General features: G+C 53.6%; 44 protein-coding genes, 1 tRNA gene and 9 pseudogenes (1 of these 54 cut by a window edge). 29 read left to right on the top strand and 25 right to left on the bottom strand.

What is annotated here, in order from left to right; translation table 11 throughout:
- Nucleotides 1-523 precede the first annotated feature (523 nt).
- The 4 genes and pseudogenes from purT to BCA33_RS09235 all read right to left on the bottom strand — a co-directional run bounded on the left by purT (nucleotide 524) and on the right by BCA33_RS09235 (nucleotide 3088).
- Nucleotides 524-1695, bottom strand: a pseudogene (gene purT / locus BCA33_RS09245) (formate-dependent phosphoribosylglycinamide formyltransferase).
- Nucleotides 1696-1770: 75 nt separating this feature from the next.
- The gene (locus tag BCA33_RS19765; protein ID WP_083394692.1) at nucleotides 1771-1953 is read right to left on the bottom strand and encodes a DUF1289 domain-containing protein; all 183 of its coding nucleotides are present in this window, start codon (nucleotides 1951-1953) and stop codon (nucleotides 1771-1773) included.
- Between the two features lie 12 nt (nucleotides 1954-1965).
- On the bottom strand, nucleotides 1966-2493 hold the full coding sequence (locus BCA33_RS09240; protein ID WP_071265181.1) for a gamma carbonic anhydrase family protein: 528 nt from the start codon (nucleotides 2491-2493) through the stop codon (nucleotides 1966-1968).
- Between the two features lie 14 nt (nucleotides 2494-2507).
- Nucleotides 2508-3088: pseudogene (locus BCA33_RS09235) on the bottom strand (CoA pyrophosphatase).
- Between the two features lie 96 nt (nucleotides 3089-3184).
- Here BCA33_RS09235 and BCA33_RS09230 point away from each other — a divergent pair.
- Entirely contained in the window at nucleotides 3185-3748 is a 564-nt protein-coding gene (locus tag BCA33_RS09230; RefSeq protein ID WP_071265179.1) for an NUDIX hydrolase, read from the top strand.
- Here the strand turns inward: BCA33_RS09230 and BCA33_RS09225 are convergent.
- Entirely contained in the window at nucleotides 3743-4054 is a 312-nt protein-coding gene (locus BCA33_RS09225) for a YqfO family protein (RefSeq protein ID WP_071265177.1), read from the bottom strand. The two genes, BCA33_RS09230 and BCA33_RS09225, sit on opposite strands and share 6 nt — an antisense overlap.
- Nucleotides 4055-4471: 417 nt before the next feature.
- Nucleotides 4472-8374, bottom strand: a pseudogene (gene purL / locus BCA33_RS09220) (phosphoribosylformylglycinamidine synthase).
- Nucleotides 8375-8654: 280 nt separating this feature from the next.
- Here purL and mltF point away from each other — a divergent pair.
- Both mltF and BCA33_RS22760 read left to right on the top strand, forming a co-directional pair.
- A complete protein-coding gene (gene mltF / locus BCA33_RS09215; RefSeq protein ID WP_368087233.1) occupies nucleotides 8655-9854 on the top strand; it encodes a membrane-bound lytic murein transglycosylase MltF in 1200 nt (399 codons plus the stop codon).
- Nucleotides 9818-10168, top strand: a complete 351-nt coding sequence (locus BCA33_RS22760; RefSeq protein ID WP_368087232.1) for a hypothetical protein — start codon at nucleotides 9818-9820, stop codon at nucleotides 10166-10168. The genes mltF and BCA33_RS22760 overlap by 37 nt, the downstream gene beginning before the upstream one ends.
- A gap of 34 nt (nucleotides 10169-10202) precedes the next feature.
- On the opposite strand, the gene BCA33_RS09210 is transcribed toward BCA33_RS22760, so the two are convergent.
- Complete coding sequence (locus tag BCA33_RS09210) at nucleotides 10203-10688, bottom strand: regulatory protein RecX (protein ID WP_071265175.1); 486 nt, start codon at nucleotides 10686-10688, stop codon at nucleotides 10203-10205.
- 186 nt (nucleotides 10689-10874) lie between these two features.
- Between BCA33_RS09210 and BCA33_RS09205 the strand changes: the two genes are divergently transcribed.
- Nucleotides 10875-13334: a DUF349 domain-containing protein gene (locus BCA33_RS09205; protein WP_071265173.1), complete on the top strand. Its 2460-nt coding sequence runs from the start codon at nucleotides 10875-10877 to the stop codon at nucleotides 13332-13334.
- A gap of 12 nt (nucleotides 13335-13346) precedes the next feature.
- Here BCA33_RS09205 and BCA33_RS09200 read toward each other — a convergent pair whose 3' ends face one another.
- Entirely contained in the window at nucleotides 13347-13610 is a 264-nt protein-coding gene (locus BCA33_RS09200) for a late competence development ComFB family protein (RefSeq protein WP_071265172.1), read from the bottom strand.
- Between the two features lie 212 nt (nucleotides 13611-13822).
- Between BCA33_RS09200 and BCA33_RS09195 the strand changes: the two genes are divergently transcribed.
- From BCA33_RS09195 to BCA33_RS21670, 5 genes and pseudogenes are all read left to right on the top strand, one after another.
- On the top strand, nucleotides 13823-15031 hold the full coding sequence (locus BCA33_RS09195) for an acetyl-CoA C-acetyltransferase (RefSeq protein ID WP_071265171.1): 1209 nt from the start codon (nucleotides 13823-13825) through the stop codon (nucleotides 15029-15031).
- Nucleotides 15032-15062: 31 nt separating this feature from the next.
- A pseudogene (locus tag BCA33_RS09190) lies at nucleotides 15063-17212 on the top strand (3-hydroxyacyl-CoA dehydrogenase NAD-binding domain-containing protein).
- A 352-nt stretch (nucleotides 17213-17564) separates the two neighbouring features.
- Nucleotides 17565-19680, top strand: a pseudogene (locus BCA33_RS09185) (carboxy terminal-processing peptidase).
- A complete protein-coding gene (locus tag BCA33_RS21675) occupies nucleotides 19680-19931 on the top strand; it encodes a hypothetical protein (RefSeq protein WP_254774293.1) in 252 nt (83 codons plus the stop codon). Before BCA33_RS09185 ends, BCA33_RS21675 begins: the two are co-directional and overlap by 1 nt.
- A gap of 26 nt (nucleotides 19932-19957) precedes the next feature.
- The gene (locus BCA33_RS21670; protein WP_254774292.1) at nucleotides 19958-20467 is read left to right on the top strand and encodes a helix-turn-helix transcriptional regulator; all 510 of its coding nucleotides are present in this window, start codon (nucleotides 19958-19960) and stop codon (nucleotides 20465-20467) included.
- Here the strand turns inward: BCA33_RS21670 and mtnA are convergent.
- Complete coding sequence (gene mtnA, locus BCA33_RS09175; RefSeq protein WP_071265170.1) at nucleotides 20456-21535, bottom strand: S-methyl-5-thioribose-1-phosphate isomerase; 1080 nt, start codon at nucleotides 21533-21535, stop codon at nucleotides 20456-20458. The two genes, BCA33_RS21670 and mtnA, sit on opposite strands and share 12 nt — an antisense overlap.
- 138 nt (nucleotides 21536-21673) lie before the next feature.
- On the opposite strand from mtnA, the gene BCA33_RS22755 reads away from it, so the two are divergent.
- From BCA33_RS22755 to rdgC, 9 genes and pseudogenes are all read left to right on the top strand, one after another.
- Nucleotides 21674-21883 (top strand): hypothetical protein, encoded by a 210-nt coding sequence (locus BCA33_RS22755; RefSeq protein WP_368087231.1) that lies wholly within the window; start codon nucleotides 21674-21676, stop codon nucleotides 21881-21883.
- A 5-nt stretch (nucleotides 21884-21888) separates the two neighbouring features.
- Nucleotides 21889-23012 (top strand): annotated as a pseudogene (locus BCA33_RS09170) (TRZ/ATZ family hydrolase).
- Nucleotides 23013-23047: 35 nt separating this feature from the next.
- Nucleotides 23048-23764, top strand: a complete 717-nt coding sequence (gene ubiG, locus BCA33_RS09165) for a bifunctional 2-polyprenyl-6-hydroxyphenol methylase/3-demethylubiquinol 3-O-methyltransferase UbiG (protein ID WP_071265168.1) — start codon at nucleotides 23048-23050, stop codon at nucleotides 23762-23764.
- Nucleotides 23754-24416, top strand: a complete 663-nt coding sequence (locus BCA33_RS09160; protein WP_071265166.1) for an HAD family hydrolase — start codon at nucleotides 23754-23756, stop codon at nucleotides 24414-24416. The genes ubiG and BCA33_RS09160 overlap by 11 nt, the downstream gene beginning before the upstream one ends.
- A 67-nt stretch (nucleotides 24417-24483) precedes the next feature.
- A pseudogene (locus tag BCA33_RS09155) lies at nucleotides 24484-25232 on the top strand (YciK family oxidoreductase).
- Nucleotides 25232-25465 carry a glutaredoxin family protein gene (locus BCA33_RS09150; protein WP_071265164.1) on the top strand — a complete coding sequence of 78 codons (234 nt, stop codon included), beginning with the start codon at nucleotides 25232-25234 and terminating at the stop codon, nucleotides 25463-25465. Before BCA33_RS09155 ends, BCA33_RS09150 begins: the two are co-directional and overlap by 1 nt.
- A 13-nt stretch (nucleotides 25466-25478) precedes the next feature.
- Nucleotides 25479-26249, top strand: a complete 771-nt coding sequence (gene yaaA / locus BCA33_RS09145; RefSeq protein WP_071265162.1) for a peroxide stress protein YaaA — start codon at nucleotides 25479-25481, stop codon at nucleotides 26247-26249.
- A gap of 24 nt (nucleotides 26250-26273) precedes the next feature.
- The gene (locus BCA33_RS09140) at nucleotides 26274-26474 is read left to right on the top strand and encodes a DUF2788 domain-containing protein (RefSeq protein WP_071265160.1); all 201 of its coding nucleotides are present in this window, start codon (nucleotides 26274-26276) and stop codon (nucleotides 26472-26474) included.
- Nucleotides 26475-26493: 19 nt separating this feature from the next.
- Nucleotides 26494-27420, top strand: a complete 927-nt coding sequence (rdgC, locus tag BCA33_RS09135; protein ID WP_071265158.1) for a recombination-associated protein RdgC — start codon at nucleotides 26494-26496, stop codon at nucleotides 27418-27420.
- Between the two features lie 35 nt (nucleotides 27421-27455).
- On the opposite strand, the gene BCA33_RS09130 is transcribed toward rdgC, so the two are convergent.
- On the bottom strand, nucleotides 27456-30200 hold the full coding sequence (locus BCA33_RS09130; RefSeq protein WP_071265156.1) for a GNAT family N-acetyltransferase: 2745 nt from the start codon (nucleotides 30198-30200) through the stop codon (nucleotides 27456-27458).
- A gap of 158 nt (nucleotides 30201-30358) precedes the next feature.
- Here BCA33_RS09130 and BCA33_RS09125 point away from each other — a divergent pair, with 158 nt between their 5' ends.
- Nucleotides 30359-31285 (top strand): histone deacetylase family protein, encoded by a 927-nt coding sequence (locus tag BCA33_RS09125; protein ID WP_071265154.1) that lies wholly within the window; start codon nucleotides 30359-30361, stop codon nucleotides 31283-31285.
- 29 nt (nucleotides 31286-31314) lie between these two features.
- Here the strand turns inward: BCA33_RS09125 and BCA33_RS09120 are convergent, their stop codons facing one another.
- Entirely contained in the window at nucleotides 31315-32169 is an 855-nt protein-coding gene (locus BCA33_RS09120; RefSeq protein ID WP_254774296.1) for an OmpA family protein, read from the bottom strand.
- 294 nt (nucleotides 32170-32463) lie between these two features.
- Between BCA33_RS09120 and pyrC the strand changes: the two genes are divergently transcribed.
- Complete coding sequence (pyrC, locus tag BCA33_RS09115; protein ID WP_071265150.1) at nucleotides 32464-33495, top strand: dihydroorotase; 1032 nt, start codon at nucleotides 32464-32466, stop codon at nucleotides 33493-33495.
- A gap of 43 nt (nucleotides 33496-33538) precedes the next feature.
- Nucleotides 33539-34198 carry a ribonuclease T gene (rnt, locus tag BCA33_RS09110; protein WP_083394691.1) on the top strand — a complete coding sequence of 220 codons (660 nt, stop codon included), beginning with the start codon at nucleotides 33539-33541 and terminating at the stop codon, nucleotides 34196-34198.
- An 81-nt stretch (nucleotides 34199-34279) separates the two neighbouring features.
- Here rnt and BCA33_RS09105 read toward each other — a convergent pair whose 3' ends face one another.
- On the bottom strand, nucleotides 34280-36265 hold the full coding sequence (locus BCA33_RS09105; protein WP_071265209.1) for an SDR family oxidoreductase: 1986 nt from the start codon (nucleotides 36263-36265) through the stop codon (nucleotides 34280-34282).
- A gap of 373 nt (nucleotides 36266-36638) precedes the next feature.
- On the opposite strand from BCA33_RS09105, the gene BCA33_RS09100 reads away from it, so the two are divergent.
- The 4 genes from BCA33_RS09100 (at nucleotide 36639) to BCA33_RS22745 (ending at nucleotide 39858) form a co-directional block, all read left to right on the top strand.
- Nucleotides 36639-36938, top strand: coding sequence for a hypothetical protein (locus BCA33_RS09100; protein WP_071265207.1), 300 nt, complete (start codon nucleotides 36639-36641; stop codon nucleotides 36936-36938).
- Nucleotides 36939-37010: 72 nt separating this feature from the next.
- Nucleotides 37011-39014, top strand: coding sequence for an insulinase family protein (locus BCA33_RS09095; protein ID WP_368087230.1), 2004 nt, complete (start codon nucleotides 37011-37013; stop codon nucleotides 39012-39014).
- A gap of 62 nt (nucleotides 39015-39076) precedes the next feature.
- Nucleotides 39077-39499, top strand: coding sequence for a hypothetical protein (locus BCA33_RS22750; protein WP_368087229.1), 423 nt, complete (start codon nucleotides 39077-39079; stop codon nucleotides 39497-39499).
- Nucleotides 39463-39858, top strand: a complete 396-nt coding sequence (locus BCA33_RS22745) for a hypothetical protein (RefSeq protein ID WP_368087228.1) — start codon at nucleotides 39463-39465, stop codon at nucleotides 39856-39858. Before BCA33_RS22750 ends, BCA33_RS22745 begins: the two co-directional genes overlap by 37 nt.
- Here BCA33_RS22745 and BCA33_RS09090 read toward each other — a convergent pair.
- Both BCA33_RS09090 and BCA33_RS09085 read right to left on the bottom strand, forming a co-directional pair.
- Nucleotides 39845-40480, bottom strand: a complete 636-nt coding sequence (locus tag BCA33_RS09090; protein WP_071265148.1) for a TIGR04282 family arsenosugar biosynthesis glycosyltransferase — start codon at nucleotides 40478-40480, stop codon at nucleotides 39845-39847. The genes BCA33_RS22745 and BCA33_RS09090 overlap by 14 nt on opposite strands.
- On the bottom strand, nucleotides 40467-41174 hold the full coding sequence (locus BCA33_RS09085) for a TIGR04283 family arsenosugar biosynthesis glycosyltransferase (RefSeq protein WP_083394690.1): 708 nt from the start codon (nucleotides 41172-41174) through the stop codon (nucleotides 40467-40469). Before BCA33_RS09085 ends, BCA33_RS09090 begins: the two co-directional genes overlap by 14 nt.
- Before the next feature lie 86 nt (nucleotides 41175-41260).
- On the opposite strand from BCA33_RS09085, the gene BCA33_RS09080 reads away from it, so the two are divergent.
- A tRNA-Arg gene (locus BCA33_RS09080) sits at nucleotides 41261-41337 on the top strand.
- A 245-nt stretch (nucleotides 41338-41582) separates the two neighbouring features.
- On the opposite strand, the pseudogene BCA33_RS09075 reads toward BCA33_RS09080, so the two are convergent.
- From BCA33_RS09075 to BCA33_RS09045, 7 genes and pseudogenes are all read right to left on the bottom strand, one after another.
- Nucleotides 41583-42113: pseudogene (locus BCA33_RS09075) on the bottom strand (NAD-dependent epimerase/dehydratase family protein); the annotation flags it as partial.
- A 33-nt stretch (nucleotides 42114-42146) separates the two neighbouring features.
- Nucleotides 42147-42832: pseudogene (locus BCA33_RS22740) on the bottom strand (ABC transporter permease).
- A gap of 68 nt (nucleotides 42833-42900) precedes the next feature.
- On the bottom strand, nucleotides 42901-43848 hold the full coding sequence (locus BCA33_RS09065; RefSeq protein ID WP_071265142.1) for an ABC transporter ATP-binding protein: 948 nt from the start codon (nucleotides 43846-43848) through the stop codon (nucleotides 42901-42903).
- Nucleotides 43845-45035, bottom strand: coding sequence for an ABC transporter permease (locus BCA33_RS09060; RefSeq protein ID WP_254774288.1), 1191 nt, complete (start codon nucleotides 45033-45035; stop codon nucleotides 43845-43847). The genes BCA33_RS09065 and BCA33_RS09060 overlap by 4 nt, the downstream gene beginning before the upstream one ends.
- Before the next feature lie 3 nt (nucleotides 45036-45038).
- Nucleotides 45039-45938, bottom strand: a complete 900-nt coding sequence (locus BCA33_RS09055; RefSeq protein ID WP_071265203.1) for an ABC transporter substrate-binding protein — start codon at nucleotides 45936-45938, stop codon at nucleotides 45039-45041.
- 218 nt (nucleotides 45939-46156) lie between these two features.
- On the bottom strand, nucleotides 46157-47134 hold the full coding sequence (locus tag BCA33_RS09050; RefSeq protein ID WP_254774287.1) for a M23 family metallopeptidase: 978 nt from the start codon (nucleotides 47132-47134) through the stop codon (nucleotides 46157-46159).
- Nucleotides 47135-47151: 17 nt separating this feature from the next.
- Entirely contained in the window at nucleotides 47152-48282 is a 1131-nt protein-coding gene (locus tag BCA33_RS09045; RefSeq protein ID WP_071265140.1) for an aminotransferase class V-fold PLP-dependent enzyme, read from the bottom strand.
- Between the two features lie 377 nt (nucleotides 48283-48659).
- Here BCA33_RS09045 and rnk point away from each other — a divergent pair, with 377 nt between their 5' ends.
- Nucleotides 48660-49043 (top strand): nucleoside diphosphate kinase regulator, encoded by a 384-nt coding sequence (rnk, locus tag BCA33_RS09040; RefSeq protein ID WP_071265138.1) that lies wholly within the window; start codon nucleotides 48660-48662, stop codon nucleotides 49041-49043.
- Nucleotides 49044-49086: 43 nt separating this feature from the next.
- On the opposite strand, the gene BCA33_RS09035 is transcribed toward rnk, so the two are convergent.
- Nucleotides 49087-50217: a methyl-accepting chemotaxis protein gene (locus BCA33_RS09035; RefSeq protein ID WP_254774286.1), complete on the bottom strand. Its 1131-nt coding sequence runs from the start codon at nucleotides 50215-50217 to the stop codon at nucleotides 49087-49089.
- On the bottom strand, nucleotides 50196-50708 hold the full coding sequence (locus BCA33_RS21660) for a hypothetical protein (protein WP_254774285.1): 513 nt from the start codon (nucleotides 50706-50708) through the stop codon (nucleotides 50196-50198). Before BCA33_RS21660 ends, BCA33_RS09035 begins: the two co-directional genes overlap by 22 nt.
- 227 nt (nucleotides 50709-50935) lie before the next feature.
- Here BCA33_RS21660 and BCA33_RS09030 point away from each other — a divergent pair, with 227 nt between their 5' ends.
- Nucleotides 50936-51601, top strand: a complete 666-nt coding sequence (locus BCA33_RS09030) for a hypothetical protein (RefSeq protein WP_071265136.1) — start codon at nucleotides 50936-50938, stop codon at nucleotides 51599-51601.
- A gap of 3 nt (nucleotides 51602-51604) precedes the next feature.
- On the opposite strand, the gene BCA33_RS09025 is transcribed toward BCA33_RS09030, so the two are convergent.
- The gene (locus BCA33_RS09025) at nucleotides 51605-52228 is read right to left on the bottom strand and encodes an L-threonylcarbamoyladenylate synthase (protein WP_071265134.1); all 624 of its coding nucleotides are present in this window, start codon (nucleotides 52226-52228) and stop codon (nucleotides 51605-51607) included.
- Entirely contained in the window at nucleotides 52225-52596 is a 372-nt protein-coding gene (locus tag BCA33_RS09020; protein ID WP_071265132.1) for a BolA family transcriptional regulator, read from the bottom strand. Before BCA33_RS09020 ends, BCA33_RS09025 begins: the two co-directional genes overlap by 4 nt.
- Nucleotides 52597-52735: 139 nt before the next feature.
- On the opposite strand from BCA33_RS09020, the gene BCA33_RS09015 reads away from it, so the two are divergent.
- A protein-coding gene (locus BCA33_RS09015; protein WP_071265200.1) for a DNA topoisomerase 3 crosses the window boundary here: on the top strand, nucleotides 52736-54140 show its 5' portion. It continues 758 nt past the right edge of the window; 1405 of the gene's 2163 nt are visible here — the first part of the coding sequence; it begins with the start codon at nucleotides 52736-52738; the stop codon falls past the right edge of the window.

Here is a 54140-nt window from a genome sequence, read left to right as displayed (position 1 = left end):
GAAGATCTCAAATCTGCTCAAGACAAAACTCAATGTTCGACGAGTCGCTTGCCTTGGTATTTCTTGTCGAAATACTCCAGCCAGCGCCCACACGAATTACTTGGTTAATTTGTTAAAGAGCGTTTGAGCCGTGGCTCAATCAAGGAGGCGAATTATACATCGTATCGCCACCTTGTCAACCGTTTTTTTCGAGTTGTTTCAGAAGCTTCGCTTCTAAAACCACCGAGACTTGCCGGCTGATACTTGCTTGTTTCGAGGGGCGTATTCTACATCGAATCCGTACCCTGTCAACCGTTATTTTGAAGAAAGTCTAAATCGTTTTCTTCAACACTTTCAAACAGTTAACTCTCTCAAAACACCCCGCTGTTCCGGCGTGTCCCTCAAGCGAGATGCGCATTCTACAGAGCTGGGCGTAGGTGTCAACGGGGTCGCGAAACTATTTTAAAATTGTTTCGGATTACTCTTAGCTACCACCAGGCGTCCCTTATAGAACCAGCATCCATCGGGACACTTAATTCCCTGTCTACAACCTAACTTCAATCGCCTTGACCGCTGCCACAGCCTTGCTCTTTGCCACCTCAATGGTATCGCCTTTGGCCAAAGCCACTCCCATTCGGCGGCGACCTGAAAGCTCAGGCTTACCAAACAGCCTGAGTTGCACATCCTGCTCAGAAAGGGCTTGCTCGATCCCAGAAAATGCCACTTCCGAAGAATTGCCTTCTGGCAGAATAACCGCAGACGCTGAGGGGCCTTGCTGACGGATTACGGGAATCGGTAAACCAAGTATTGCACGCGCATGCAGCGCAAACTCTGACAAATCCTGAGACACCAGTGTAACAAGACCCGTGTCATGTGGCGCGGGGACACCTCTGAAAAGTAGACATCATCCCCGTGGATAAATAGCTCTACTCCATACACCCCATAACCGCCAAGATTTTCGGTGATCTTCAAAGCAACCTCGCGAGAGCGCTCTAACGCTTTGGAGCTCATAGGTTGCGGCTGCCAGGATTCACGGTAATCACCATCTTCCTGGCGGTGACCTATGGGCTCACAAAAGCTGACTCCCCCTGAGTGCCGAACCGTCAGTAGAGTGATTTCATAATCGAACGTCACAAACCCTTCGACAATAACCCGGCCTTTGCCAGCGCGGCCGCCTGTTTGTGCGTAATCCCAGGCTGCATCAATCTGAGTCTCATCAGTAACCGTGCTCTGCCCTTTACCAGAAGAGCTCATCACTGGCTTAACAACTACCGGCAACCCGATGGCGTTAATAGCATCAACGAATAACTCTTTCGTATCAACAAACCAGTATGGTGACGTACTTAGCCCCAGTTCCTCTGCTGCCAGGCGGCGAATTCCCTCTCTGTTCATAGTCAGGTCAACGGCTCTGGCCGAAGGAATAACTTTGTAACCCTCCTGTTCTAGCTTGACCAATTCGGCAGTCGCAATTGCCTCTATCTCCGGAACAATTAAATCGGGCCTTTCAAGTTCGACAACGTCACGTAGCGCTTGGGCATCCAGCATATCAATCACGTGGCTACGATGAGCTACTTGCATGGCAGGGGCATTCGGGTAACGGTCGGCAGCGATCACCTCAACTCCAAACCTTTGCAGCTCAATTGCAACCTCCTTTCCCAGCTCTCCGGAACCACATAACAGCACCTTGAAGGCATTTGCTTTAAGTGGCGTACCCAGCGTTACCTGATCAACATTATTCAAACCACATCCTCCGGAGAGCGCCCGACTAAGTTCGGAAATCTTAGCGCCTGATTAAAGTGCAACTTCTTGCTCTCGCTCAGCAACTTTTCCAAGTACGGCTTTACGCTCACAATTCGTCATTGAGGTCCAACGCAAAATCTCATCACTGGTGCGCTGACACCCTATACATACGTCACGCTCATCAAGAGCACATATACTCACGCATGGCGAGCGAACCCTGTCCTCAACGGCCATAACACATTCGCCTCAGTCTTTTACGGGCTTCAAGCCTTTCACATACCGGCTTGCGTTGTGCACGTAATGTGCAGCGCTCAGCTCCAGCATTTTTTGTTGCTGCTCGGTCAGCTGGCGCTTAATTTTACCTGGCGCACCAACTACCAGAGAACCATCAGGAATAACCATGCCCTCGGGAATAAGCGTGTTGGCACCGATCAGACAGTATTTTCCGATTTTTGCACCATTGAGGACAACGGCATTAATGCCGATTAGTGAATAGTCCCCCACCTCACAACCGTGCAGCATGGCTTTATGGCCAACAGTGACGCCTTTACCCAGCGTAAGTGGTATACCCGGATCTGTGTGGAGAACCGAACCGTCCTGAACGTTTGTCTCAGCGCCTACGGTAATTAGCTCATTATCCCCACGGATCACAACGTTGAACCACACACTACTTTTTTCGTGAAGCTCAACATTTCCAATTACGGTTGCGTTTTCGGCAACAAACTGGCTGCCACCTTTTAACTCCGGGGCACGGCCATCCAGCTCATAAAGCATTATGATCTTCCTTTTCAGGATCGGGGTTTGAGTAAATCTATATCGGCATCGTACACAGCATTTAAAAATTCGACCAGAACCACAGCTGACAGCCCCCAGATTTGGTAACGCTCCCAGCGGTAGCTAGGCACATATATTATTTGGTTCTGAAAAGAGATCGCATCCGTACGCTCACGCCGGTCTTCGAGAAAGAAAGAAAGGGGCACACGAAAGATGCTGTCAATTTCAAATGGGTTGGGTTCCAAGGGATGCCCTTCAGGTACAACACCAACGTATGGAGATACAAGAATCCCGTGACGTGACATCACCTGACTCAGAGGTGAAATAATTTCTACCTGATCAGGCGGCAGGCCAATTTCTTCATGGGTTTCGCGCAGCGCAGTAGCGGCCAGCGACAGATCCCCCGGGTCACGCTTCCCACCCGGTAGGCAACTTGCCCACGGTGGGTGCTCAAATTTTCGGAACGCAACGTAAATATCATTTCGGGATTTACAGGATCGTCCGTCACAGGAACGAGAATGCCTGCCTCGGGATAATTCAAGTCGAGCTTCCGAGGCGCATAGTCGGTTAAACGCTGAACAAGTAAATCACGCAAGTCGGAACTCCTGGACAAATCTGGTGTTGAATGAGACAGCAGCAACTACGATCATTAAACTGAGCGCTCTATCAATTCAAGTATACGGGGAAAAACATGAAGTACTGCAGCACTTGCGGCCATCCGGTTAAGCAACGTATCCCCGAGGGCGACAATCGTCACCGCTATGTGTGCGTTAACTGCAGCACAATACACTATCAGAACCCACGCATTATTGCGGGGACCGTACCGGTATGGGAAGGACAGATTCTTCTGTGCCGTCGAGCTATCGAGCCTCGTTACGGATACTGGACCTTGCCTGCAGGGTATATGGAGAACGCCGAAACCACGGTTGAAGCTGCGGAGCGCGAGACTCTGGAAGAGGCCTTGGCCGAAGTTTATATTGACGGGCTCTATTCCATAATTGATGTTCCGCATATAAACCAAGTACACATGTTTTATCGGGCGACTCTAAAAAACGGGCAGTTTGGCGCGGGCGAAGAGTCTCTTGAAACCCGCCTTTTTGCTCTGGGCGACATCCCTTGGGACGACATTTCTTTCCCTACAGTACGCAAGACTCTGGAACTATTTCTGGAAGACTTGAAAAACGACTCCTTCGGCGTTCACGTTCGTGATATCCGGCACCCTATGGCCGCAACCCGAAGCAAGGGCGATTTATAGCACCTCCATCCGATAGATCTCGTAAGCAGGCTCCTCGTATGGATGGGCCTGCTTGAGAGCAGAAACCGCCTTACGGATCAGGTCATCACGGCAAACAAGCTCAACCTTGAACTCATCCACCACTTCCAGCGTATCACGGTGCCCCAGAAAAGGGCTGCTACCTGCAAGTGGACGAAATTGACCCTGCCCACGACATTGCCATGCGCAAGAATCGTAATCTCCGATGCATCCAGCACCTATCTCAAAGAGCGCGCGCTTGGTTTTCTCCACGTGCGTTTCTGGGACGAAATAGCATATTTTATACATAACACTCTCCTCAAGACCGGGTATTTTTTGTACAGATGAATGACTTAGCCACTTACCCACAGATTCTGTGGATAACTCTGGGGAAAGATTTGATGAACACCTCTCCAAACCCCGTATTTACTGACCTCACGTTAAATTGGCGACAAATTCACCCGTTAAAATTAAACCTTAATTTTCAATAAGTTACATTAATCCAGTGAAAGATGCTGCTCATTGCAGCGCATTGTTCATAGAATACCCAAAGCACTGCCCAAAATGTGCATAAACATTTTGAGTCAAGGGGTATTTCTTCAAAAAAATGACTTTTAGCGCTTGAAAAACTCTAAAAACCTCGAATGACAGGCACAAAAAAACCGACTCCAGAAAGCTACCCTCAAGGGACTCTCAAAAGCCGGTTTTTTTCAGCTCCGGGCTTTATCAGCCAAACCAGCGCCTCGCGTTTCTGAACATGCGAATCCAGGATCCATCCTCTTGCCAATCCTCAGGATGCCACGAGTGCTGAACAGTGCGGAATACCCGCTCAGGATGCGGCATCATAATTGTGACACGGCCATCCCGGGTGGTAGCACCGGCAATGCCATCCTGTGACCCGTTTGGGTTATATGGGTAACGCGTGGTTACCTGGCCTCTGTTATCCACAAAGCGCAGCGCTGCCCGCTCGCTTTCTGCCAGGGCTGCAGCACTCGCACTACCCGAGAACTCTACCCTACCCTCTCCATGAGCAACGGCGATAGGCATGCGCGATCCTGCCATGCCTTCCAGGAAAGCAGAGGGTGACGGCATTACCTCAACCATCGCCAATCGCGCTTCAAACTGCTCCGATTGATTGCGGACGAAGCGCGGCCACCCCTCACTGCCTGGAATCAGCTCGTGCAAGTTGGAGAACATCTGACAACCATTGCACACACCAAGCGCGAGCGTGTCCTGACGGTTAAAGAAAGCGGCAAACTGGTCGCGAACACGGTCATTGAACAGTATGGACTTTGCCCAGCCTTCACCGGCCCCCAGCACGTCGCCGTATGAGAAGCCGCCACAGGCCACAAGGCTGTTGAACGTTTCCAGACTTACTCGCCCGGAAAGCAGGTCGCTCATATGCACATCGACTGATTCAAAACCGGCCCGGTCAAATGCCGCTGCCATTTCCACTTGGCCGTTCACACCCTGCTCACGCAGGACAGCGACTTTCGGGCGCGCACCTTTATTGATATACGGCGCTGCAACGTCTTCATTCACATCGTAAGTGAGCGATGCATGAAGCCCTGGATCGCTCTCATCAAGCAGGTTGTCGAACTCTTCAAGTGCACAGTCAGCGTTGTCCCTGAGAGACTGAATACGATAGCTAGTCTCTGACCATAGACGCTGAAGCTCTGTTCGAGCGTCATCTACAACCGTTTCGCTCTCAAATGTCAGGCGTACACGATCCTGATCATTCAATGTGCCAATAACACTGACGTGATCGCCCAACCCGGCTGCCGAAAACTGCTGCAGAACGAAATCAGTATCCTCGCGACGCACCTGAATAACCGCACCCAGTTCTTCGTTGAACAGCTCGCGAGCAAACTGACTGTGATCGTCCGCCAAGCCATCCAATTTAATGTCCACACCGGTACGACCGGCAAAACACATCTCCGCCAGTGTCACGAACAAACCACCATCCGAACGATCGTGATATGCGAGCAACTTGTCATCGGCATTAAGACCCTGAATAACTGCAAAAAATGCTTTTATATCCTCGGGGTCGTCGAGATCCGGTGCCACGGCACCAACGCTGCGATACACCTGCGCCAAAGCTGATCCACCCAGGCGATTCTGCCCTGCGGCCAAGTCCAGAAGGATCAGGTCAGTTTCGCCCGCATCTTTCATAAGCTGCGGTGTCAGAGTGCGCGAAACGTCGGTAACTGGGGCAAAACCACTTATAATCAAGGATAGCGGTGCAGTCACGCTCTTCTGCTCGCCGTTATCCTCTTCCCACATGGTTTTCATGGACATGGAGTCTTTGCCTACGGGAATGGTAATCCCAAGCTCGGGGCACAACTCCATTCCCACGGCACGCACTGTTTCATAGAGGTTTTCATCTTCGCCTGGGTGGCCCGCAGCACACATCCAGTTAGCCGACAGGCGAATATCAGACAATTTATTGATCGCTGCAGCCGCCAAGTTGGTTATGGCTTCACCCACCGCCATTCGGCCAGATGCAGGCGCATCAATGGTTGCGACCGGTGTGCGCTCACCCATGGCCATTGCTTCGCCTGTCAGCACATCAAAGGAGCTCGAAGTAACCGCGACATCACTAACTGGCACTTGCCAGGGCCCTACCATTTGGTCACGAGCAACAAGCCCGGTAATTGTGCGATCGCCAATGGTTATAAGGAAGCTTTTGGAGCCCACGGAGGCAGTCGCAACACCCTGCGGATCGCATCGTTCAAATCAATCTGAGTGGAGTCAAATACCGGCTTGGTAAAAGACGTTCTTTTAACACTTCGGTGCATACGCGGTGGCTTGCCAAAGAGCACTTCCATTGGCAGGTCAACGGGCTTGTTATTAAAGTAGGAGTCGCTTAGCTCAAGGTGATGGGCCTCTGTGGCTTCACCAATTACGGCATAAGGGCAACGCTCACGACGACACAAGGCATCAAATAGCTCCAGGTTTTCCGAAGCAACTGCCATAACGTAGCGTTCCTGGGATTCATTACACCAGATTTCCAACGGTGACATACCGGGCTCATCGCTGGGAATTTCGCGCAACTCAAACTTCCCGCCACGGCCACCATCTTTCACCAGTTCAGGCATAGCGTTCGAAAGCCCGCCAGCGCCAACGTCGTGGATGAAGCACATGGGGTTTTTCTCGCCCATCTGCCAGCAGCGGTCAATCACTTCCTGGCAGCGACGCTCCATTTCCGGGTTGTCCCGCTGCACGGATGCGAAATCGAGATTCTCATTGCTGGAACCAGAATCCATGGAAGAAGCAGCACTACCCCCAAGGCCAATTAGCATGGAGGGCCACCCAGCACGATAAGTTTGGCGCCCACGGGTATGTCACCTTTCTCCACGTGTTCTGCGCGGATATTACCAAGGCCGCCGGCGATCATAATGGCTTATGATAGCCCCGCACTTCGTCGCCTGCCGGGCCCGCGACCTTCTCTTCAAATGTTCGGAAATAGCCTGCTATATTCGGGCGGCCAAACTCGTTATTGAATGCGGCGCCACCAATGGGCCCCTCAATCATTATATCCAGAGCGGATGCGATCCGGTCTGGCTTGCCGTAGTTGATTTCCCATGGCTGGGGATCTTCCGGCAGATTAAGGTTGGAGACGGTAAATCCTGAAAGCCCCGCCTTTGGCTTGGAGCCGCGGCCGGTTGCACCTTCATCACGAATTTCACCGCCGGAGCCGGTTGCCGAGCCCGCAGCAGGTGCAATCGCAGTAGGATGATTGTGAGTTTCCACCTTCATAAGAATATGAATTTCTTCCTGATTATAACCGTAAACACCGGTTACAGGATCCGGGAAGAAACGCCCGCCACGGCTGCCGCGAATAACCGAAGCATTATCCTTATAGGCAGAAAGCACGCCTTCGCTGTTCATCTCAAAGGTGTTCCGAATCATGGCGAACAAGGACTTTTCCTGCCCTTCACCATCAATGTCCCACGAGGCGTTAAATATTTTATGGCGACAGTGCTCGGAGTTGGCCTGGGCAAACATCATCAGCTCAACGTCGGTCGGATCCCGCTCAAGGCCAACAAACGACTTCACCAGGTAATCAATTTCGTCATCTGCGAGCGCAAGACCAAGACGCCTATTCGCCTCGACCAGCGCCTTTCGGCCACCAGCCAGCACTGAAATGCGCTCCAGTGGGCGAGGTTCTTCATGGCTGAACAACAGCTGGGCGCCGCCCATTTCATGAAAGACTTTCTGAGTCATGCGGTCGTGCAGCAGCGCAGCAACTTTCTCACGCTGATCCAGGCCAAGCTTTTTACTCGACTTGATATAAAACGCCGTACCGCGCTCGATACGCTGAATCTGGCGCAAACCGCAATTGCGGGCTATGTCAGTTGCCTTGCTAGACCAAGGAGATAAGGTGCCCGGGCGCGGTACAACGAGGAACAAAACGCCGTTCGGCTCTTCAGCGGCAACGCTGGGACCGTATGTTAGAAGTCGATCAAGGATGGCCTGCTCGGAATCAGAAAGCGCGCCCTCCATATCCACAAAGTGCATGAATTCAGCATAAACATGCTCAACTTCGGGCACAATGGCCTGAATCCTGGCGTACAGTTTATGAGAGCGGAATGGCGAAAGCGCGGGTGCGCCGCGAAGTTCAAGCATGATATCAACCTGTATCGCGCGAAACGGGGAAGTCCGGGTGCATTCTGAGAAGGCGCATATCATACTTGAAAGCGTTGCAGGGATACAGCTCCGGAAAGGTTATTCCGCTAGCGTGCATTTGACATTATTTTGCACAGTTAATGACCAACTTGATTGACCCCTCTTGCAGCAGCATGGATCATTGGTTGGTGAACATGGAGTCCACACCCGAAAAGACACCGGATGCCGCCAGCCATTTTGCGTGCATCCCGATGATCCAGCGGTAACGGAGAACAGGGACTTGCCAAGAATCCTGACTGCATATAGTGCAGCGATGACCTACACATCACTCCTCGCCTGCATGCTGATCTTAGCTCCGCTAGCCCTCACGGGGTGCAGCCAACCCAGTACGTTGCAGGAAATTCGCAACGAAGGCGTGTTGCATGTAATCACCCGTGTGGCGCCCTCCATTTACTATGAAGGGCGCGAAGGCCCTACCGGTTATGACTATGAGTTGGTCAAACTCTTCGCAGAGGAACTTGGCGTCGAACTCCGGTTGCGGGTTGCCGAAGACAACACGGAAATACTGTCTGTACTTTCCCGGGATTTTGCGCATATCGGGCTCGCCGGTCTTTCTACCCAACCATTGTTCGAAAACCAGTACACAGCGGTTCCTACCGGCATCGCAGCCCAGTCAATCGTTGTTTACAATCGCGATGTAGACCGCCCAAAGACACTTGCAGATCTCGCTGGGCAAACCCTTCATCTGGTGCCAGACAGCAATCATGAGCACCAACTTGAGACTCTCACCGGCGAAGCTTCAAACATCTCCTGGCAAGTTCATCCAGGTTTGGATGCTGCCGGCATTCTTGCACGAGTAGAAACTGGTGAACTCCCATACGCTATCGTCTCCTCCAACGAACTTGACCTAAACCACGTATTTTTCCCCCAGGTTAAGCAAGGGTTCGCTCTTGGCGACGCCAAAGAGCTGGCATGGCTATTCCCGGCAAGCCAAGACGACTCACTGGTAGGCGCTGCAAAAACGTTCCTTAAAAAAGTGCACACAGACGGCACCATCGCGCAGCTTTCCGAACGGTTCTACGGCCACCTGGATCACTTGAACTACGTGGGCGCGCGCACCTTCATGCACCACGTAAAAAACCGGTTGCCCAGCTACGAGAGCTTGTTCAGGAATCACGCCACCGTATTTAATATGGACTGGCGCCTGCTCGCCGCCATTGGCTATCAAGAATCACACTGGCGACCCAATGCAGTTTCCCCAACTGGGGTGCGCGGACTGATGATGCTGACACGCAACACCGCAAACTATATAGGCATTAATAACCGCCTGGACGCTGAAGAGAGCATTCAAGGGGGGCCAAATATTTCCGCATGGTTCACAAGAGAATCCCCAAGCGCATTGCCGAGCCAGATCGCACCTGGTTTGCTCTCGCCTCCTATAACGTGGGCTATGGACACCTGGAAGATGCCCGCAGGCTGACAAAAGGTGCCGGCAAAAATCCTGACCGATGGCTGGATGTGAAGGAGTTCTTGCCACTGTTAGCGCAGAAAGAATGGTACAAAAAGACCCGTTATGGGTATGCCCGTGGCCACGAACCTGTTCTCTACGTGCAAAATATTCGCCGTTACTACGACGTGCTTGCGCGACTGATGGAACCGACAGAAGACATTGCCGATAAAGACTCTTCGTTAGTGGATTTGGGGCAGCCCCCCGAAAGCGAGCAGACTAAAGAAGGAGCAGACATGCGTGCCGGATTATCCCCAGAACTGGGAATGATACCGCCAACACTCTAGTCGTTAGTGGTGCTCAGGCAGTAGTTAGTAGTGCTCAGGTGGCAAAATCGTTTGGTTCACTGACCTCAAGCGCACGCTCCACCTGGTTTGCCCTGAATCCCCTGCGGGTAAGAAAACGAGCCTGACGCATTTTTTCGTCCCAGTTTCCACTCAAGTCAGACAAGCCAAAACGTTTATCCCTTAGTAAAAGCGCATTTCGGATCCAGTCCGTATCCGTAAGTTCATCAAGACAGGCCGGCATTTGGTGTATACCTCTTTGTTGCAGCTCCGCTAGCACTTTCAGGGGGCCATAACCCAGGTCAATACGCTGGCGCGAATACACCTCCGAAAAGCGATCGTCATCCAGCCAGCCTTCCCTCTCATAGTCATCCAGCACCCGCGAAATAACCGAACCGTCCAGCTGGCGCTGTCGTAACTTCAGAGTCAGCTCCTGCCGACTATGCTCACGGCGGGCGAGCAACCTCAAGGCAACCGAGCGTGCCTTGTAGTCCTGATCATCGCTATTTTCCTGTTTTGCCATTCAGCCCTTCCCGCAAACGCTCACAAAACGCTAGACTAGCCGCGCATTTAATATCGTTGGTGCCGTTTCCTAAACTCCCGACGGCAGTATCCGGCTCTCTGCGCCCATATTAAAGAGAGCCGATGGCCGGTTTCGGCATACTTTGCCCGACACCGTAGATTGGTTTCAATCCTTAAGGACATCTTCATGGCTGCATTCCTCCAGAAACTGTTTAAGTCCCGCAAACCCGCCGCGCCCGAGCGTAAAGTGCCAGCTCGTGCTCAGCCCATAGCTGCGCCAGTGGAGGATAGGCGGGCAGAACTGCGAGAAGAGCAGCTTCAGGCCCTTCAGGCCACACCCACCCAGGAAGTTGCAGCCAGCCTCGCTGTTGAGGGGTTAACCGCTGACACCCGAATCAGGGCAGCCGAATTATTGGTAGACGAAGAGCTCATTCAGCGCGTCCAAAAGCAGGCAAAGGGGAGAGACAAAGGCGTATACCAAGTGGCGCGGCAAAAGCTACAGGTTATCCGAGAAGAGCAGGCCCGACAGGAGAAAATTTCCGGAGCCATTGCATCTTTGATCAGCCATGCCCGAGACCAAGCAAAAAGCGACGACACCAAGCTGTACGGGGCTCGTTTGGACACACTCCTCAGCCAATGGGCCACGGTAGAGGCCAATGCAACACCAGAACAACTGAGTGAGTTCCTTGAGTCAGTACTCCGTTGCAGAGAACGGCTAGCCGATCTACAGGCAGCTCAGGATGCACACAAGCACGAGCGTGAACAGCAACTTCAGCGTGAGGAAACGCTGGAGCTGATAGCTCAAACCTTGAATGATCTCCGACAGCAACCCACAGAGACACTCGCCTCGCTTGCCTCGCTGGACGCTCTCCAGAAAACCCAGGAAAACCGGTGGTTGGAAGCAACCCGTGAGACACACGTTGAAAAGCAGCAGCAGAAAACCTACGAAGCCTCCATGATGGCGCTGCGAAATTATACCAATGCCGTGCGCCACATCGGCCAGGCGAAAGAGTCACTGCTGGCAATCTCGGCAATGGATGTTCACGACGCGACAGTTGAAGACCAAAAACGCGCGTCGGATATGCTGAACGAGATTAATTGGCCAGCAAGTTTCCCTGCCCCGGATTTACTGGAACCCGCACGCAAACTGGCAGGAAAGCCCAAAGCGCCTACTAAAAGCAGCGAGGATCACAAGCAGCAACAGGTATCTTCAGAGAGCCTAAAAGCGACTCTGGACCAACTGGAAGAAGCCCTTGAGGCAAAGCAGCTCAAGGATTCCCGGCAGCTGCTGAAAACTGCTCAGCAATATTTGAAATCCCTGGATCACCGCCACAGCAAGAACTTTCAGGCCCGAATGCAACTGCTTACAGGCCAGCTCAGGGAGTTGACAGACTGGCAGGGGTTTGCCACCGAGCCAAAACAAATCGCACTTTGTGAACAGATGGAATACCTGGCGGAACAGCTTATAGAGCCGGAAGCGAAATCCGAGCGCATTAAAGAGCTTCAAAAAGAATGGCGAGAGCTGGGTGGCTCGTCAGACCGTGTTTTATGGGCGCGCTTCAAGCAGGCGTCTGATAAGGCCTATGAACCCTGCAAAACTTATTTCAAGGCAAAGTCTGGCCTGAAACAGGCAAATCTGGAAAAACGTAAGGCTATCTGCACTGAGCTGGAGCACTTTGTTAATGCCGCAGACTGGAGCGCCATTGACTGGAAAGCTGTCGAGCACATCCTGCAAACCGCCCGCCAGGAATGGAAATCTGCCTGGCCAGTCGAGTTTCGAGATAACCGACAGGTACAGAAGCGGTTTGATGAGTTGCTTAAAAAGCTTGAGGCACCCATTGACCAAGAGCGCCTGAAAAATGAAGCATTGAAACTGGCAATTGTTGAACAGGCTCAGGCGCTGACTGAACACGAGCCTTTGCAAGAGGCCATGAACAAGGCGAAAACACTTCAGTCAGACTGGAAAGCCGTAGGCATTACTCGCCACAGAGAAGACCGGAAGTTATGGCAGGCATTTCGCAAGGCCTGTGACGAGATATTTGCGCGCCGGGACGCCGAGCGTTCAGAACAGCAACAGGCAACGAAGAACGCGGATACCGAGGCTGAAGCTCTGCTTCAACAAGTTGCAGGTGTAAACTCTGAGCAAGACGAGCAAACTCTGGAGCAAGCTGTTATTGCGCTCCGCAGCCTCGACGCGTCCAAAACGTCGGCGGCGGCAAGAGAGCAAATTCAGAAAGAAAAGCAGCGGTTAAGCCAAGCTGTTTCCGCACAAAAACTCAAAGCCGGTATCGCCGAATGGCAAACGCTTGTGCTTGCCCGCACGGAAGGCAGCGTGTCAACGGAAGCCCTGCCAACCAAATGGACGGCACTTGCACAGCGGCTGGGCGAACTGAACGATCAGGAGATTGTCATTCGTGCGGAAATTCTCGCAGGCATGCCATCGCCGGAAGCAGACCAGCAAAAACGCATGGAAATACAGGTTCAGCGGCTAACCGAAGGAATGGGGTTCACCGAAAAAACCGACAATGCCCTCCAAACTGTTGAGGGATTGGTGGCTAGCTGGTGCGTCAAGCCGGCTAACGAAGGTGCAGACCTACCGTTGGCAAACCGGTTGAACAAGGCGCTGGATAGCCTCATCGTCAACTGAGCATTCTGAGCTCTACTCCCGCTGATGTTCCCTGACAAAATCCCTGGCACTCTTAACGGCGGCCAGGGATTTGTCTTTCATGCCCCTGAGTTCTTCGTCCGCCAAATAGAACATCATATCAATGGTGTGCCTGTAATAGCGGGAAGGTAGCCTGTTCAAGGCCACACACATAACGTCAGTCAGAAAATCTGCGGTATCCCCCGGCTCTCTGGTCGCAGCAATAGCGTCCACGACCAAACGTTCGTAAAAGTTATCTATGGCATCTCTGAAAGACATGGCTCTGAGCCTCCTGTATCCAGTTGAGAGCACCTCACAAATCTTTGCCTCTACTCTACAAACATAGAAGTCGCAACCTCGCCTGTCACTGCCCCTGAGCAATTTCGCCAATCCGATTGGCAGGCCGCGTCATTACCCACACAGCTATCAACGGGCTATGGTGACGGTTCTCGCAAGTAAATCCCTAAGCAATAGTTATCAGAGGATAAGCAATGACCACCGAGGCGTATATCTTCGATGCGGTCCGCACTCCACGAGGGCGCGGAAAGAAAGATGGGGCACTGCACAGTGTTAAGCCCATTACACTGCTAACCACAGTGCTCAATGCTCTGCAACAGAGAAACAACCTGGATACCTCGCAAGTAGATGATATTGTTCTTGGTTGCGTTACCGCCGTGGGCGACCAAGGTGCTGATATTGCCAAAACAGCTGCGCTTGCCGCGGACTGGGATGAGAAAGTATCTGGCGTTACCCTGAACCGATTCTGCGCCTCAGGTCTTGAGGCCGTTAACCTGGCAGCCATGAAAGTACGATCTGGCTGGGAGGACCTGATTGTTGCCGGCGGCGTGGAGTCTATGTCTCGTATCCCCATGGGCTCTGATGGTGGCGCCTGGGCGATGGACCCGCATACCAACCTGCACACCGGCTTTATGCCCCAAGGTATTGGTGCCGACCTTATTGCCACACTGGACGGCTTCAGTCGTGAAGACGTTGACGGCTTCGCGGTGAAATCCCAGCAAAAAGCGGCCAACGCGTGGAAGAATGGTTACTTTGCCAAATCCATTGTGCCGGTTACCGACCAGAATGGCGTCGTGATTCTCGAACGCGATGAACATGTCAGAGGCGACACCACCGTAGAATCCCTTTCCGGCCTTAGGCCTTCCTTTCAGATGATGGGCGAAATGGGCTTTAATAGCGTCGCCCGTGAAAAATACCATTACGTGGAAACCATCAACCACGTGCACCACGCAGGCAACTCCTCCGGCATGGTCGATGGTGCAACTGGCTTACTGATTGGCAGCGAAGCAAAAGGTAAAGCCCTGGGCCTGAAGCCACGCGCCCGCATTGTGGCCACCGCGGTTACCAGCACCGACCCAACTATCATGCTCACCGGCCCGGCCCCGGCCACCCGCAAGGCATTGGAAAAGGCCGGTATGACCGTCGACCAAATAGATCTGTTTGAAGTAAACGAAGCCTTTGCCTCTGTGGTGATGCGCTTCCAGAGGGAACTCGCGGTTCCTGATGAAAAAGTGAATGTGAATGGCGGCGCAATCGCTATGGGTCACCCCCTGGGTGCGACCGGTGCAATGATTGTCGGCACTCTACTGGATGAGCTGGAACGTCGTGATTTGCGCTTTGGTCTGGCGACTTTGTGCGTCGGCGGCGGCATGGGCATTGCCACCATCATTGAGCGGGTCTGAACCCACACCTTTTCTATCAGGAGAACCGATTATGAGTGCCATCCGTTACGAAGTGGGGGCAGATCAGATTCTGACCCTGACCATCGATATGCCTGGGCAGTCCGCGAACACCATGAATGCGGCATTTCGTGAAGCTCTGGGTGAGACGGTCAACAAGGTTCAGGGCGACCTGGACAGCATTCGCGGCATTATTGTTACCTCTGCCAAGAAAACATTTTTTGCCGGTGGCGACCTTAAAGAAATTCACAAGGTTACCCGCGACGACGCGCAAGCGTTTGAAGACATGGTCAACTCCATGAAAGCCCAGATGCGGGCACTGGAAACCTGTGGTAAGCCGGTTGTGGCTGCTATCAACGGCACTGCACTGGGTGGCGGCCTGGAAATCGCCTTGGCCTGTCATCACCGCGTCGTTTTGAACAACGACAGCATTCAACTGGGCCTGCCTGAAGTAACACTTGGCCTACTGCCTGGCGGCGGCGGCACCCAGCGCCTGCCGAGAATGATTGGCCTGGAAGCGGCGTTCCCGCTCCTGATGGAAGGCAAAAAATTAAGCCCCAAGCTGCTCTGAAAGCCGGAATGATTGATGAACTGGCCGACTCAGCGGATGACATGATCGCCAAAGCAAGGGCATTCATTGATGCCAACCCTAAATGCCAGCAGCCATGGGACAAGAAAGGCTTCAAACTGCCAGGCGGTGCGCCCCATCATCCTGCCATGGCACAAAAGCTGGCGATTGCACCCGCCATGCTTAAGCAGAAAACCAAGGGCTGTTACCCCGCGCCTGAGCGCATTATGGCTGCGGCCGTTGAAGGGGCACAGGTAGACTTTGATAACGGCAGCCTGATCGAGACCCGCTATTTTGCAGAATTGGTAACGGGCCAAGTCGCCAAGAACATGACCGGCACCTTCTGGTTCCAGCTTAATGATATTAACGCCGGCGGCAGTCGCCCGGATGGCGTAGAAAAAGAAACCTTTAAAAAGGTCGGTGTTTTGGGCGCTGGCATGATGGGCGCTGGCATTGCTTACTCCACTGCCAGCCGAGGCATGGAAGTGGTGCTTAAAGACGTTTCTCTGGAAGGCGCTGAGAAAGGCAAGAACTACTCAGAAAACCTGCTGGTGAAAAAAGTCAGCCGCGGCCGAATGACCGAAGAGAAGAAAGCAGAGATCCTGGGACGTATCAAAGCGACCGCTTCTGCCGCCGATCTGGAAGGCTGCGACCTGGTTATCGAAGCTGTATTTGAAGACAGCGACCTGAAAGCAAACGTGACCGCAGAAGCCGAACCAAAGCTGGTTAAAAATGGCATCTTTGCTTCCAACACCTCAACCATCCCCATCACTCAGTTGGCCAAGGCCTCTGACAAGCCAGAAAACTTCATCGGGCTGCACTTTTTTTCGCCCGTAGACAAAATGATGCTTGTGGAGATCATTGTTGGTGAGAAAACATCGAATGAGACTCTGGCCAGGGCCTTCGATTACGTTCAGCAGATTGGCAAGATCCCGGTGGTTGTTAATGACAGCCGCGGCTTCTTCACCTCCCGCGTGTTCGGCACCTTCGTTAACGAAGGCATCTGCATGCTCGGCGAAGGTATTCACCCGGCCAGCATCGACAATGCGGGCTTACTGGCAGGCATGCCGGTTGGCCCTCTGACGATCAGTGATGAAGTCAGCTTAACGCTGATGCAGCACGTTCGCGATCAGAGCAAAAAAGATGTAGAAGCAGCTGGCGGCACTTGGACTGCACACCCCGCAGAAGCCATTATCGATCAGATGGTTAACGACCACGGCCGTAAAGGTAAATCTGCCGGCGCGGGTTTCTACGAATACCCCGCCAAAGGCAAGAAGCACTTCTGGCCAGAGCTTGAAACCCTCTATGTGAACCAGGAAAAAGCCAACCAGGTAAAACTGCAAGATCTGAAAGATCGCATTCTGTTCATTCAGGCGATTGAAACCGTTCGCTGCCTGGAAGAAGGCGTGTTACGCACCGTAGAAGATGCCAACATAGGCAGTATCTTCGGTATTGGATACGCCCCTTGGACTGGCGGCGCCATACAGTTTATTAATCAGTATGGTGTGAGACAGTTTGCAGAGCGTGCCAAGGAATTGGCAGTCGCTCACGGCGAGCGCTTTGCTCCGCCGGCGCTGCTGCTTGAACATGCAGAGCAAGAAAAACCGTTCACTTAAGGTGACAAAATGGCGGAGGACCACCCCCTCCGCCGCATTCTCTATCTACAATACTCAAACCCGTCCGTGCCCAACTCCTACCACCGCGCCCACCCTCCGGTTCAATCCAGCTAAAACTATCTGAAAAACAACAACTTTTCAGTGAAAAGCCGAAATATTCATGGACAGATTGTCACGAACCGATACGCCGTGCCTATAGCAACGGGTGTAGCCCTTGCCTACAATAAATCAACAAGCCCACGGGTTAACCGATTCCAGATCTGTCTGGCAGGTACCCAGCATCGTCAGGTATGCCTATATGACCATCGCGGAAAAAACATCTATCCGTCACGCGCCTTTTAGAACTGGCTGGATGGGTGTGTGTAAAGCGCTCACCGTTGCCCTTCTATTATCAGCGCCGTTTGGAGCGCAGGCAAAAGCTGCCGAACCGGAAACGTATACACCGGTCGCACCAACTATTGACCAGGCACGAGCCAACATTCTCATTGCGAGACAACTGCAGTTCACCCATTTCCGCGACCTGGGCATTAGCGACAAACTTTCCGGCGATGTGTTTGACGCCTACCTGAACTACCTGGATGGTCAGCGCGTTTATCTGACTGGCAGCGACGTTGAAGCACTCAAGAAGGTCAAATCCCGGTTAGGCTCGGCCCTCAAAACTGGCCAACTGCAGCCCGGGTTTGATATCTACAACCTGGTCCAACAGCGTGTTATAGAGCGCCTTCAGTTTGCCTTGGACACCTTGGACGCTGGCATTGAAAACCTGACGTTTACGTCTGACGAAAGCATTTTGCTTGATCGCTCTGAGGCCGAGTGGGAGCCAGACACGCAGGCGCTTGATAAACTGTGGAACAAACGCATTAAAAACGCCGTGCTTGCCCAACGCCTCAACGGAACCGACGACGATGCCATCACAGAATCTCTGAAGCGCCGCTACGAAGGCCAGCTAAAACGTGCATACCAGGCTCGCAGCGAAGATGCCTTTCAGGCGTATATGAATGCTTTCACCGGTATGTGGGACCCACACACTTCCTACTTTTCGCCACGCACCTCCGAAAACTTCAACATCAACATGAGCCTTTCGCTGGAGGGTATCGGTGCGGTTCTGCAGGCAGACAACGAGTACACTAAAGTTGTCAGACTGGTTCCAGGTGGACCAGCCTCAAAGCAAGGCCAACTTAAGCCCGCCGACAGAATTGTTTCAGTGGCGCAGGACGCGAAAAGCCGGTGAATGTGATTGGCTGGCGCCTGGATGAGGTGGTCGATCTTATCCGAGGTCCACGCAACTCAGTGGTTACGCTTGAAGTAGTGCCAGCCAGCTCAACCGACGAAACCCTGACCAAATCTATTGCCATCAGTCGAGATGAAGTCAAGCTGGAGGAGCAAAGCGCCAGCAAAGACACCATAGAGCTTGAGCGCAATGGTAAGGAATACACCATTGGCGTGATTACCATCCCCACGTTCTACGCCGATTTCCGGGCCATGCAGGCAGGCGACCCCAATTACAAGAGCACCACCCGCGATGTGCGAAAGCTGATTACAGAACTGCAGCAGGATGGCGTAAACGGCTTGGTGATAGACCTTCGCAACAATGGCGGCGGCGCCTTGCACGAAGCCAATGACTTGGTTGGCTTGTTTATCGATACCGGACCTACCGTGCAAATTCGCAACTCGAGCAATGAAGTGCAGGTGCTTACCGATAACGATGCCTCGGTCGCCTACGATGGGCCTTTAGTGGTGCTCACCAACCGCATGAGCGCCTCGGCCTCCGAAATTTTCGCTGGCGCGATCCAGGATTATGGCCGCGGCCTGGTTGTTGGCTCGCAAACATTTGGCAAGGGCACAGTGCAGGCCGTTCGCCCGCTTAACCATGGCCAGCTCAAGATTACCCAATCGAAGTTCTACCGCGTATCCGGGGGATCAACCAGCATAAAGGCGTGATCCCGGATATCGAAATCCCCTCACGTATCGACAAAACCCGTATCGGTGAAGATGCACTGGATCATGCCCTGCCCTGGGATCAGATAGATGCCGTTCCGCATACCCGATATTTCGATTTCAGCAGCATCATTGACGATCTCCGTAAGCGTCATGAAAGTCGCTTTGCCAGCAGCCCGGAGTTCAGCCTGCTTCAGCAAGAAATCAATTTCCTGAAAGAGCAACGCCAAAGGGAAACTGTGAGCTTGAACCTGGACGAACGCACTATCCAGCAGGAACAGATCGAACGCACCAGGTTGTCCATTGCCAATGCGCGCCGTGAGCTCCGTGGCGAGGATACTTTTGAGTCTATCGATGAGCTTGAGGACTGGCAGGATCAACAGGCCGCAGATCTCGGGTCTACTGACGAAGAGCTGGATTTCGTGATTCGCGAAGGCGGCGATATTATGGCAGACATGCTGGAGCTGGATAAGCGCATGGCCTCCATCCTTACCCCACAGCAGTTCGCGGCTCAGGCTGAAGCCCGGTAATGGTTCAGAAAACTGACAAGCAAGTGTCCAGCGACCCGGAGAATCAGAACAAGGCTCGGGCGCTGCAGGACATGCTGTTGGATGCGCTTCACGCCATGCGCTCTCAAGAAGAAGTAGATGAACTACGCAAACCCGCAGCTTCAGAAAAAGCCCCGGAAGGCATTATTGACCGGTTAGCCAGCTTGACCGGGTCGGCCTTCCGGTTCGGGCTCGCGCCACAGACACATCGTTGCGAGTGGGCCGGGCACTGATTAACTCCCAGGACCAGCTCCGTGCCATGCTCGCTGCAGGCCAGTCCTTAAAGGATATACGGGAAGTGGCCGGGCTGACCTTATCCGAGATGAGCGAAGCGCTCGATCTTCGTGACAAGTCCGTTCTTGAAGCCATAGAGAACGGCACGGCTACGCTTTCTTTTGAGTTGATCCTCCGGCTGACCGCGCTCATCGCACGGAACGACCCCATCCCTTTTATCATGCGCACCACCCGGAATTACAATCCCGAGGTCTGGCAAATCCTGAACGACTGGGGCGTGGCCAGAGTGCCGTTGCAGTTTGAGAGGGAGCGGGAGTTTATCAACATCTTTCGCCGCCACGACTCTGCACGAACCCTCTCAGATGAAGGCTTCCGCAAGGTACTGGAATTCACCCGGCAGAGCTTTGAGATGTCACTACACTTCGCGGAAGATCAGGAAAAGCAGGTGGCGGAGCTGCGCGAAAGTTTTGCCAAACAAAATAACGAACTGGCAGACACCAACGCTACCACCGAAAAAAAGCCGTCAACCAAATAGCCTGTACATTCCCGCAATATCCGGATTCCGCACCACGCCTTTTTCCGTAACGATCACATCAATCAGGCTTGCAGGCGTTACATCGAACACCGGGTTAAATACCGACACACCTTCCGGCGCCAACGGAACCCCACGCACCTCTCGAAGCTCAACGCCGTTCCGCTCTTCAATAGGGATCTGGGCACCTGATTTCAGCGACATATCCACGGTGCTAGTGGGCGCCACGACCATAAACCCAACGTTGTGATAACGCGCCAGCACCGCGAGGCTATATGTACCAATTTTATTGGCAACATCGCCGTTGGCAGTAATCCGGTCCGCGCCAACGATGACCCACCGCACCTCACCCGATGCAAGAATTGCCGCTGCAGCGCCATCCGCATTCAGAGTCACCGGAATACCGTCCCGCATCAATTCCCAGGCCGTCAGTCGGCTGCCCTGTAGCCAGGGTCGGGTTTCATCTGCATAAACCTGCTTCAACAGGTTTTTCTCATGCAGCCGGCGAATAACACCTAGGGCAGTGCCATATCCACCCGTTGCAAGCGCACCCGTATTACAGTGGGTAAGAACCGAGATAGGCGACGTGTTATCGGCGCCCACAGAAAACCCCATCGCACCAAGGGCGTGATCTGCCATTGCCAGGTTGGCCGCAAGGTCTTCCTGGTGAATGGCAATCGCTTCATCCTCTAGCCGTTTCTGCGCTTCGCTGAGGTCGCCGCAAGCACCAAACACCCGCTCCATTCGCTGCAAGGCCCAGAACAGATTCACTGCCGTTGGCCGCGAGGCGGATAATTCACGGATAGCCTGTTTAATTACAGCTTGCCAGCCTTCGTCACTGGCATGCCGGGCAGCCAGTGCCACACCGTACGCTGCGCTGATACCAATGGCCGGCGCGCCGCGAACAACCATGTCCTGAATGCACAGAGCCACACCAGACGCGCTTTTCAAGGTTACCCATTGCTCCTGAGCTGGCAAAAGGCGCTGATCAAGCAGCTCCAGGCTACCGTTATGCCATTTAAGAGCGACCGTTCCTATGGCCGGGGATGTCGATTCCTTAGTATTATTCATTGCCTGACTCTCGTTTCATAACACTGAAAACCGCCAGTATAACGGTTATACTTCCGGCCTACATTCCATTGTCCGGCGCCCGAGAGCACTTTTCTCGTGCTCAAATTTACGTGTGGCCGGCACTGCAAGGCAGGGTTAATGACGGCAGATACCATCACCGCAGCTGATATTCGCATCAACGCCCGTTGGTTGATTCCGATTGAGCCCTCCGGGGTGGTGCTTGAGCATCAGGCCGTTATCATTCAGGGCTCCAAAATTGCGGCGGTGTTACCCGTGGCGCAAGCAGATCGTGAGTTTCGTACTCGGGAGACCATTGACCTCCCCCACCATGTTGTAATGCCCGGCTGATCAACATGCACGGCCATGCGGCCATGTCACTGTTTCGTGGCATGGCAGATGATCTTCCCCTGATGACTTGGCTGAACGATCATATCTGGCCGGCAGAAGGCCAGTTTATCAGCGAACAGTTTATTGCCGACGGCACGCAGTTGGCCATGGCAGAGATGCTAAGAACCGGCACGACCACCTTCTCGGATATGTATTTTTTCCCAGAGATTGTGGCCCAAATGGCCCACGATACGGGTATGCGGGCACAGGTCTGCTTTCCGCTGTTGGATTTCCCGACCCCATGGGGCTCTGGCCCGGATGAGTATCTGAACAAAGGCGAGGCACTGATCGATCTTTGGAAAGGCGACGACTACATTATGCCCGCCATTGGTCCTCATGCACCTTACACCGTATCTGACGAACCCTTGGCCAAGCTGTCGCGCTCTCCAAAAAAACAGGGGCGCGCATTCAAATCCACCTGCATGAAACCGAATTTGAAGTGGCGGATGCCATGGAAAAGCAGGGGAAACGCCCTATTGAACGCCTTGCAGAACTTGGCGCTCTTGGTGCCAACACCCAGTGTGTTCACATGACCCAAGTCAGCGACTCAGACATCACCCTGCTTGCAGGCACAGGCGCACACGTTATCCACTGCCCCGAATCCAATCTCAAGCTCGCCAGCGGCATGTGCCCCACCCATAAACTTATGCAAAGCAGTGTGAACGTTGCTATAGGAACGGATGGAGCTGCCAGCAACAACGATCTGGATCTGTTTGGCGAAACCCGTACCGCCGCCATGGTGGCTAAAGTGGCCGCCAACGATGCAGCCGCACTGTCTGCTCACCAAGCCCTTCAGATGGCAACGCTCAATGGCGCCAAGGCCTTAGGCCGGGACCACGACCTGGGTTCATTGGTGGCCGGCAAGTTGGCCGACATCATAGCGGTTGATCTTAGTGATCCGTTTATTCAGCCGGTTTATGACCCTGCATCCCATCTTGTTTACAGCAACCACGGCCGCGCAGTAAGTCATAGCTGGATTAATGGCGTACCTCAGGTACAGGATGGCAAACTGACGCGTATAGATGTCCCAGATCTTATGCTTCGCGTTGAAGGCTGGGCCACGAAGATCCGCCAGCACCAGGCTGACTAACTGAATTCCGACAGATTGATCAGGCAGAACGCAACATGACAAACCAGAACGTTGATCGTAACGAAATCGCCAAGTTTGAAGCCTTGGCCAGCCGCTGGTGGGATCCCACCAGCGAGTTCAAACCATTGCACGATATTAACCCGTTACGTCTGAACTATATCGACGAACGCGTATCTCTCGCTGGCAAGCGCGTTGCAGACATAGGCTGTGGCGGCGGCTTACTCTCAGAAGGAATGGCCCTGCGTGGTGCCCACGTAACCGGATTAGATATGGGCGAAGCGCCTTTGGCCGTTGCACGGTTACATGGCCTGGAAAGCGGAATCAAGGTGGACTATCAACAAATCACTGTTGAAGAGCTAGCCCGTGACCCAGAGCATGCTGGTCAATACGACGCCGTTACCTGTCTGGAAATGCTGGAGCATGTACCCGACCCAGCTTCTGTGATCAAAGCCTGCTCTACCCTGCTCAAGCCCGGCGGACACCTGTTTGTATCTACCATCAACCGTAACCCCAAGTCTTTCCTTTTTGCGATTGTTGGTGCCGAGTATGTATTAAACATGCTCCCCAAAGGCACACACGAATGGAAGAAGTTTATTCGGCCATCGGAAATGTCCGATTACCTTCGCCACGCAGGGTTGGATGTGCGTGAACTGACCGGTATGACCTATAATCCCATCACCCGCTCCTACAAGCTAGGCCGGGACGTAGATGTAAATTATTTGATGCACGCCCGGGATACCCGTGAAGACTGAGCAACCCTCAACCGTTCTGTTTGATCTGGATGGCACACTGATCGACACAGCGCCAGACTTTATCCGCTGCCTGAACGAGCTGCGCCAGCAACACGGGCTCCCGGCACTACCGGCAGAGCACATACGCCGATCTGTGTCCAACGGTGCCCGCGCCATGGTGCGGATAGGCTTTGGGCTAGAACCTGATCATCCGGATTATCTCGGCAAACACACGGCGTTTCTGGACATGTACGAGGTGGGAGTCGCCGTTGAAACCCGTCTTTTTGACGGCATGGACACGCTGCTTCACTCACTGGAACAGCGGGGAATCCCTTGGGGAATCGTTACCAACAAGCCGGTACGTTTTGCGGCTCCGCTGGTTCAGGCGCTTGGCCTTGCAGAACGCTGCGCTTCGCTGGTCTGTCCGGATCACGTCACTGATCGTAAACCCCATCCGGAGGCCTTGTTTCTGGCCTGCCAACAAATCGGTGCAGATCCTGCCCGAGCGGTGTATGTAGGCGACCACGAGCGAGACATAAAGGCAGGCCGTAATGCGCGTATGAAAACCATCGCCGTGCGTTATGGCTATATAGAAGAGCCAGAGACCGTTGACCTATGGCAAGCAGACATCATTGCCGACACCGTGAACGATCTCGCAAAGCTGTTACAATAGCGCCCTTCTGAAACGGCCGAACGTTGACACACTCTGATGAACCCCCAGTCTGCTACGGAGACAGGTTATGCAAGATTACCAGGCACCCGCTGATCTTCTGAAAGACCGCATCATATTGGTAACCGGTGCGGGCAGCGGAATCGGCCGTACCGCCGCAAAAACCTATGCTGCTCACGGTGCAACCGTGGTTCTTGTTGGGCGAACCGTGAGCAAACTGGAATCGGTCTACGACGAGATCGAAGCCGCCGGGCACCCGAAACCGGCCATAGTTCCAATGAATTTTGAAGGTGCTGCCGTAAAAGACTACGAAGAACTGGCCATGACCCTGGAAGACAACTTCGGGAAGCTCGATGGCCTGTTGCACAATGCCGGTATCCTTGGCGATCGCAGCCCTGTGGAAATGTACGACCCGGAAACCTGGAACAAGGTCATGCACGTGAATGCCACGGCGCCGTTCCTGCTCAGCCGGGCAATGATTCCCCTGCTGCGCATGTCCGATGCAGCATCGGTCATCTTCACATCCTCCGGTGTTGGCCGCCAAGCTAAAGCCTACTGGGGCGCCTACGCAGTCTCCAAGTTTGCCGTTGAAGCCTGAGCCAACTCCTGGCCGATGAACTGGACGATGATCGCCACAACGTGCGGGTAAACAGCCTGAACCCAGGCGCTACCAGAACCAACATGCGGGCCCATGCTTACCCGGCAGAAAACCCACAGCAGAACCCAACACCGGAAGAGCTCATGCCGGTCTATTTGTATCTGATGGGCAGTGACAGCATAGGCGTAAGCGGCCAGCAAGTGGACGCCCAATCAAAATAATGGAATTGCTTTTTTACACCACGCCCCAATGCCATCTGTGTGAGCTTGCAGAAGCCTTGCTGGTGAGTACGCCCATGCCGGCGCCGATACCCGTGGATGTGGTGGATATCGCACAATCAGAAGAGTTGGTAGAGCGTTTTGGCACGCGAATTCCTGTGCTGCGGCGCAGTGATACCGGGCAGGAGCTCGACTGGCCGTTTACCCGTGATCAGTTACTCACGTTTCTGCAATGAGGAATTATCCAACATGTTGATGGTTATCTCACCCGCTAAAACCTTGGATTATGAGAGCCCCCTGGCAACGGAAACCTTTACCAAGCCAGACTTTCTCGATGATGCCTGCGAATTAATTGATCAGCTAAAAGAGCTGGAGCCCCACCAGGTTAGCAACCTGATGAGCATCAGCGACAAGCTGGGTCAATTAAACGCCGAGCGCTTTCAGAGCTGGCACACGCCCTTCTCTGCAAAGAACGCGCGCCAAGCTGTCTTGGCATTTAAAGGTGACGTCTATACGGGGCTGGGTGCCGAAAGCTTTGGCGAGCAAGATTTCAGCTTCGCCCAGGCACACCTGCGCATGTTGTCCGGGTTGTACGGCATTCTCAAACCGCTTGACCTGATGCAGCCATACCGGCTGGAAATGGGCACAAAGTTCGAGAACAAGCGCGGCAAGGATCTATACGCGTTTTGGGGTGACCGTCTCACCCAGGAAATAAATCGGTTGTTGAAGAATGACGACGGAGTGCTGGTAAACCTGGCCTCGAATGAATATTTCAAAAGCCTGAAGAAGAAAGACCTTGAAGGACAGCTGATCACCCCCCAATTCAAGGATTGGAAAAACGGTCAGTACAAAATAATCAGTTTCTACGCCAAAAAAGCCCGCGGCCTCATGTGCCGCTATGCCATCCTGAATCGTATTACCAATGCAAACGACCTCAAGAATTTTAACCTTGATGGCTACTATTTCAGCGAAGACCAGTCCGACAAGAACAACTGGGTTTTCCTGCGGGATGAACACTAACCCTGAGTATGTTCGGAGCAAGTCATGAATGAAGCAGTCTTTTCCCAGATCGCCATGCTGGTGTTTCTGACAGGCCTTATTGGCTGGATGGGCTTTATCGTCTGGGATCTGGCCAAAAAATCACAGGCTGGAAAATTTGGTACCATCGCCCTTTTTACAGTACTGGGGGCCGGTGTGATTGGCTTTATCGTCAAAACAGTACTCGTAGAGATCATGCAAATATGAAAGACAAGGATCAAACCTGATGTGGTTTCGCAATGCCCGCGTTTTCCGTTTTACCAAGCCGTTCGATATTTCTGCTGAAGAGCTGGAGGAAAAGCTCAACGCAGATGCATTCAAGCCTTGTGGCCCACAAGAAACCGCTCGCCAAGGCTGGGTTCCACCTCTTGGCAAGCACGGTGAGCTGCTTGTTCACAGTGCCAATGGTTATCATCTAATCGCCTTGCGCAAGGAAGAGAAGATTCTGCCAGGGCCTGTTGTGAAGGATGCGGTTGAAGAAAAGGCCGAGGCCATTGAAATTGAGCAGGGGCGTAAGGTTCGTCGCAAAGAAAAAGACGAAATCAAAGAACAAGTGATGCTGGAAATGCTGCCCCAGGCATTTTCGCGTAACCGCCGAAGCTTTGCTTATCTGGCACCGAAAGACGGCGTTCTGGTTGTGGATGCCAGCTCCGCAAAACAGGCCGAAGACCTGGCTTCAACCCTGCGTAAAAGCTTGGGCTCCCTGCCCGTACGCCCGCCAGTTCTGGAACAGGCTCCAATATTCACCTTTACCAGCTGGCTGAATGAAACCATCGACTTGCCCGGCACCGTGGTGCTCGGCGATGAGTGTGAACTGAAAGACCCTTCGGAAGACGGTGGTGTAGTCCGCTGCAAAGGGTTAAACCTAAAAGCAGACGAAATCCTTAATCACCTGAATGCGGGGATGGAAGTGACCAAGCTGGCCCTGACCTGGGACGACAACGTATCGTTCGTTCTGGATGAGGAGATGGGCATTCGCCGTCTGAAGTTTGGCGAAACGCTTCAGGATCAACTCGACGACGTGGATGTGGATGACGCTGTGGCAAAGTTTGATGCAGCCTTCACCATCATGACCCTGGAACTGTCCAAGCTGATTCCAGGCTTACTGGAAGTCTTGGGCGGCGAAGACCGTTCGGCCATCGTCGAAGAGTAATCCCCCACGCCACTGAGGCCTTGCACAAAAAGGCCTCAGTGGGCGTTCTTTCCAAGGCGCTCCTTCTGCCAGTCGTTTTCTGGTTCGTTCAGCACCAGCCGCAAGTCCATCACCTCTTCTTCAAGGTTGTACTTAATCTCAAACCCCATGTGTTCGGCCAGCTGCAGCATTGGACGGTTGTCCGCCAGAACATCACCCACCATTTCCACCGTGCCACGGGCGCGACAGTAATCGATCATTTTTTGCATGAGCGCAACACCAAGCCCCTCCCCCTTCATCTTGTCGTGAACCATCACAGCGAACTCGCACTGCAAGTTGTCTGCATCTGTCCAGGTTCGTACGGTGCCTAAGGTTTCATCTCCTTCGCCATCTTCTTTTGGCGCATTGGCGATAAAAACCATTTCCCGGTCGTAGTCAATCTGCACCATCTGCGCGACGTCTTCACGGGTAAAATGCTTACGATACTGGAAGAATCGATAACGAATGGATTCCGGTGACTGAAGCTCATGGAAGACCCGGTGTGACGGCTCGTCCTCTGCTAGCGCCGGGCGGATAATCACCCGTCGGCCAGATTTTGGCAGCAACAACCACTCCTCAAGCTCTCTCGGGTAGGGCTGAATGATTGGTTTGCCAGGTGTTTTGGAGAGATTGATAGCCACGTTAACGGCTACGGCACCCTGTTCATTGAACAGCAGCGGAGAGATTTCAAGCCCGCGGATCTCGGGGATATCAATAACAATCTGGGACAGGGTAACCAGTGTTTCCGAAACCGCCCGGATATCCGACTCAGGCTTCAGGCTGTGCTCCTTGAGCAGTTTGTACATATACGTGCGGCGCAGAAGCTCACGCGCAAGAACCATATTCAGCGGCGGCAGAGCAATCTGGCGATCCGTCATCACATTGATATGAGCGCCCGACGCACCGCAAACCACCAAGGGACCAAACTGCGCGTCTCTGGTAATGCCTACGCTAAACTCAATGCCACCCACATGCTGGTAAGAACGCTGCATGGCGAAGCCAAGAAACCCGCTCGTCGGAAAGTGCTTTTGGTATTCGTCCATCAGGAAATGGCAGGCATCGATAATGGCCGCTTCGCTGTTCAGCTTCTGAACTGTGCCCTTATAGCGACGCTGAGAAACGGTTAGATTTACAAACGGATGGCAGGCTTGCTCGTGAATGATCGTAACGTCTACCGGACGGCGCTCTATGGCAAAGGCGCCCATAACCTCATCTACGTCGTCACAATAAATCGTCTCAATGGTATTGATCCCGTAGTCACGCACTACCTCTCGGGCTTCCTGGCTCGACAAATGATTGCGGCCCGAACGAAGCGCATTCATAACCACGCGCCGGGTTTTCGTGTGGTCTGAAAAATGGTCGGTAAAGGATTCGGGAGTCTCTGTCAGCAGGCGCTGTACACGCTGGTGGCGCACATGCTGCATGAAGGCAACCACGGCTTTTTCAGGATTAAAGAATGATGGCACACCGGCGCGATAAAACTCCTCGCGAGCTTCCATTACCGTACTCTGCCCAAGCCAGCAGGTGAAAATATTAAGCCGCGTGCCCTTTGCCGCCTGTACCACTGCATCGGCAATCTGCAGGCTATCTTCCGTCAAGCTGGGCGCGTACATAACCAGCACGTTGGCGATCTCGGGATCCTTGGCCAGAATCTTGATGGCCTTACCATAAAGCTCCGGGGACGCGTCGTAGTTCAGGTCGATAGGGTTCTTGCGTGTCCAATACGCGGGCAATAGCTCCGCAAGAGCGTTGATGCTTGAGTCAGACAAATTGGCAAGCTCCCCCCCCAAATCCGCTAGCCGGTCAACCGCCAGAACACCGGGGCCCACGCCGTTCGCCATAATGGCCAGAGACTCCCGACGCAGCGGGCGCATTCGGGTAAGCGTTTCCAGCGCATCAAACATCTGGCCAAGCCCGTCAACCCGCAGCACCCCCGCACGCTGTAGCATGGCATCGTATATAGGGTCGCTACGTCTGATGCCGTCAGGCAGCTCATGGGTTAGCCATTCAGAGGCTGGCACTCGCCCGGATTTTACAGCAATCACGGGTTTGGTTCTGGATGCCACTCGCACGGCCGACATGAACCGCCGGGGGTTGGGAATATGCTCAATATGCAGAAGAATGGCGCGGGTCTGGGTGTCTTGGGCCAGATAATCAATCAGGTCGTCGTGATCGATATCCATCCCATCGCCAAGGGTAAGAAAATAGGAGAATCCAACCCCTCGAGCAAACGCCCAGTCAATCACCGAGCTGGCAATGGTGCCGGACTGGCCAACAAAGGCTACGCGACCGGGCAAGACACCCATGTGCGCGTATGTGGCGTTCAGGCTTCTCGCCGGCACTATAAGGCCAATCGTATTCGGACCAAGTACTCGAATGCCGGTTTCCTTTGCAGCTTCCCGCACCGCATACATCAGGGGCGTACCGGTTTTACTATGGGTACGAGACATACCACCTGTCATGACTATTGCCGTGCGCACACCCGCTTCGCCCAGGCGACGGATGGTCTTGGTCACTGTTTCCGGAGGCGTACAAACAATGGCAAGATCGGGCGAAAACTCCATTTTGGACACTTTTTTGACACAGGGCACACCGTGCACATTGTCATAATCGTTCTGGTTAACCACCAGAAGTTTGCCCGGGTAACCGCCGCTCATCAGGTTTCTTAACACCATACCGCCAAGGTTGTCTGCCCGCTCCGACGCCCCTACGACAGCTATGGACGCAGGGTTAAACAGACTCTCCAGGTATCGGGTGCCCAAACTGACTCTCCTTCAGTATGTGTTTGCTCTATCTTAGGCATAGATGAACCGATGTGAAATGCCTACTGCCGCTATCAGACGAAAGAAACACGGCGTAATCAGATTATCCCTGATAGGATTGAAGAAAATACTAGCAAAGTCGGGACGTTTCCAGATTTATGACCACCGCATTTTTTTCTCACGATGACTGCATGAAACACGACATGGGGCCGGAGCATCCCGAGAGCCCTGCCCGCCTGGCAGCCATTATCAGCTACATCGCCGACACAGGAATCGCTGAGAAGCTCGACTGGGTTCGCCCGGAGGAAATCACCCGAGACCAACTTTTAAGCGTGCACCCCGAGCGCTACCTACAACAGCTCGACATGATGCAACCTACCAGAGGGCGTGTGTTCACCGATCCAGATACCGCCATGATGCCAGACACCCTGCGCGCAGCAAGGCTGGCGGCGGGTGCCAACATTCAGGCCGTGGATATGGTCATGAGCAGCCAGGTCACTAACGCGTTCATCTGCGCGCGCCCCCCCGGCCACCATGCCGAGCGCAGCAAATCCATGGGTTTCTGTTTTTACAACAACATTGCCCTTGCTGCCATGCGCGCGCTCAATTTTCACCATCTTGATCGGGTAGCGATTGTTGATTTTGATGTGCATCAAGGTAATGGCACAGTGGATATCGTCAGTGGAGACGAGCGCGTATTGATGTGCTCAAGCTTTCAGCACCCTCTATTTCCAAACTCCCACGTGCACCGGCAAGCCGACAACATCGTGAATATTCCTATCGAAGCCGGGTGTTCTGCTACCGAGTATCGCAAGCGAGTGAAGGATGGATGGATAAAGCGCCTGAATGCGTTCAAGCCCCAAGTCATTCTGGTATCAGCCGGGTTTGATGCCCACCGCCTGGATCCCATGGCAGAACTTAACCTGGAAACTGAAGACTACCGCTGGCTTACCGAAATGCTGGTAGGCATCGCAAGCGAGCACAGTAACGATCGAATCATTTCAACTCTGGAAGGTGGCTACGATTTGAAAGCTCTCGCAGAAGGCGTGAATGCCCACCTGGAAGTTATGAGCTCGGTTTACTAGGATCAGCTTTGCGGGTTAGCTGCAGCGCGTCAACCAGCTGACACACTGCCGTATCCGTTGGCTTGCTGAAGCCCCGGACGCTCGCCTTCCCGCTGTAAACGGATCGTTGTGCGGCGATTTTCAGCCCGGCTGCGGGACGCTGGGTACCTATCGCCATGGGATCTTTCAGTTATTAAATCCGGGTCGACCCCCCTACTTTCTAAATAATCTGCCACTACGCTTGCACGCCCCTCAGACAAAGCCCGGTTATCGATTCGGCTACCAATATCGTCTGTATGTCCGTCCACAAATACCCGTTCTACAGTAGTGTCGGCCATGATGTAGGCCACAATATTATCCAATTGATTCATATCGGCTTGTGACAACTTTTGGCTACCTGTAGCGAAGGTCACTCTTGAGCGCCCTACCTGATCAATATTCACCGGCAGAAGATTCGCAGCACACGAACGATATTGCTGGTACTGGCCACTAAAGTTGATGTTCGAAACCTGTACACGAACAGGGTTGCCATCGTACCAGGAAGCCCGGGTAACGGTCGGCTGCATCCCCTCAAGGAGGCTTTGCGCAACAATAGCCGCTTGGCGTGGTTCAAGAGATACCTGGCGCCGCCCGTCAGTCACCTTCACCATGCCCACAGGCCTTGGGGCAACGCCTGGCCTCCATGCTGGGGCCTCAACAATCAGAGAGCCTCGGCCAGGCCGCATAAGATGCGCGTCGGATTCCAGGAAAAAAGCCAGATTTTCTCCGGCTCTGTGCCGAAATACAGCCCGGCCATATCCCGGAACCTCGTGGACCAGAGAGCATTCGAATACGGATTCGGCAAGATACCACTGGCTGTTTTCAATGCCGGCTCCATAGCTTGCGGCTACGGCATATCCAGGCATTAAGGTAGCCAGCGCCAGCACACCCAACAGGTTCAGCGTTTTTTTGTGGAAGCAGGTTACCGTAAAAAGCGCCATAGAGAATGCCGTAACAGTGAGACTGGTAGCTCACGGGTAATGAGTCGTTACCTTGTTTAACGGCACCCAAAGAATGTTCTTTAGCTGCTCAGGAGAAAAACAATCACCGGCGCCTTCTGCTATAATCTGCAAAATTTTTCAGGGTCGACGTGCCATCCAAAGTGAAGGCGCCCTCTACGCCCTTTTACCAGCTCTTAGAAGGTATTGCGGAACCAGCTCATGACCGAACAACTTACACTTGTGCGCCCCGACGACTGGCACCTCCACGTTCGCGACGGCGATGTTCTAAACGACGTGGTACCTGCGACCGCAGCCTGTTTCGGGCGAGCCATCATAATGCCCAATCTTGCGCCTCCCGTAACGAGTGCAGCTGAAGCTTCAGCGTACCGAGACCGAATTGTGGCCGCCGCCAAGGGCACGAATTTCCAGCCGTTGATGACGCTATACCTCACAGAATCCACCTCTCGCTCAGACATCCTTGAGGCTCGCGCAGAAGGGATCGTCGCCGCCAAGCTGTACCCAGCCGGCGCCACCACAAACTCAGCTTCGGGCGTGCAAGATATTCGCAATATCTACCCGGTGTTAGAAGCCATGGCCGAGTGCGGAATGCTGCTGCTTGTTCACGGCGAAGTGACCGATGCAGACATAGATATTTTTGACCGGGAAAAGGTATTTCTTGAGCGGGTTCTTACCCCAACCCTGAAAGCCTTCCCCAACCTCAAGGTCGTGCTTGAGCACATAACCACCGCAGATTCGGCAGAGTTTGTACGCCACCACCAAGGCGACAATCTTGCGGCAACGCTTACGCCCCAGCACCTCATGTACAACCGCAATCACATGCTGGTCGGTGGCATTCGACCTCATCTGTACTGCCTGCCAATTCTAAAACGCAACCGACACCAGCAGGCCCTGAGAGATGCCATTGCCAGCGGCGACAAGCGGTTTTTTCTGGGCACAGACTCGGCCCCGCATTCAAAGGACAAAAAAGAAGCTGCGTGCGGGTGCGCAGGCTGCTATTCCGCCTATGGTGCCATTGGGTTGTACGCAGATATTTTTGAAGAGCTTGGCATTCTTGACCAACTGGAAGCCTTTGCCAGCTTTAACGGCGCAGACTTCTACGGCCTGCCACGAAATACCGACACCATCACTTTGGTGAGAAAACCTTGGTCCATGCCGGATGATTTGCCTCTGGCAGGTGGTACCATCGTTCCATTGAAAGCTGGCGAAACCATCAACTGGCGCTTAGCGTAAACCTACCCCATTTTCCTGATAAACGGCCAAGACCGGAGTTTTAGTGACTGACGAGAACAGACAACCGCACCCCATGTCCCGCAGATTCCGCGGTTTTTTACCTGTTGTTGTTGATGTGGAGACAGGCGGATTCAACCCGGGACGCGATGCTCTGCTGGAAATAGCGGCGGTCATGCTGACAATGGACGACGACGGCCGAATACGCCGCGCTGAAACCCACGTGCAGCAGATTGATCCGTTTGAGGGTGCCAATCTGGAGCAGTCCGCGCTGGATTTCACCGGAATCGACCCCTGGCATCCAGACCGTGAAGCGGTACCCGAGCGCGAAGGCTTGAGTGAAATATTCAGCCCCATTCGTAAGTCGGTTAAGGCGCACGATTGCAAACGCGCGGTTCTGGTTGGCCACAACGCAACGTTTGACCACAATTTCGTATTCGCTGCCGCCCAGCGGGCAGATATCCGCCGAAACCCGTTTCACCCGTTTTCGACATTCGATACGGCCACTCTTGCGGGCCTGGCTTATGGCCACACAGTTCTGGCACAGGCGTGCAAACTGGCGGGCATTCCGTTCAACAATAAAGAAGCGCACTCCGCAGCTTACGATGCAGAAAAAACAGCAGATCTGTTTTGCGGAATCGTAAATCGCTGGCTGGATCTTGGCGGCTTTCCGCCACCAATAATGATTTCGGATGAAGACGAATAACCCAAGCTTTATCCCGCAAACAGCACCCACAAAAAAACCCGCCAAGCGGGTTTTTTTGATTCAACTTGCCAAAACCTTTACCTACCAGTGAATACCGCGCATAACAGCCGCAAATGCCACTTGTTCTGTGGAAACCTTTGGCCGTTCAATGGTCTTTCCACCTACGCCCGGAGATGAATCCGGGAACATGCGATACCCAGTGTTCATTACGATCTCACCCATCTTCGGTGCAACAGCATGCAGCACTTGGGCAAACACCCCAAGGCGTGTAGCAATCCGCTTAGGGCGATAAACAATCGCGTCTGCAACCATGGCTGCAGCCTCTTCCGGCGAAAGGGTCGGCACCGAATCGTAAATTTTTGTGGGTGCAATCATCGGCGTTTTCACCAGCGGCATATTGATGGTGGTAAACGTTACGTTGCGATCAGACCACTCAGATGCCGCGCACCGACTGAATGCATCCAGCGCTGATTTCGATGCCACATAGGCAGAGAAACGCGGCGCGTTGGTAAGAACACCAATGGATGAAATGTTCACCACGTGCCCGCCGTTGCGTTCCAGCATGGAAGGCGCAAAGCCCATGATCAGGCGCACGGAACCAAAATAGTTGAGCTGCATGGTGCGCTCAAAATCGTGAAAACGATCAAACGCCAACGACAGCGAGCGCCGGATAGAGCGCCCTGCGTTGTTCACCAGCACATCCACATGACCGTGGTTATCCAAAACGGTTTTTACAAACTGGTCGCACTCCTCCATGTTGGAGAAATCACACTGGTAGGCGTGCACGTTGCCACCTTTGGCTTCCAGTGATGCGGCTACCTGATCCAGCGTTTCCCGGGTGCGGGCGCCAATAATCAGAATAGCGTTAGTCTCTGCCAACTTTTCGGCTGTCGCCAAACCAATGCCGGAGGTCGCTCCGGTGATTACCACCACCTTGCCCTCAACGGTGCCCTTAAGCGTGCGATCCTTGAACAGATCCGGGTCCAGATGGCGCTCCCAGAAATCCCAGATTACCGGTGCATAGTCCGGCAGACGAGGTACCTCAATGCCAGTTCCCTTCAACACTCTCTCGGTTTCACGAGCGTCAAAACGGGTGGGGTAATTGATAAAAGACAGCACTGAGCGCGGAATACCCATGTCTTCTAACAGAGCACCGGTCAAACGCTTTACCGGCGGCATGTTTTTCAGGCTCTGGCGGATAAACGGCGGAATAAACCCGAACATACGCGAATCAATGCGCATCCCCATTTTGGGGGCATGGCCAGCTTCACTGAAGATATTGAGAATTTCACCGACTTTATAAGGGTCGGAATCCACAAGGTGGAAGCAGTTTCCATCTTCGCCCTTAAGGTGTGCTATGTGATCCAACGCATTAACCACGAAATCCACAGGAACAATGTTCAGGCGGCCACCCTCGATACCAATTGTTGGTACCCACTGGGGCAGAGTTCTACGGATTTTCTGAATCATCTTGAAGAAATAATAAGGTCCATCGACCTTATCCATCTCACCGGTGGCAGAGTGACCAATCACCATACCCGGGCGGTAGATACGAAATGGCACCTTACACTCTTCGCGGACAACCTTTTCTGACTCATGCTTTGTCGCCAGGTATGGGTGGTCCAGCTTCTCGGCTTCCCCAAACATATCCTCGCGGAACGTGCCCTTGAACATGCCTGCTGCGGCAATGGATGAAACATGGTGAAAATGCTTCGCCCCCATAGTTTCCGCAGCGTTAACTGCGGCCCTGGTGCCGTCGATATTCGTGGCTTTCTGGGCGTCTTCATCTGCACCCATATCGTATACGGCTGCAAGGTGGAAAAAGTGGTCAACCTTTCCTGTCAGAGCTTTCAGGGTTTTGGCATCAATGCCCAAGTTCTCACTGGTAAGGTCACCAATTACCGCCTTTACCCGGGACTCATCTACGCCCCAACGATCTCTGAGTGCGTTGAGCTTTCCCTGGGATTGCTCGCGCACCAACAAATGCACTGTGCCACCGCGCGCCAGCAGCTTCTCCACTAAAAAACGGCCAATAAACCCGGTACCACCCGTCAGGAAATAATTCATTGATAATCCACCCTGCTTGTTGCTCTGTTGTTGTCTATCCATGCCAGCCGCCTTAGACAAAAGTCTTGTAGCGGCATTTTAAGGCCAGCATTGTACTTAATTGCAACTTGCATGTATCGGACTTTTTTAGAGCTTTTACTCTGTAACCTATTGTTTTAAATAGAGCCATTACTCTAAATTTTACCTGGAAAGCCTGTATTTTTACCCGACACAATGCAGTTGAGACTAGCACAGTAATTGGCTTGTGCCCTCCCCGGCGATGAATTACCGCAATGCAATGAAACAGCCTGCCAGCAATGCGATAATCAGGAACTTATTGCCTCTTTGGGCATCAGCCCTTTTCACAGATCAAGCGATATCCGGAAGCCAGAACATGCAGAATGACAACCCGAACACCCAACGCTACATCACCATTGCCCGCGCCTGTTTAAAAGCCATCAACGATACGGCGAAAAATTCCGGAGACCGGGAACAAAAAATCCAAGCGGTTTACCAGGCAATCGACAGTGCATTCCAGGAAGAATTTGCCGATTACCGCCAGTCCGTTGCCATCATGGCAACCGTGCTTGAGCGTATTGCTTCCGGCGAACTCGATGGTGAAGCTGCAACAGACCTGGCCCGCAAAACCCTCGACCAGCAACCTGAAAAGACTCGCAAAGCAATGATGCACTGAAGCACAGCGCATCCTACCGGTCGTACATAAGGAAGGCTTCCTGAAAGCCCCCAAACGGATAATAGAGGCCCTATGCATATCGGCACCCCCAAGAACGCCCGCACACAGATGCTGACGACAAACGTGCTTGCGCTGCTTTTGTTGATATTTTTCAGTGGGTTTACCATGGCTGCACAAACGCCAGATAAGAGCCCCAACGATAACAACGAATACCGCTTTATAGAGCTGGATAATGGCCTGCAGGCCATTCTGGTATCCGACAAGGATGCAGACAAAGCGGCTGCTTCGATGAACGTAGCCGTGGGCAGCGGTGATGACCCCAAAGAGCGGGAGGGCATAGCACACTTCCTGGAGCACATGCTGTTTCTAGGCACTGAAAAATACCCCGAACCCGGCGAATATCAGCAGTTCATCAAAAGCCACGGAGGCAGCCACAACGCCTTTACCGCGTTTCGTAACACCAACTACTTCTTCGATATCCAGGCAAACTATCTCGAATCAGCGCTAGACCGCTTTGCTCAACAGTTTGCCGCGCCTCTGTTTACCGCCGAACTGGTTGACCGTGAGCGTAACGCCGTTCATTCAGAATTCAGTGCCAAACAGAAGGAAGATGGACGTCGCTTCTATTCCGTCAAGAAAGCCACCAGCAACCCGGAGAATGCGTTTCACCAGTTTGCTGTCGGTAACTTGACCACCCTGGAAAATACCGAAGATAACCCGCTTCGGCCCGACCTTATCGGGTTTTGGAAAGCCCGTTACTCCGCCAACCTCATGACCCTTGCAGTCTATGGTCCGCAGCCGCTAGACGAACTCGAAGCAATGGTAAGAGCACGTTTTGGTGCCATCGAGAACCGCAACCTGAAACCACAGGCGCATACCTCCAGCCTCCTGAACAAAGATACGCTGCCCGCTAAGGTAACAGCGGAAGCGATCAAAGATGTGCGCAGCCTGTCGTTGTCGTTCCCAATTCCATCCCAACAACAGAATTACCGCACCAAGCCGGCCAGCTACATAGCCAACCTGTTAGGCCATGAAGGGCCTGGCAGCCTTTTTGATGTACTCAAAAAGAACGGTCTGGCAGATGGCCTGTCGGCAGGCCTTGGTATGGACACCGGCGAGAACGCCACACTGGATATCAGCATTGCACTCACGCCCGAGGGCCTGCGCAGGCAAGACGAGATCCTATCTTTGGTTTTCAGCTACATAGACATTATTCGTGAACGAGGCATTAGCCAGCAGCGCTTTGACGAAATGCAACGTTTGGCACGAATCGACTTTCGTTTTCGTGAACAGGGCGAACCTATTCATGAAGCCATGCGCCTATCTAGCCAACTTCAGGACTATCCCGCAGAAAATATACTCAGTGCACCTTGGCTGATGGAGCGTTACGCGCCCGAGCAATACCGGGCGATCCTTGCAGAACTTACACCAGATAACGTGATGGCCTATGTGCTGGCGCCGCAGCTGGAGCTGAAAAGCCCGAAACTGACTCAGTGGTACGAAGCACCCTGGCAAATAGAAACCCTGGATGCAGAAACGCTCAAGGCTAATGCACCAAAGGCCTTAGCCACGGCACTTCAGCTTCCATTACCCAACCCGTTTGTGCCAGAAAACCTGGACATGGTACCGGGCAAAACCATGAGCAAGCCCGAACTTTTGAGCAACAACGGCATGGCGATCTGGTTTGCCCGGGACACTCGTTTTAACACGCCTAAAGCCAACGTATTTTTAAGCCTGCGCACCCCGGCTGCTCGCGTATCTGCACGCAGCCATGTACTCACACGATTACTTGTCGACAGCATCAATAACAACCTGAATGCCTGGGCCTATTCCGCACGCCTTGCCGGTCTGGATTACAGCATTTACCCACACCTGCGTGGGGTCACCGTGCGCGTCGGCGGCTACAGCGACAAACTCCACACTTTGATGAACCGCATTCTTATGCAGATCTCGACGCCCGAGATTACCCGGCAGAGGTTTGATATCGCGCGGCAAAACCTGATAGACAGCCTGCAGAACAAAGCCAAGGATCGGCCTGTTGAACAGACATCGGAGTTTATTCAAACAGCCTTATAGAAGACACCTGGAGCACCGGAGAAAAGCTCGAGGCAGCCAAAAGCGTGACCTTGGACGAACTCATGTCTTTCACCGAGGCGCTGCTGTCAGAAGTTGACCCGGTGCTGCTGGCCCATGGCAACATTACGCAAGCCTACGCCCTTAACCTGGCCCAGCAAATAAACGCCATTGTTCTGGGCAACAGTGAATTTGTGCACGTTGAGCGCAGCCATGTACGCAAGCTGCCCACCAAGGAAATGCTGGTCTCCTTGAGCGTAAAACACCCAGACACCGGGTACACGCTTTACACCCAGGGTAAGAACACCAGTTTTGAAGAGCGCGCCCGCTTCCGCCTGTTAGCCCAGATTATAAGCAGCCCGTTTTACGAGGACATTCGCACCACACGCCAGCTTGCTACATTGTGTACGCCACACCGTTTGAGATGCTCGAAACTCCGGCTTTGGGTTTTGTGGTTCAATCACCCACCGCCAGCCAAGGCGAGATAGACCAAGCGGTTCGAGAGTTCACAACCGGCTTTGAGGAGACCCTGGGCAATATAAACAAGGAACGACTTGAGCGTGAGAAGCAGGCAGTAATCAGCAGCATCCTGGAACAGGATCGCCAGTTGGGCGAAATTTCAGGGCGCTACTGGCGCGAGATTGACCGGGGCGCAGATGGTTTCGACTCCCGTGAGCAACTCGCGGAAGCCGTTAAAGCAGTCAGCCTTGAAGATCTGAAAACCACCTTCAAGGATGCGGTGCTAAACCGAGACAGGGCGCTGCGCGCGGTAACAGGGGGAGAGGGGTTGAGTGCCAATGAAGCCCGTGATCTTATCCTGCAGCAACCACCGGTTACTGCAAAGTAAGCTGAAAACGCGCCCAGTCCTCTGGCTCGTCCACATCCCAACGGGGCTCCAGCAAACCAACGCTGAGCCCCAGTTCTTCGAGCCGTTCACGGGTCTGCTCAAGAACGCCCTCGGTGCCCCACTCAATATCATCAAGCATGTGGGGAACCACCCGGCGGGCGCCAATCAGCACATAGCCACCGTCATCGGATGGCCCCAAAACCACATCGTATTCCTGCAGCGCAGCCACTGCCTGGCTTACGTAACCCGCCTCTACCGAAGGGCAATCGCTGCCTACAATCAGAGCCAGTGCGTGGGATTGCAGGCCAGTACCAAGTGCACCTAACATGCGTTCGCCCAGGTTAGCGCCCTGCTGTACTTTCTGCATCACACCTCGCCGCTCAATATCACAAACAACCTCGCGCGCATCCACCGGTACAGACTCTACTGCCCTATCCCACCAGAACTGCACTGGAAGGCGGGCGCCACACAGGTTATCCAGCACAGCAAGCGTGAGCGTTACGTGCGCATTCAGCGCCCCCGATACACCCAACGCCGGAATAAGGCGAGTTTTTACCCGACCCGCTTCCGGCCACTTAGCAAATTGCATCAACAACACACTGGGGGATTCAGTCTTTGGCATTACGTACATCCGAACGGTAAGAGTGAGCGAGCGCGTCTGGTGACTCACCGCGCCAGTAGCGCCAGCGTAAACGCCACATTAAGAAAATTGTGCGCCAGACACCCTGCTTTTCCCAGCGCCGGCTATCGGTGACAACAGGTTCTTGAATACAAAAAGGCCGGGAGACTAGCCGAACCCGGCGGGAAAACTCAATATCCTCCATAATCGGCAAGTGCTCAAACCCACGCAGAGCTTCAAAAACCTCCCTGCGCACAAACAGCGCCTGATCCCCAGTACAAATGCCCGTTAACCGAGAACGCTGATTCATAAACCAGGCAACCACGCGGAACATTATACCCCGGCCACTCAAACGCACATCAAAGCGGCCCCAGGCCTTGTCGCTTTTAAAAAACTGATCCAGACAACTCAATGCATTCGAAGGAAGCTGGGTATCTGCGTGCAAAAACAGCAGAACATTGCCTTTAGCAACAGCCGCGCCGGCATTCATCTGAACGGCCCTGCCCTTTCCCGATTGAACCACCCGATCCGCAAGCGGGCTTGCCAGCCTGGCCGTTCCATCAGTGCTGTCGGCATCCACAACAATCAGCTCATGCCTCTGCGCACGCAGTGGCTGCAGCGCTTCAAGTGTTTTCACAACACCTGTAGCTTCCATCCATACCGGCACAACGATGCTTAACGAGAAAGGGTCAGACAAAGCACACTCCCAGACAAACAGAAAACACGGTAACACCTTGAGCCATAAGCTTCAGGCCGTTATCATACCGATCTTCTGAAAGAAGCGCCTTCGTAGCTCATCTGGATAGAGCGTCCCCCTCCTAAGGGGAAGGTAGCAGGTTCGAGTCCTGCCGAGGGCACCATCAAACTTTATTTCGACTTCTATACCCTCCCCTTTTGATATCACTGAGCACTAGCCTCAACAGCCAAACCTATATCCGGCCGAAATAGCCTCTGAAGCTCAAGAAACCGATCGGCAATGGCGGTATCGAAACGTGTCGTCTGAATGAAGTGTAGAGCTTCCGGCTAGGTGTTCATGAGCTTGGGAACTCCGAGAATAGACAACAGTGCGCGCAGCACAGGTAATGGAATGTATCGGCGGGGTGGCTTAGCGCCTAGTGAGTCGCTGGCCAACACCAGCATTGTCTGGAGTGCCGGAGTATCCGGGTCCAGGCACAACAAGCGTTCCGGAACACTCTGCACAATCGCTGCTGCGGCAATCCAAGCTGCCAGATGATCCACTGTGGTAAGCGGGAGCCAGTGTTCTGGCGTGCCAGGTGCCAGGCACCAGCGCGAGGCGCCCTCGGGACAGATTATCCAATAACTGATATAGAGGCTGCGCAGCATCCAGTTCGCCCGTCTGGCTGTGGCCCGCAACGGTTGCAGGTTGGACTTCCACCATATCAAGCGCTGTTTGTGCGGCAAACGACCGAACTTTTAGTGCAGCTTCCAGTTTACTGGCTCCGTAAGCGCCGGCATGCCTATACACATCTCGCCAGTTCGTTTTCTCTGACTGAGCCGGGTCGATACCCAGTTGATTCAGATGCTGCAGGTTTTCAAGCATAAACCCACTGATGAAGACCAGCCGGCAACCAAGTCTCCGGGCCAGTTCTGCAACAGCCAAGCTGCCCTCTACGTTATTGGTGTAAGCGCATTTACGCTCAGGCTGCCGCTATGGGCTCTGCACTTCGGGCGCCGGCGTTGAAAAGGCCCGAGCCCAAGTACGCTCTAAAGCTTCAAACACACTGTCGGTCGCCAGTGCCAGCAGGCCGATCAAGATGGCGCCTTGCAAAACGTAGGCGGTATTTCCGTTGACCAGCCCCGCAATCACCGGATCGCCCAGGGTACGGGCGCCAATGGTTGAGCCAATGGCTGCGGTGGCGATGTTTATGGTAACGGAGGTGCGGATGCCCGCGAGTATCACCCGCCCGGCCAAGGGAGTTCCACTTTGAACAGCACTTGCATGGAAGACATGCCCATTCCTTTGGCAGATTCGAGCACAGCAGAGTTAATACCACTCAGCCCTGCCAGGGTATTCCGCAGAATGGGCAGTAAACCATAAAGCACCAACGCGAACAGCGTGGGCTTCTCGCCAAAACCCATAACGGGCACTGCCAGCGCAAGCACGGCGACAGGCGGCACGGTCTGGCCGATGGAGGCTATTTGGCTAACCAGCGGCAGAAAGTCACGACCGGCGGGGCGGGTGACAAAGATACCGGCAGATACAGCCACCAGCGTGCCTATTGTGGCAGAAGCCAGCACCAGCCAAAGGTGGCTTTGCAGCAGTGAGTAGAAGCTGTCTCTGGTGTAAATCAGGTTGTCGGTGTCGGGCTCCACCCATGAAAACAGCGGTGTCATTGTGGGGAGCAAAGCCGCTAATGCGCACAGCGAGGCAACCCAGGCAACCGGTGCAAACCACGCGCGCATCAAGCGCCACCCTGCAGAAGCTGCTCACGTTTTACGGTGCCAACCTCTTCGCCTGTCCCACTAAAAACCGGGAGTTCCGCGGAGTTTTTCCACACCATAATGGATAGCGCAATACGAAGGCTGTCCGACTCATTAAGGCCCTCGGCACCGGGTTCTGATTTTCGGGGCTGTGGATGCCGTTCCATCAGGTCGCCCACCGTGCGCAACGCCAAGAGCTTCAGGCCACGATCGCCCTTGCCTATCAGGTTTTCCACAAAGGCTGATGCCGGCCGTCGAAGGATCGCCTCTGGCGTATCGTGTTGAATAATTTGTCCTTTATCCATTACCGCGATACGGGTAGCCAATTTTAAGGCCTCATCAATATCGTGGGTCACGAACACGGTGGTTTTATTGAGTTGCCGCTGGATTCGTAACATTTCCTGCTGCAGATTTTCCCGGGTGATGGCGTCCAAGGCGCCGAAAGGCTCATCCATCAGGAGAATATTAGGGTCGCCCGCCAGCGCTCGTGCCACGCCCACCCGTTGGGCCTGACCACCGGAAAGCTGGTGCGGATATTTGGCAGCGTCGGTTGCCGGGTCCAGCCCCAGCAGGGTCAGCAGCTCATTTACGCGGTCATCGCGTTTGCGGGTTGGCCATTTGAGTAGATTGGGCACTACGCCAATATTGCGAGCGACAGTCCAGTGGGGGAACAACCCAGTGCTCTGTATGGCGTAGCCCATATTCAGTCGCAGCGCCTCTGGGTCCGCTTTATTAATATCCTCGCCATCCACAAGAATTTCGCCGCTGGTGCGGGGCAAAAGGCGATTAATCATCCGTAGCGTGGTGGATTTGCCGCAGCCGGAACTGCCCACAAGTACGCAGACTTCGCCGGTTTCTATGGTCAGATCAATATGATCAACCGCCACGGCATCGCCGAACCGGCGAGTGACTCCTTTCAGCTCAATCACTTTGAGGGCTCCTGAAATTTCAATGCAGACAGGATGGCATCGGCCGCCAATGCCAAAAAAACCGTGGGCAGCGCGCCAAGTAGCACCAAATCCATGGCAGCCTGCCCCAGGCCCTGAAAAATGAACGTGCCGAAGCCTCCAGCGCCAATCAGTGCGGCAACAGCGGTCAGGCCAATGGCTTGTATGGTGGTAATTCGCACACCCTCAATAATGACCGGTAGGGCCAAAGGAAGCTTCACCTGCATAAATATCTGTCGCTCGCTCATCCCCATACCTCGCCCGGCGTCAATCACGGACTCAGGCACTTCGATCAAAGCGACATAGGTATTGCGCACCATGGGCAACAGGCTATAGGCAATCAACGCCAGCAGCGCGGGCGCCCAACCAATGCCCCGAATGCCCAGTGTCTGAAGAAAGGGAAAAGCTGCGGACAACGCCCCCAAAGGCGCAATTAACAACCCAAACAGTGCCAGACTGGGGATGGTCTGCATAAAACTGACCAGCCCCAGCAACGGCCGTCGCCAACGCTCTCGCCTCACCATGGTAAGCGCCAAGGCGAAAGCCAGCACCGCACTTATGGCAACGGCACCCAGCGACAATGATAAGTGTACGGTTAAGGCTTGGGAGAACTGATCCGCCCGATTGGTGTATTCGCGAATAAGCGACAGGCTGGAGAGCCCTTCACGGCTGGCGCAGAGCCACCAACCCGCAACAATCAGCAACACGGATAATAACTGCAGGCGACGGGAGGCTTTGAGCTGGCCCAGTGTTTCCAAAAGCATCAGTCCCAGCAAAAACGCCAAACACCAGAACCCGGCGCCTATGCCAATGCGAGCATAAGCGAAATCTGATGGAAGCCTGCGCAGCGCAAATACTTCAAGCAGCAGAGGCAGGGCCATCAGTGCAGCCGTCAGCAGTGCCGCCAGCACCAAAAAGCGTTTGTGGACAGGCCTTGTTGCCAGCGCAACCACGACCAACAACAGGGAGGAGACAATGATTGCGCCAAGCCAGCCTGTCGCGCCATAAAGGCCGTAGCCAGTTCCAGACACAATACGGTTGGGCTGCACCACGCCGAGATTGAGCAGCCACACCAAACCGAGCGCAGCCAGTGCTAACGCTGGTATTACACGGTTAGGTAGCACACGGTTCGATAACCCACGGTTCGGCAGCGTTGTCGATGAAGACACTGATTAGTCCAGGCTAAGGCTTTCCAGATAGTCACGAGCCACCGCATCAGCAGGGGCACCTTCAACAGCCACCTTTGCATTCAGCTTTTGCAGCGTTTCCAGATCAAGCGACTCAAACACTGGCTTTAGCAGCGGGCGTATTTTTGGATAAGTCTTTAATACGCTTTCCCTGATAATCGGTGTCGGTTGATAGACCGGTTGCACGCCTTTAGTGTCTTGCATCACTTTCAGGCCCAGTGCATTCAAACCGCCATCCGTGCCATAGGCCATGGCACCATTAACGTCATTGGAATTAATCGCCGCCGCCCGCAGAGTCGCCGCCGTGTTTCCGCCTGACAGAATCAGAAGCTGATCAGACGTCAGCTTGAATCCGTAGGCTTTCTGGAACGCAGGCAGGGCGCTGGCCGACTCGACAAATTCCGCACTGGCCGCAAATTTAAAGGGCTTGCCGGCGTTTATGTAATCCGCCAAATCTTCGAGTGTTTTGAGGTTGTTCTTTTCAGCCACATCACCGCGCACGCTCATGGCCCAGGTGTTGTTGGCGTTCGCGGGCGTGAGCCAGATAATGCCCTCAGCTTCGCGGTCAAGCTCGGCCGCCATATCGTAAGCCTTTTCGGCATCCTTCCATACCGGGCTGTCTGCCTTATCGTAGAAGAACGCAGCGTTGCCCGTGTACTCTGGATATAGATCAATCTCCCCCGCCTTGATAGCACTGCGTACAATACTGGTGCTGCCAAGCTGTAGGCGGTTTTCTACCGGAATACCTCCGCTCTTCAGGCGCTGCAGAATCATCTGACCAAGGACTCCCCCCTCGGTGTCGATTTTTGAGGAAACCACCACCGGCTCCTGCGCCGAAACCGCGCCGGTTACACACAGCAATGCAAAAGCAAAGCACCGTATCAGCGATTGCGAAAGCACATAGAAGCCCCTACCGGGAATCTGGTTCTTGGATTGGCGCTTTGATTTATATTTTATGGGGCCTGGGAGAGTCACGACCATTCCTCCTGATGATGGGGCTGCATTACGCTGCCTGGAATTCGATGAGTTTGGTGACATTACTATAGCCGACTCCTGCAAATCCAAATGAATTTCAGGTTACGAAGCACTGTGAACGTGCCGACCTAGAGGCCGGGCAGCACCGGTTCCGGTTTCAAAAACGGTGCTGGATCCACCGGGCCGCCCATGTAAATCCCAAAGTGGAGGTGGGGAGGCGTGTTTCTCGCGTTGCCGGTGTTGCCAACGTACCCTAGTATCTCGCCTTTTTTAACCGTGCCACCGGCGTCAGCTGCGAATGAATCCAGGTGGGCGTAGTAGTAGCGGGCACCGCCGAGACCCATTATGCCGCCCGACAGCCACACGTGGTTACCGCCAATGCCTCCGGTACCGGTTCGAACATGTCCATCAACTACTGCGGTGACCGGCGTCCCCTTTTTAGCAAAGATATCCACGCCGTGATGCTCTCGGGCGCCACCATCGCGAGGTGCGCCGAAGCTGCTGCCTATATCACGCTGCGATGCGGCCTCTACCGGAAAGGGCAAGGAGCCACCACTGGCGATAGCCAGCGAATACTCCACCTTGGCAGACAACTCCGGCTGAAGGACAATGCGGTAGTCGCCAGGCTGAAATACAAGCTTGTTTGCGGCTACAGCGTCCGCGCCGAATTCCGCTACGGTTGACCAGCCTTGGCCGTCATTTTCATGGCGTTCCAGGCTGGCGTATAATTGGTGGCCGGACGTATCCAAACGAGAGAGCCGCCATGCCAGCTTTTCTCCCCGGTCAAGCGCCAGCTGAAAGACATGCGCCTCAACCTTATCGTCTGCGAAGGTTTCAGTAGTGCGGAACTGGTCGCCAACTCGAAAAGGCGACTCACTCGCCCGCTCAACCGCGCCCAGCCATTGCTGGCCTAACGGGCTGTCCAGCAGCCCCGACAAGCGCAAACGCCAAACAAAAACATCCCTCGGTGACCAGCCCAACATATCGAAAGCGATATACCGGATTGCGCTTTCGCTGCTTTGAGCTGCGTGCTGTCGAAGGTCAGCACGAGCCGTAAGCATAACGACCAGTAGCGCTAACAGGCCAAAAAGTAGCCACGGCCGCATGAGACGCCTCTCTCGCTTCAACCCCTAATAGCCTCCAGCGCCACACTCAAATTCTCCACTGACCTTTCCACATTGTTCAGCTTCTCCAAGCCAAACAGCCCCATACGGAACGTACGAAAATCCTCTGGCTCGCCGCACATCAGTGGCACACCGGCTGCAATCTGCAGACCTTGTTCGCGGAACAGACTGGTGTTGTGAATATTGATGTTATCTGTGTGCAGCACGACCACACTGGGTGACTCAAAGCCGGGAGCAGCAACGCTTTTGAAACCAGCGTTGTGAAACAGCTCTCGCACCTGTTTGCCAAGTTCTATCTGGCGTTGGTAGAGCAGGTCCGGACCAATTTTTACGGTTTCTAGCATGGCATCGCGGAGAATAACCAAGGTGTCGGTAGGCATGGTGGCATGATATGCGTGGTTGCCAGCCTCATAGGCCTGCATAATCTGAGACCATTTGCGCAAGTCTGCTGCAAAACTGGAACTGGTGGTTCCTTCCATACGTGCAACAGCCCGCTCGCTCAGCGTAATCAGAGCAGCACAGGGTGAAGCACTCCAGCCTTTTTGGGGCGCGCTGATCAGTACGTCCACGCCACAGGCCGCGGTATCAACCCATAGAGCACCAGAGGCTACGCAGTCCAGCACAAACAGACCGCTCACATCCTTAACCGCCTCACCAATCGTTTTCAGATAGTCTTCTGGCAGCACGATGCCAGAGGCAGTCTCTACGTGGGGAACAAATACGACAGCCGGCTTCTCGGCTCTGATGCGCTCCGCCACCTCCTTGGCAGGAACTGGCGCGTAAGCCGCTTGAGCTATGTTATTTGAAGCCTGAGCCTGAAGCACTGTAATGTCATTGGTGATCCGGCCTGCTTCCAAGATCTGCGACCAGCGATAACTGAACCAGCCGTTACGAACCACTAGGCAACGTTCGTCATTGGCAAACTGTCGGGCCACCGCTTCCATACCAAAACTGCCCCCACCAGGTACAATAACGGCCCTTTTGGCGTTATACACCTGCCGAAGCGTGGAGGAAATATCCTGCATAACCTGCTGGAAGGGTGCCGACATGTGGTTTAACGACCGGTCATTGAATACCACTGAGTATTCCAGCAACCCATCGGGATCAACAGAGGGAAACAATTTGGACATGAGTAGGACATTCCTTGCCTGATGCAGTCTGTGAGTGAATCGTTTATGGTATCAGTCTAACAAATCTGGCGTTACGCGCTTTATTTCTTACGTTTTCTGCAAGCCCACTTGTGGAACCCGGCAAAAGCTTATAAATTGACCAGAGTGGCTAATTCCCGCATTTCCTTTATTTATCCAAACAACGCACTAGGTGAGCCTGTGAGAACGCTTTTCTCAGAGACCATTGCTTTTTACCATTTCTGTGTCCGCCACCAGGCAGGCACTATTGGTGTGTTGCCCGCTTTTCTCTTTTCTCGCTGAATCCGCTTTTAAAACGCCGGGTTCGGCGCCCGAATCCTGAAGTTTCGAATGACTAATCATATTTTTTGGAGATTACTATGGCTGATATGCCGGCAATATTAGTTGCTGAAGAAGACTTTAATCGTTTATCTACCCTTATTGAAAAGCAGGGTGATTCCGATGCGGCGGACGGCCTGGACGATGAGCTGAGCCGAGCCACGCTTGTGCCGCTCGCGGAAATGCCCGCCCACGTGGTCACGATGAATTCCCGTGTTCGTTTTCAAAACGAGGATAGCGGCAAGGAACAGGAATTAACTCTGGTCTACCCACATGAAGTGGGTACAGGAGAAGGTAAAATTTCTATCTTGGCACCAGCTGGATCTGCCCTGCTCGGGCTTTCGGTGGGAGAGTCTATAGAGTGGCCAATCCGTGGCCGCAACAATATCCATCTTAAGATCATTAACGTTGCCCGTGAGGGCTAATCGACGGGCAACGGCTACGGGGTGGCCTGCAAAGGCCACCCCGTTAACTATCCTTCTTGACCAGCCGGAACTGCTCAATAGTTTCGCGAAGCGCCTCCGCCATTACGAGTAAATCACCCGCAATACCTGCCGTTTCCTGCGCATCTGTTGATGCCTGTTCCGCCGAACGACTGATCTCAATCACGTTTTGATTAATGGCTTCTGACACATCGCTCTGCTCATTTGCCGCGCTCTCCATCTCTTGGTTCAGAGAGGTAATCTCGCGAACAGCGGTGGCTATGCTCTGCAATTCGGACTCTACTTTCAGAATAGCATCTACCTGATCGCCGGCCATATCTGAGGCTTGGCGCATGGTAGCCACGCACTCCACAACTTCGTTTTTAAGTCCGTTTATGGTGCTACGGATTTCTTCTGTAGAAACCTGGGTGCGTGACGCCAGTGCACGAACCTCATCTGCAACCACAGAGAAACCACGCCCTTGCTCCCCGGCCCTGGCAGCCTCAATGGCAGCGTTCAACGCCAGCAGATTAGTCTGTTCAGCAATGTTAGAGATCTCTTCCAGCATCTTGGCCATTTGGCTGGTACGCTGATTCAAACCCTCGATGCGTTGGGCGCCACCCTGTACTTCCGCATTCAGTGACTCAATGCCTTCTACCGCGTTGCGCGCAAGTTGCTCGCCACTGCTGGCAGACTCGGCGGTTTCTGCCGACTTGCGAGTCGTGTGATTGGCATTTTCACGCACCTGAACGGCCGACGCGGCCAATTCTGTGGTTGCGCTGGCAACTTGATCGGTGTTGTCTTTCTGTGCCAACACTTCACGGCCAGTGGTTTCGGCTTTCGCCGCGATACTGCGGGCGGCCTGCTCCACCTGAGCAGCGTTGTCCATAACCGTATGCATGCTTTCACGGATTTTTGCCATCATGCGATTAAATGCCAAAGAGACTGAACCAATTTCGTCATTACGGGAAACAGCCAGTTCAATCGTGAGATCGGAGTTTCCAGAAATTTCATCCATGCTTTTCTGAAGTCGACGTAGCCTGGAGAAAACCAATCGATTCAAAACCAAACCTGTCAGGAAGAACACCACAATAAAGATCGCGATCTGAATACCACCACTGGCAAACAATTGCTGGTGTAATCGGTTATCACTTTCTACCAGAGAATAGTCCACCACGAATTGCCCCCAAAACATCGCCTTCCTGTGCCTGATGGCAACCCAGGCAATTCACACCCTGGTAGTCCTCCCGCGCAATAACAGTTGATCAGCGTATAAACACGCCCATCTTCGTTAGTTGAATAGCGCTCAACCCGTTGGCCCGCCAGGGCCTTTCGATCTTCAGGTTCACGCCTCTGCTCGGCTTTCGTCCCCTTACCAAACATTTGGTTTAACTGGTCACTGCGAATCACTCTTACATCCAGCACGTCCTCTGGAGCCTTCACCTTGTCCCGAAGCACGTCACGATTACCGATCGTGCCAGTGACCATCATGGTGTTCAGTCCATCAAAATAGGACTTGGCAAGGCCATCTACATATTTGTGACTGAACTCCTCCATGTGACTGCGCTGGGCGTTAGCGCTATAGAGCACGGTAAAAACCAGAACGAGTGAAAACGCAGCGGCCAAGGCAGCGAGCAGCAGAAAACGGATGGAATATTGGTTTTTCATAACAACCTGATTAAATGAGCAAGGAGCACCAGGCTTAACCCGGCATTTTCAAACGCTTAGTGTTATTGACGGCACAGTGGCGGGTAACTTTATAGATACGCGTCAAATTTTTACTGATTCAGGTCAGAATCACGTACGTTCGTTGCTTGGCCCGGAATATGCTTACTGTAGATAACAGACGATCATTTTCCGGCGCGTGTATGCGTGCTGGTGGAGGAATATAAGCCATGTCACTGCTGACATCTCTTATTCAAGCAAGCACCCGCTTCCAGCAATCCCTGGAGAATCGCCCAGCTGCAAACGGCGCGGGAGAACCAACAGCAAAAAGTGCTGGCAGTGCAGAGACCGTGCAACCCGCGGGCCCTGGCGACGACCGCTTCACACCCTCAGGTAACTCTGTGGATGATGCGGGCCGGCTGAAATCGCAAAAATTACCGCTTGCAGATTACAAGCAGACCGTAGGGCAAGATCTTGCCTTTATACGGGAGACGCTGCGGCACAAACTTGCCGAATACAACCTGAACTCGGCCACAGCCGTAAGCGTTAATAAAAACGAGAGCGGCAAGATTGAAGTAGGCGGAACGCTGGTAGAAGAAACCCGCACTCGCATAGAAAATGATTTAAACCTGAATAAAAACTTTGCGGATGCCTTCAGCCGGTTAAGCGTCAACGAACCGACACTGCATTTCATGGATAACGCCCTGAAACTCAATCAGGCCTATGGCGTTAACAACTCACTGCTGGACACACTCATCAGTGAAAACCAACAGTTTAACGGGCTGCAGGATCTCGTACACCGATACGACACCCTGCGCCGCTCTGCCCCCGCCGACCCATTTGGAGCGACAACAAACCGAGGCGCCTACGCGTTTAACCTCAACACCCGGGCCTAAGCACTAGACCTCAAAAGGCGTAGGGTCACCCTTGCCAACCCGGGTAACGGCTGGCACATCGCCGGTGAAGTTCACGACCGTAGTCGGTTCCATTCCGCAAAAACCACCATCAATGATCAGATCCAGCTCATGTTCCAGGGTATCGCGTATATCGTATGGATCCGTCATGGGGTCGGACTCGCCTGGTAAAATCAGCGTACTGCTCATAATAGGCTCGCCAAGCTCACCCAAAAGCGCCTGAACAATCGCGTTATCAGGAACCCGCACGCCAATCGTACGTCGTTTAGGGTGCAGCAAACGCCTTGGCACTTCGCTCGTCGCATCCAGAATGAACGTATAGGGCCCAGGCGTGAAGGTTTTTAGCAGTCGGTACTGAGTGTTATCCACCTTGGCATAAACCCCAATATCAGAGAGATCCCGGCACACCAATGTAAAGTTGTGCTTATCATCCAGCTTACGAACTCGCTTGATTTTGTCTGCAGCGGGCTTCTCACCCAAATGGCAACCAAGGGCATATCCCGAATCGGTGGGATATACAATCACACCGCCACTGCGAAGAATCTCAACGGCTTGTTTGATCAGCCGCTTTTGCGGGTTTTCTGGGTGAATCTGAAAAAACTGGCTCATGAATGCCCTCCGCTCTGATTTTGGACGCCTGAGGCCGCCTGTTGTGTATCTGCCTTGGAGCCACCCATACAATTTGGCGACGTGGGCGCAACTTGCCCAGAAGCCTCCCACTCTTCAGGAGAGTATAGATGTAACGCCAGTGCATGCACGCCCCCGGCCATCTCCAATTCTTCTGCAAGCAATTTATAGATTCCCTGGTGCCGCTTAACCTTCATCTGCCCTGCAAACGCTGGCGATACCATGGTCACCTTAAAATGCGTCTCTGAGTTTGGCGGCACACTGTGCTTATGGCTTTCGTTTTCTACCTGAAGAATGCTGGCGTCAAACGCCTCGCTCAGCTTGGCTTCGATTGTATTCTGGATTTTCATAGCCTTTTAACTCCCACACCCACTAGCTCTAAAGCTACAGTCTACTACAGAAGATGCAGCCTCCCGAACCTTGACACCCAACGACCAAACAGCCACATTCCCAATCCACTTCATCCCAGATAAAACCACCCCAAAAACCATGCTCCTGTATATCGCAGAAAAACCCAGCCTTGGCAGAGCAATTGCTGCCGCCCTCCCAGGCCCCTATCAAAAAGGCCAAGGTTGGATCCGCTGTGGCAAAGGCAGTGAAGCCGCCACGGTAAGCTGGTGCATAGGCCACCTGCTAGAGCCGGCCGAGCCGGCCAGCTACAACCCCGCCTGGAAAACCTGGCGTAAGCACGACCTCCCCATGTTCCCAGACACATGGCAGGTCACCCCCAAAGACAGCGTACGGCAACAGCTCAACGCGCTGGAATCGCTGATCCGGCAAGCAGACACCATTGTCCACGCTGGCGACCCAGATAGAGAAGGCCAGCTGCTGGTTGATGAGGTCATACGATATTTTGGCACTCAGGCGCCGGTAAAACGCATACTGATAAACGATCTGACGCCCGCCGCCGTTGCCAAAGCCATACAGCAGCCCAGAGACAACCTGGAGTTCCGCAGGCTTTCCCACTCCGCGCTTGCACGGCAGCGGGCCGACTGGCTCTATGGCATCAACCTCACCCGTTTTTACACGCTGAATTACCAACAGCAAGGGCAACAGGGGGTTTACTCCGTTGGCCGTGTACAAACGCCGGTTCTAGGCCTTGTGGTGGAACGGGATAACACCATTGAACACTTCGACCCCAAGCCCTATTTCCGCATAGAAGCACGCTTCAAAGCACAGGAAGAAGAGGCCGACCAACAGGTTTTCAAAGCCAAGTGGCTCCCAGACGAACAGTTTCAGGACCACCTGGATGAAGAAAACCGCCTGCTTGATCGCGCAACGGCCGAACACATTGCGGCCAGCGTTCATAGCCGGCCCGGCACTGTAGTAGATTCCCGCTTTAGAGATCGGCCCGAAGCACCGCCTTTGCCGTTTTCGCTGTCCGCCTTGCAGATAGAGGCTGGCCGCCTATTTCGTATGGGCGCAAAAGACGTACTGGATATCGCGCAAAATCTTTACGAGCGCCACCAGCTCATCACCTACCCTCGCTCGGATTCACGGTATTTGCCCGAAGGGCACTATGCCCAGAGGGAGCAGGTTACCGGTGCGATTGCCCGGGTAGCCCCAGATTTGGCAGATGCCTGTAGCAAAGCTGATTTTCGCCGCAAAACAGCGGCCTGGAACGACAAAAAGGTTGATGCGCACCACGCCATTATTCCAACCAGCCGCGCGGTCGCCAACGGCAAACTCAGTGAGGCAGAACAACGAATTTACGGCCTGATCAGCCGCTATTACCTGATGCAATTTTCGGCGGATGCCATACACCGCGAAGGCCGTCTTACCGTGCGGATATCGGAACATCGTTTTCGCGCCACAGAAACCGCAGTACTGACACCAGGCTGGAAATCACTGGAGCTGAAACTTCGGGACAGCAATAAAGAAACTGAGAAATCCC

The organism is Marinobacter sp. AC-23, assembly GCF_001858325.1.
In the GTDB taxonomy this organism is placed as follows: domain Bacteria; phylum Pseudomonadota; class Gammaproteobacteria; order Pseudomonadales; family Oleiphilaceae; genus Marinobacter.
Note: the sequence above shows the minus strand (reverse complement) of the source record. Positions and strands in the feature narration are given on the sequence as shown.

What these genes read in the sequence shown, in the direction of transcription:
- BCA33_RS09125 (WP_071265154.1), top strand. Translation starts at nt 30,359, where the DNA reads ATGACCACCGCATTTTTTTCTCACGATGACTGCATGAAACACGACATG.
- BCA33_RS09020 (WP_071265132.1), bottom strand. Translation starts at nt 52,596, where the DNA reads ATGAAAATCCAGAATACAATCGAAGCCAAGCTGAGCGAGGCGTTTGAC.
- BCA33_RS21670 (WP_254774292.1), top strand. Translation starts at nt 19,958, where the DNA reads ATGCTCGCTGCAGGCCAGTCCTTAAAGGATATACGGGAAGTGGCCGGG.
- BCA33_RS09150 (WP_071265164.1), top strand. Translation starts at nt 25,232, where the DNA reads ATGGAATTGCTTTTTTACACCACGCCCCAATGCCATCTGTGTGAGCTT.
- BCA33_RS21675 (WP_254774293.1), top strand. Translation starts at nt 19,680, where the DNA reads ATGGTTCAGAAAACTGACAAGCAAGTGTCCAGCGACCCGGAGAATCAG.
- BCA33_RS22755 (WP_368087231.1), top strand. Translation starts at nt 21,674, where the DNA reads ATGACGGCAGATACCATCACCGCAGCTGATATTCGCATCAACGCCCGT.
- BCA33_RS09025 (WP_071265134.1), bottom strand. Translation starts at nt 52,228, where the DNA reads ATGAGCCAGTTTTTTCAGATTCACCCAGAAAACCCGCAAAAGCGGCTG.
- BCA33_RS09225 (WP_071265177.1), bottom strand. Translation starts at nt 4,054, where the DNA reads ATGTATAAAATATGCTATTTCGTCCCAGAAACGCACGTGGAGAAAACC.
- BCA33_RS09045 (WP_071265140.1), bottom strand. Translation starts at nt 48,282, where the DNA reads ATGTCCAAATTGTTTCCCTCTGTTGATCCCGATGGGTTGCTGGAATAC.
- BCA33_RS09095 (WP_368087230.1), top strand. Translation starts at nt 37,011, where the DNA reads ATGCATATCGGCACCCCCAAGAACGCCCGCACACAGATGCTGACGACA.
- BCA33_RS09210 (WP_071265175.1), bottom strand. Translation starts at nt 10,688, where the DNA reads ATGGCAAAACAGGAAAATAGCGATGATCAGGACTACAAGGCACGCTCG.
- BCA33_RS09030 (WP_071265136.1), top strand. Translation starts at nt 50,936, where the DNA reads ATGTCACTGCTGACATCTCTTATTCAAGCAAGCACCCGCTTCCAGCAA.
- BCA33_RS22750 (WP_368087229.1), top strand. Translation starts at nt 39,077, where the DNA reads ATGTCTTTCACCGAGGCGCTGCTGTCAGAAGTTGACCCGGTGCTGCTG.
- BCA33_RS09105 (WP_071265209.1), bottom strand. Translation starts at nt 36,265, where the DNA reads ATGAATTATTTCCTGACGGGTGGTACCGGGTTTATTGGCCGTTTTTTA.
- BCA33_RS09050 (WP_254774287.1), bottom strand. Translation starts at nt 47,134, where the DNA reads ATGCGGCCGTGGCTACTTTTTGGCCTGTTAGCGCTACTGGTCGTTATG.
- BCA33_RS09140 (WP_071265160.1), top strand. Translation starts at nt 26,274, where the DNA reads ATGAATGAAGCAGTCTTTTCCCAGATCGCCATGCTGGTGTTTCTGACA.
- BCA33_RS09230 (WP_071265179.1), top strand. Translation starts at nt 3,185, where the DNA reads ATGAAGTACTGCAGCACTTGCGGCCATCCGGTTAAGCAACGTATCCCC.
- yaaA (WP_071265162.1), top strand. Translation starts at nt 25,479, where the DNA reads ATGTTGATGGTTATCTCACCCGCTAAAACCTTGGATTATGAGAGCCCC.
- BCA33_RS09195 (WP_071265171.1), top strand. Translation starts at nt 13,823, where the DNA reads ATGACCACCGAGGCGTATATCTTCGATGCGGTCCGCACTCCACGAGGG.
- BCA33_RS09240 (WP_071265181.1), bottom strand. Translation starts at nt 2,493, where the DNA reads ATGCTTTATGAGCTGGATGGCCGTGCCCCGGAGTTAAAAGGTGGCAGC.
- rdgC (WP_071265158.1), top strand. Translation starts at nt 26,494, where the DNA reads ATGTGGTTTCGCAATGCCCGCGTTTTCCGTTTTACCAAGCCGTTCGAT.
- ubiG (WP_071265168.1), top strand. Translation starts at nt 23,048, where the DNA reads ATGACAAACCAGAACGTTGATCGTAACGAAATCGCCAAGTTTGAAGCC.
- mtnA (WP_071265170.1), bottom strand. Translation starts at nt 21,535, where the DNA reads ATGAATAATACTAAGGAATCGACATCCCCGGCCATAGGAACGGTCGCT.
- pyrC (WP_071265150.1), top strand. Translation starts at nt 32,464, where the DNA reads ATGACCGAACAACTTACACTTGTGCGCCCCGACGACTGGCACCTCCAC.
- BCA33_RS19765 (WP_083394692.1), bottom strand. Translation starts at nt 1,953, where the DNA reads ATGGCCGTTGAGGACAGGGTTCGCTCGCCATGCGTGAGTATATGTGCT.
- rnk (WP_071265138.1), top strand. Translation starts at nt 48,660, where the DNA reads ATGGCTGATATGCCGGCAATATTAGTTGCTGAAGAAGACTTTAATCGT.
- BCA33_RS09120 (WP_254774296.1), bottom strand. Translation starts at nt 32,169, where the DNA reads ATGCCTGGATATGCCGTAGCCGCAAGCTATGGAGCCGGCATTGAAAAC.
- BCA33_RS21660 (WP_254774285.1), bottom strand. Translation starts at nt 50,708, where the DNA reads ATGAAAAACCAATATTCCATCCGTTTTCTGCTGCTCGCTGCCTTGGCC.
- BCA33_RS09090 (WP_071265148.1), bottom strand. Translation starts at nt 40,480, where the DNA reads ATGCCAAAGACTGAATCCCCCAGTGTGTTGTTGATGCAATTTGCTAAG.
- BCA33_RS09205 (WP_071265173.1), top strand. Translation starts at nt 10,875, where the DNA reads ATGGCTGCATTCCTCCAGAAACTGTTTAAGTCCCGCAAACCCGCCGCG.
- BCA33_RS09100 (WP_071265207.1), top strand. Translation starts at nt 36,639, where the DNA reads ATGCAGAATGACAACCCGAACACCCAACGCTACATCACCATTGCCCGC.
- BCA33_RS09200 (WP_071265172.1), bottom strand. Translation starts at nt 13,610, where the DNA reads ATGTCTTTCAGAGATGCCATAGATAACTTTTACGAACGTTTGGTCGTG.